Source organism: Rhizobium sp. NZLR10 (genome assembly GCF_019685125.1).
In the GTDB taxonomy this organism is placed as follows: domain Bacteria; phylum Pseudomonadota; class Alphaproteobacteria; order Rhizobiales; family Rhizobiaceae; genus Rhizobium.
The window spans coordinates 104467-162137 of record NZ_JABDWE010000017.1 but is presented as its reverse complement, the minus strand read 5'-3'; the positions used below and the strand labels follow the sequence as shown (position 1 = coordinate 162137).

The window sequence follows — 57671 nt, the reverse complement described above, 5'->3', positions numbered from 1 at the left end:
CATCTCATCGGTCATGGCTTTCTCCTTCCCGTCGTGCGGCATGCCCATCGCCTTGAGAACGTGCGAGACGAGGTCGATCGTCGCGGCTTTCTTCGGAAGCTTGAGGCTGAGGTATTGCGGCGCTGTTTCGCCATACACGTTGGCAACGGGCTGAAGGTCCGGGTTGGCCGCGAGCGCTCGACGGATGGAAGTCGACTTGCCCGTTCCGGCCTTGCCGATGACAAACAATCCCCGGCGGGGTGACCCGGCGCCTTCCTCAATGTCCTTTTTATTTTGGACCATTGCCGCGAGGTGCTCGTCTAGCTGCGCGTCTCTCCCATTCTCGATGTACATACTGCGCACAGAAACGCGGAGCGCGCGAAGCTTGGCACTGTCTGCAATGAGATTGGTCATAGATCGTCATCCCAGTTGGTCGGTTCGAAATAGGAAGCCTGGACCGGCATCGGCGCCGGCTCGGGCCTTGGCAGGCGAGGGGCGCCAACGACGCCGCGCAAAGGATCTGGAGGAGGAAGTACGGGCATGTCGTGCATCGGCGTGCCCGTGGGCGCCGCCGCCACGAAGTTGCGAAAGAGCTTGTTGCGCATCTTCTCAAGCTTGGCCGGAGACGGCGTCACGGGATCGAGACCGGCGCGGAGAGTGGCGGCGATGCCGTTGGCGCGGTTCTTCAGAATGAAGTCGCGCTGGATCAGGTAGCTTTTCTCGGTCTCCTCGCGGTTTTCTGCGAGGTATTCCTTGCGCGACTGGAGCCACTCGTCCTCGGTCATGTCCTCCGGCAGGTCGATCTTGTTCTCGACTTCGACCCAGCCGCCGTCCGCTCCCTGAACGACGATGCTGTTCAGGTAACCGTAGTCGCAGACGATGTTGAGGTCTTTCTGGCCGACCTCCATGTGCTCCTCGACCAGCCAGGTGTTCGAATACGGAATCCCAAGCTTGACGATGCCGTAGCGAGTAATTCGCGCGGTCTCGCGCGTACCGAAAGCGCGAATAATGTCCATCCGGTGAGGAGGACGGAACCACTCGAATTGTTCGACCGCGTCCAACCAGGCATTGTGCGGGCTGGCGGCCCCCAGCGCGCCGTGCGCCTGGTTGTGGTAGTAGTCGCAAGCGCCGGCAATCATGATCTCGGCGAACTCGCTGCATGCCAGAGACGCGTGGAGCTTGGGATCGTAGTCGCCTTTCTCGTTGATGCTCCGAAAAGTTCTACCGCTGAAGAAGTGGGTGAAGAGCGGTCCGATGACATGGAAGAGAGCTTCGATGTGCGGACGTCCCTTCGGTTTCCCGGTGTCCGGACGGGTAGCATTGATGCCCAGGCCCTGCGTTGCGAGAACGACCTCCTTGTCGATGAAGGCCGATCCGTGGTCCCAGTAGATTGTTTTCGGGAAGACGCGACCGGTCCAGTCCGTCTTCGCACCGGCCGTCTTGGAGATGTTGGTCTTGTCGGACATGATCATGCGCAAGGCGTCGAGGCACGCCTGCGCGTTCGGGTTCTTCGCGACCTTAATCGCGACAATGTATCTGGTGGCGACGTCAACGGCGACGCAGATCCAGAGCCTGATCTTTTTCAGGATCTTTTTCTGCTCCTCGGTGCAACCTTCGAGCATGCCGGCCGACGCCCAGATGGTCATCAGGTCGGTCTTCCACTCGTCGATCTCGATGCGCTCCCCAGGAAGGAGGGTTCCATAGATTCGCAAGTTGGGTGCGAAGTGCTTGCGAGCGGCATCCTCACCGTCGCGTGCAGCCATGACTAGGAACGCGGGTAAGGAGTCAATCACTTCGAAGAACTTCGTCTTCTTAAACAGATGAAGTTCAACGCGGTTCTCGGCGGCCCGGTGTTCGTTTTCGAGCGAAACCGCCGCCTGGTACCATCTGTACACCTCGAACTTGTCGGGCTTGTTTTCCGACATGAAGTTTCGAGCTTCCGCGACCATGAAGCTCAAACTTTCGGCGAATTGCTCGATGGTTCTCGAGCCAGGGCCTTTATAGCGCGGCAGAATTGCCAGGATGTTGCGGTCGTAGGCCTTCCATTCCGGATAAAGACGATTGAATGTCGACGCACTCGGGGCAAGCAGGGCGCGCTGATCTGAGCGCACTCGTCCAATGATCCTCGCCCAGGCCGGTACAATCCAGTGCTCGCCGAAGGTGTCGCTTGTTCGCGGGATCTTCCCGTCGCGCAGACATTGCTTTTCGTAGATCTCGAAGAGCGCCACTCGGAGGAGGGCGACGTCCTGCACGCTCTTGGAAAAGTCCTTGAGCTGCTTTCCGCCGTGAACGATGGTCAGATACTCGACCTTCGCCATCGCTCCGCCACGCTCGATACGAGCTTCGTCGGCCTCGAGGCGCTCATGAAGCTCCTTGAACGAGATCTCCAGCTTACGGTTGGCCTGCCTCGCATGGACGAGTTCGAAGCCATGGCGGATGCGTGTACAGGCGTAGGGCTCCTTATGGAGCCAGAGACGGTCTTCCGGCGACAGGCGGGTGATGGGGTATTTCGGGATTCGCGCGGGCTGAAGGTAATAGTCCAAACTGATCCTCCGAACAAAAAGGTCGATGGCGTCGGCCCAATGGGCCGACGCCTAGGAAACTCAGCAGGCGACGGCGTTTGACTGGATTCTGGCGGTCGCATTTTCCAGCATGAGGTGAAGGCCCGCATCAGAGACGAAGCGCTGGCAGTCCGGCTTGTCACTACGGACGAGCAGGTAGCCAAGGTTCTGCCGGTTCGGGATGTAGGCCTTGCCTTCGAGAATGACGTGGTCGTTCTCAGTCAGAAACACGTGGACGTGGCGTGGTCGTGCTGCGTTCAAAAAGTAAGACATGGTAGTGGTCCTTTCGTTCAACCAAGAAGTCCGGTGGCGCCGCCGGCCGGTGCGTGGCCCAGCCAGGAAAGTTCGTTGATCCGTTCTCCCGTCGAGGAAAACAGCACTCCGGCGTCGATGAGACGCCAGATCGCCGCGCGGCGGCGAGCGATGTAAGGGGTATGCATGAGCAGGGTTCCGAAGCGGATCCAGCCAGGCTGATGGCGGACGATTTCAAGAAGCTCGTCGACGTCCGGCTGGTGGTGGTACTCGCGCGACCAGAGCACCATGTTCGCGTTTTCCAAAGCCTCGATGTTGCCGTAGGTCTCGGTGACGAGCCTGATGCTGTCGACGATCCGTGAAGCCGGGTTAGCCTTGATGCGCTCGATGAGATCTTCGGTCTCGTCGCGTTCCTTCTCATGTTTGACGACTAGCGCTTCGTTCGAGCCGTCCTCGTACTCGACGTAGAAGTCGGCGGTATGGTCGTGCATGTCTCCCTCGGTCCCCTCGTACGGAAAGATGGGGTATTGCGAGTGAAGCGCCGCGATGTCGTTGCGCGCCTGGGTACGTAGCGACACCCGTTGTTCGAGCTCGCTCTCGTGGGAGACGATGACGTTTTTGTAGATCGTCCAGCCGCGTGCGGTACTCGCGTTCTTCACTGGGGGAAGGCGCGTCGCCAGTCCGTGCGTCGGTTCGTACGAACGGCGCGGGCCTACCTGATGAGGCGGGGGGATGCGGACAGTTCTGCGAAGCTCCCGATCCTGCATCCCCGAGATGCGCTCCTCGCGAGGGCGCCGGGTGTCCAGAAACGCGAGGCCTGCACGTTTGCGAGCGATGCGTTGGGCGAGTTTCTGCGATGCGATGACTGACATGCACTTCTCCTTCTGGGAAACGGGGATTTTGGCGCGCAGGCGTCCCTCGGCGGCAGTGGCCTGCCGCCGATGTTGTCAATGGGAACTGCTGGGGGAGTCCTAGGTGTGCTCAGGCCACAGCGATGTCATGAGATGCTTCATGACAATGCGCCTCAGCATCGCCTCTCTTCTGGCGTGGTTCATACGAGCGCGCTCCTTAGCTACGCGCCGGTAGAACGTACGGTCGCTCAGGAAGTCCTCGATCCTGAGGCCCTGGAACGCGACCTCGGCCTTCAGGTGCAGCCAGACCAGTCGCGTGGTCGGACGTAGCATTGATGTCAGGCACTCCGACACCTTCTCCGCGACCATGCGCTCGACCTCTCGCTTGCGTTCGTCGGGCGTCGTCAGCGCTAGGCGCAGGTCTCGGACTAGCCCTTCGCTGCGAAGCGGACTTTCGCCCGGCAGGCACAGGGACTTGGCAACGCCGTGGTAGGGCCACTGCATTGATTTGGCCATCATTGTTCTCCTCAGAAAGCTGTGCAAAATGGGCGATTGATGATCGCTCATGGTGTTCGTTTCGCTGCGGCGCGGTTTCTCGCGGGTCGTCCGGTGCGGGACCTGCTCTTTCGACGCGCCCGCTCCTTCGCAACATGGCGATAGAATGTTCTCTCGCTGATCGGTTTCAGGCCGAGTTCGTGGAAGGCGCCGATCAACATCATCCAGACCTCTCGAGTGGTCGGATGAGGTTTCGACGAGAAGCGGAATGCAACTGCCTCCGCGACACAGCGTCTGGCAGCCTGACGGGCGTCGGCACGCGAGCTCGAAGATGTGGGTATTTCCCTTGTCATGCGCGCTCTTTCCTGACGAACGAAATAGGGGGACGTCGGCGTCGAACGCCTCCCGCATGCGGATGCGCAAGTGACGTCCGAAGTTCTTGCAGGGAGTGCTCGCGTTCCTGTTCGAAGGCTTCATCGATACCTCTTAAAATGCGTTCACTTATCAGGCGGCGCGGAAGCGCGCCGCCTGTATCGCCGTCGTCCGCTCAGTCTTCGGTGGCGCGGATGCTGCAGAGATATGCATCGCGGCCCTTGGTCTCGCGGAGGAAATCATCGTCGGGATCGGCGAGGCCGAGAGCTTCGTCCAACTCAGTGATGCGGTAGTTGCGAAAAGCGAAGTCGATCAGGTCGCGCATGGAAATCTCCTCTAGGTGCGGACGGGATTGAGTGGGCGGAGTGCTGTCCTGTTGCATTCGGTGCGACGCCTTGCGACATGGCCTTGTCCGAAAAATTTGCGCGCAGGTTCTCGATCTGCAGCAGGACAGAACTCCGTTGGGATTGAAGGGAAGCGTATTCTTGGTCGCGCTAGGCGGCCTGGGGGCCGTCTATCCGCGTCGTGCGGGCAATGTTTCTGGCTGCGATCGTCGCGACGACCTCGGCCACGACGGTCCTCGAAACGAGCTTGGCGTGGTTGTAATGGGCTGCGCGAATGCTGTCGTCCGACCAGTAGTCGAGAGTGAAATCGATGAACTCCGCGAGCGTCGGGACGCGCTGAGGACGCCCGCTCATCCTGGCGATGCCAGCAACGATGCCGACGATCTCCACGTGATGTGCTTCCACGCTGCGGCATTCCGAAACGCCGGGTCCGGGGATCGCGGTGAGCATGAGAAGGGCGGTCCCGTCGCAATAGCCGCCGAAGCGGCGCTCCAACCGGGCGACGATCACGGGAGGGAGACCGGTGCTTGCTACGCGGAAAATCATGTCGTACTCCTAACTGGCTGCTGCCTTTTTTCCACGCGCTCATCATAACCCGCAAACGTCCGCAGGTGGTGAGAATACGGCTCTTTCGGCATCCTCAGAAGAGGTCCGGTACCGATCCCGTGGCGCCTCCGCCATAGGCCAAAATGCTTTTGGAGACGCTCGGAATCTAGTTCTCGTTGCGTTCCGTTTTAATGAATGGTGGGGTAGATGACGGCCAGCGGCCAGTCTAGCGCGCTATATGGCTCGTATGCCTATCGCCCCATCGGGGCTTCCTATTCGCGCATATCGCATTGGGCAGAGATCCCTGTTAGCGAAGAATTCGTGCGTATTCCGACGCCGATTGCGCTCGGCGTCAATTAAAGTTTTAACGATTCGCTAATCTTGGTTAACGCAGCGATGATGGTTCTGGAATCCTTCAGGCACAACAACCTCGGGAATTCCGACCGCGGCGACGAGGCTTTGTCGGCACTTCTCTCCCATCGAAGGGGAATTAGTCGGGACGCACGGAGGAAGCCCGCTCATCCTGGCGATGACGGCGACCATCCCTGACGATCTTCAGGAGATGTGCCTCCACGTCGTGGCAGTTGATTTCCGCACCGCCAGGTCCGGGGATCGCGGTTAACATGAGAACCAGGTCCCGTCGCAATCCATCGAGCCGGCGAGCATGGCCGGATCGGGTTTGCTCCTTGCAGCCTTCGCGCCGACGCTTCTCCAACATCACGAAGGAGACGTGGCATGGTTACGTTCTACAATGTCGAGTATTCGCCGAAAGGCATGGAGCAGGCCAGCGCCTACTACGACGAAAGAGTCGCCGAGATAGAACGGGGCCTGGCGCCCGTCCTGAACGAGATGGAGTTGTCAGTTCGGATAGTTGCGTACAGCGCGTGGGACCGCTTTGTGTTCTATCGTGACGACGCGGCCGCCTCGCTGTCGGTTGTTGAACTCTGGTTCCCCAGCATGGGTTTTTCGGGTTTGAAGCAAGCGTCGTGGGCGGACTGTGGCGTATACGCGCGGGATCCAGGCGTCCGCCCTGTCGGAAGCAACGGCTGGGTCTATTACCAACCTAGTGAGAGCGAAGAGCCATTTAAACCCAAGACGATGGAGCGCGCCATCGAGCTCCTCACAAACTTGTTGAGGACGGAGCCACTTTATCCGACCGCGCGGAACGTGCCGGGGGTAACCAACCGGGCGGATCTGGAAGGCTTTTGGTTCCTTCTGGAAAGAGATCTCGCCAGTCGATATGGAATCACGGAGTACGAGCTGCGGCGTGAGGCGGACTCCACCGAAATCGTCTCCTTTATCTGCGACGACAGCATCGTGGAAATTGTCCTTCCTCTAAGTCATGATCTTGCACGTGTTCTCGTCGATGGTGACGTGGTGGGGGAAGCTGACCAGGAAGACCCGCAGTGGCTGATGGATGTGATCCACGAAGAAATGCCGACTTCCGGACGCGGGCTAGTCAAGCTTTGATCACTTCGCTTCAACCTCAAAAGAGCGCATCGAGTTCTGCGTCTCGGGGATCCGGCTCCGCCGCAAACGTGTTGCGCCACTCTTCGCGCAGGGCAGCGGACTGATCGGACGCGCGCTTTCTTAATCCTTTCGGGGGCGCCCAGTCCACCGGTACCTTCATCGTCCAGCTCGGATTCTCGACGCCCTGTTTCGTAAAGGGCGTACGTCCGTGGCGAATGACGATCTTCTTCATTTTGGGCTCCGGCGGCAAGTACAAGGAGCGCGTCATCGCCGCCTTCAAATCGAACTGCTGTCCGGTGATGGCGGAGTAGATCGCCAGCCCGACGTACTTCGCCAGCCGAGGAGGGACCGTCACCTCCAACAACCTGAAATCCCAGGTACCAGTTGCTTGGTGGACAACGATCCATTCGCCGGGAAAACCTTGTAGGCGCTTCATCATGTCGGCGGTGAGCCGCATCCGATACGTGCCGGCGGAAAATCGAGCGGGGACGCGTGGTGCCGATCCATATTTGGGATCGATCCTGAGATCGTTCCAGTCGTCGGAGTCCGCGCTGGAAGGTTTTTGCCATCCAGCGATGGCCGGGACAAGCTCGCCAGCATTGTTCTGCATCCAAGTCGTTGCCCAATCCTGGAGTGCTGCATCTCCGGCGTGAGCCTCTAGCACAAGGTCGCCAATCGCTTCGACGACGTCCACCAAGACCGGTTCGATCATCGGTGACAGTCTGAAGCTCGCCATCGTCCCGTCGCGCATTCCGATAAGCACTAGCCTAGGACGCTTCTGCGGAATTCCAATGCGCGAGACATCGACGCTGTGCCAACGCGTTTCGTAACCTTCCGCCGCAAAGAGATCGTCTATCTCGGCTTTGAACGGTCGGTTGGCTGGGCTGGCGATGGTTGGGTCCACCTCAAAGAAGAAGGCGGCTGGCTTGATTGATCGAACGGCGGCTAGCGCATGCCCGAAATTGTCGCACTCGGTATCGTCGGAATTACGCGGTGTCAGCGAAAAGTGCTTGAGGGAAGTTCCGCTTGTAACGAGGCTGATGCCCAGGTCTCTATATTTCGCGAACTCCGTGGGAACGGATTCGTGTCCGACCTGATCGGTGACACGCCAAGTATTGTTCTCGGTCAGCAATGCTCGTGCATGCGCCCGTGCTTCGTACTGGATCACTGGAAGGAATCCTGCAGTCTCCAGCCCAAGCGAGGCGCCGCCGGAGCCGGCAGCAATGTCGATCATCTTCAAGGACTCATCGGGTATCGAAGGAAGCGACGGCGTGCGCCTATTGGTGCCCAGCGGAGTCGAACGGTTCTTGCGACCGGCAAGGAATTCGACGCAGTTTCGCAGCCGCGCAAAGCTGTGCCCGTCGTGCTCGATCTCGAAGGGTGTGAAGGACTCCGCCTCGATGTCTTTCAGTGCATGCCAGCTCAAGGCGAGGGATGCCGTAAAATCGTTCTCGACGGCGATGTCTAGGATTTCTTCGCGGGGCGCATGGTCTGCTCCGAAGAGCAGCTCGAAATCCTGTCGCAAGGTCGTCGCCTTCGACGCCATCGCGGCTCTGTCCTTGAAGTACTCTTCGGTTTCGATGTAGTCGACATCGAACAATTCATCCGGTTCGTCCGGAGTTTCCCATACGTAGTAGTAGATGTGGTGGTCGCAAAACTCCTCCATAAGCTTGAGGAGTTCCCTCGCGTGCTGTTCCAAATTGTCCTTGAAACGATCAGCCGCAGACTGGATACCCAGTCGTCTGGCGGTTGTTGCGAGAGTAGCTTCCGCAAGTACTTTCGGACGATTGCGATCTCTGAAGATCTCGACGCGTCGGACGTTGACGGCCTCGCCGCTTTCGAGTGTCACGAGAACCTCGGCGCGGGTGAGATCGTCACAAACGAGAAGCGAATAAAGGACTTCGCGGGATAGCCGATGTTTTGTGATCTCGTGCGTGTGGTCACCCAATCGCTCTTGAAACACAAGGTAGAAACACGCTTCGTCGAAACTGAAACCAACCTCCTCGCATAGCCAATGCGCGAGATGGAGATCAGTGACACCTTCGCTGGCCTTTCTCAAGGATTCGACTGCGTCGGCGATTTCAACGAAACCCTTCGATTGTTTTCGGCGGAGTCTCAGAAGGGTCTCGCGCGCGGAAGCTCCGGCGCCGGGCGGAATTTCGGTGGGCGAGTGGCCATTCATGTCGCATCCCTTTTGACCGATCGTGTGGAACGTCGCCGGTCCGTAGGAGATAGCAGGACGAAATTTCTGTCTTGCAAAGGGATTCGATAAAACGCAAGCGGGAGAATTAAGAGATTTGAACATGCGGTAGGTAGGAGCGCCGACGCCGTTCGCGGCCGGAGACGATGGTGAAAAGTCGGCAAAATTTACCACAGGACGGCACGACGGAGCGAAGCAGGCTTGTCATCGAGAGTCGACAGAGACGGTGCATTTGGGATGAGCGCGCTGTCGTCTGGCGGCCAACGGTGTGCTTAGGCGCTCGCGACTTGCTCTCGGTACCACGAAGCATATGGCGTCGTCTTTGCCATGCCTATTCAGATTCGGCTGCGTGTCAACATAACGTGCGTTTTTTGCTGAACACGGGACACGATGTCGAAGCTCCTGACGTGGTTGCAGAGCGCAACTCCGTTAGTTTCATGCCCCGTGATATTCACGGCCATCCCAGCTTTGCGAGCAAATTGACCGCCTGTCGTGCTGCCGGCCAATCGCAGTTTCAACATATCATCGCGTGGCGCGACGGAAAAGTGTGGTCCAATCATCGTCGTTGGCACGGCCGGAATGCATCCACTCGCCCCCCGGAGAGATCGGCCAGCAGTCGAACTGCGGATCATAGACTCCCGGAAGAGGAAAGAACCGGTCGATGTAGACGAAGTCTCGCTTATTGAAGGTTGCTATCGGGATCTGGTGCGTGATCGACAGCGCGGCAAGGATGACGTCGCCTCCTAGCTGCACCCGCAACGGCTTCACCGTCTCCCCGTGCTTGTTTTTCCGCTCCTTCGTCACGAAGAAGTGCTGGAGCGCCGGGGTCGCGGCCATCCGTCCAAGGAGACGCGCAGCCTGCGCATTCATTTCGGGGTAGGGATCGCATTCGGCGACGAACGTTTCGAACCAGCCAAGTAGTTCGAGCGCCCTCTTCGGATTGTCCCGCTGCGCAATCCTGATGCCGTACTCCGTCTCGTAGATGGCGACCCAGGGGACGGCGAGAAATCCGGCGGGCAAGGATTCCAGCCAGTCCCACAACCACTCGGGAGCGTCGGGCAGGTAGGCGACCGAGATGATGTTCGTGTCGATCAGAAGCTTCGCCACGGACCTGTCACTTTCCTGTGTGAACCATGATAAAACGGAAGTAGGTTGGCGTCGGTTAGCTTACAAAGAGTTACTTTCTGTAGCGGGTGAATGTTTGATGGATTCAAGCTCGATCTGGACGGCTGAAGATGCGGCGGGGAATTTCGTGCGCGTGCTCAAGCAGGCTAGAGATGTCGGTCCGCAGGAGATCCATGACGATACCGGTGTCTATGTGCTGACAGCCGTGGCCGATCGCAAGGACGGCGACGTGGCCAAGTCGCTCCTGAGACTGCGCCCGAAAGGCTAGATTTCGGCGCCCGGTCGGAAAGGATTCATTAACCATGTGCGAAGTCTGTCTCCATCGCAGGTTGATCGATCGTTCCGAATGTTCGTCGCGGGAGCGTGTTGATGCGACTCACCGCGGCGTCTATCGTCGCCGTGTCGCGGGCGTGCCGCGACACGGGCGCAATGTCTCTCCGCGGCGCCTGATGAATGCTATCCCTGCAGACGGTCGGTATAATGGATTGGCATAGAAGCGAAGATTTCGCCCCTCTCATGCTTGTGATGAGCGCGGCAGTAAAAATGCCTGGATGCCATCCAGGGCAATCTAATTCTGTCTCTTGGATTACCCACAATGCGGCCCCAATCTATGAAGACACCGTTGGCGAGACACAACGGGTAATACGGTTGCGTTGACAATGAAGGACTCATGTCCTTGTGGCATTTCCTCCATAGTGCCGCATTATCGCTTCGTGATAGCTCGGGCCAGTGCCTTCGCCTCTCTGCTCGCACTATAGAAGTAGCTCACCAGCCCTGGCGTCATTCCCGCAAACCAGAATCCGGCTATTCCACTGTCGGCACCGTTCTTGCCGATTAGAGGATTTCCTCGTTCATCGAGAACATCGAGGTCCGACAACATCTTCTTTAGGCCCGATGAGTATCCCGTTGCTGTAATCAAGTAGTCTGGCTCGGCCATTCCGCCATCGGCGAACAGCACCTTTCCGCCGGCAATGCGCACGACCTCGCCGACAATTTCCGTCCGACCATCCTTTAACGATTGGATCGCTCCGTCATCAACGGGAATGGCAACGTGCTCACGACGGAGCCTTGTCGCCGCACCAACGGCAGGCTCTGGCAGACCGAGCTTCCGTATGTCGCCGAATGCGAGCCGCTCCGTGATCTTGATAGCGAGATCGGAAGCCGAAGAAGGCAGCAGGTCCATCAACGGCGAGAGCCGATGAACTGCAATTCCCTTGAGCCGCTTGGGAAGGATGGCCGAACCTGAGCGCACCGACAGCCATATCTGGGCGGTTGGAACGCGGCAAAGGTGATTGACGACGTCGAACCCCGAGTTTCCGCCTCCGACTACGAGGACGCGCTTGCCACGATATTGTTTTGCATCGCCAAAAGCTGCGGCGTGCAAGCGTATCCCACTGAAAGTCTCACTGCCTTGAATGGCTGGCTCGACAGGCTCTCTATCTCTCCCAGTGGCAACGATAACGTTCGCCGCCTTGATAATGTCTCCGCTCACACTGATTTCGAAATTTCCATCAGACTGCCGTATCGAAGTGACATACGCGCCGTAGTTTATTCTAAACGCGTGATGGCGGGCAAAATCGTCAAGATGACGTACCACGTCATCCCGCTTCGGGAAGGCGGGCGTCATCGGAGGAAATTTCAATCCAGGCAAATGCGAGACGCTGCGATGTGTGTTCAATGTGAGTTGAGGGTGGCGAGCACGCCAAGAACTTCCCAAGGCTTCGCCGCGATCCAATAGCAACGCGTTAACCCCCCGCTGCTTCAGGTGATACGCCACCGCAAGACCTGCCAGGCCCGCACCGACGATGACTGCCCGCTCGATCTGCGACAATGATTCCATGTGGCGACCATGGGCAAAGTCGGGTGTCCTGGCAACACCTACCCGAAGGCTATACAAAAGAGCGGGCTAATATTCGCTTTCCGTTAGATAACGAATCGAAAATATGAGCATGTAGTTGCTCAACCTGCCGGGGATAGACGTGCCGAACATCCGACGACTCTTCGACGAGATTATGGATCGTCGCCTGACAGCCATCCCGAACACCAGTGTTTCTGCTGATAAGAGGCTGGAACTGTGCCGCAAGCATGGAGATTTCGCGGTCGCCTACTCTACTGCCGTCCAGCGTGATCTCAAGCATTTCGGGGACGAGCAGGGCTATCTCGCGTATGCCACGAAGATGGGGCATACCTTCGTTCTTGGCGACCCCGTTGCGTGCAAACAGGATCGTGAGCGATATATCAGAGACTTCGTTTCCGCCGCTGCGAACCCATGTTTTGTGCAGATCGGCAGGGAAACGGCAACCGTCCTGGCGGAGCTCGGATACCGGGTGAACCATATGGGTGTCGATACCCATCTTTCGTTTGATACCCATAGTTTTGCTGGAAAGAAGAATGAAACGGTCCGTTATTCGGAGCGCTGGTTGATCAAACAGGGTTATGCGATCATCGAATGCGACGGGACCAGAACGCAGGCGGATCAGATCAAAGCGGTCTCGGACAACTGGCGTGCAGGACGGATAGTCAGCCGGCGGGAGATGCGCTTCCTGAACCGACCCTTCTTCCCGGAACTGTCGCCTCATATGCGCCGCTTCGTCATATTGGACCCGAAGGGCGCTCCCATTGCCCTCCTCGATTTCGATCCAATCTTTGAAGGTGGTGTCGTAAAGGGCTACACAGCGGCGTTCAAACGCAAGCTGGCGGGGACAACGCCTCATGCGGAGGTCGGTCTCACCAAGTTCGCCGCAGACCGCTTTCGAGAGGAGGGTCACGCACGCGTGACGCTAGGCTTGTCGCCACTTGCCGCCATTGCTGAAAGCGGATTTTCAGAGAGCCGCTTCTGGCGGGCGCTTTTCGAACGAGCGTTCCGCTCCGACAGGGTCAATACGCATATCTTTAATCTTCGGGGCCAAGCGGCTTTCAAGCGGCGGTTTCACGGGGAGGAGGTGCCAACTTACATCGCCTTCAAGAGGAGGACTCCGATGGAGATGGTCGCCCTGCTTCGCCTTCTAAAGACGCTCTGAAGTCCGCTCGGCGTTTCTATCACGGGCAGTTAGCCAAGTGCGACCACGGGTGGGATTGCTCTTTAACACCGATTCCAAGGAAGAAGTTCGTTGCGAGTGGGACTGTCGCGATGCTTGGCGATGATGCCTTTCAACCCATTGGAACGGGCGTTCGCCAATAATTCGTCGCCATCACCCTGGACTGCCTCGGAGAGCTGGATCGCGCGTCGACAAGGTTCCGTCCCTCGGGATGTGTAGCCAACTCGGTCTTCGACGCAGTCATGGCGTCGGCCTCCGGTCGAGCTTCTTCAGGGCGTCGACGATATTCCGATAGCGGACTGCGGCGGGAAGCTGCGGAATGGACTCGACGGCGTATCGGTCGGACGCCCAGGAGGCGAGGATGGACCGCTTCTCGCGCGCGTCGAGCAAGTCGCATCTGAGGATGTCTTCAGGATGTGCGAGGTGACCATGGAGGATGTGGGTCGCGGACATCACGTCGTCCAGCGGGTCGTGCGTAAACTCTCTTTCGTTTGGGGCCATTGTTCGATCTCCAGAAACCTATCGGCCGTGAAAATCATCAGGAGCAGCATTCGCGGGCAGCCCTCCGGAATGATCTGTTATCGCGATTTTTCGGTTTCAAGAGAGCGTCAACAAAATTTTGGCGCTCTCGACCGCGAAGTGCCACAAGCCTCTTGAAGCTGTCGAAAAGACAATCTTCCTCGACATGGCGAGGGCTCTCGACAGAAGCGATGGTCGAACGCAATCGGAAGTTCGCGCAGTTCTCGAAAAGCATGGGGGAAGGCAATCTGCGTCAACGTTCGCGAGCTTGCGCGCGACGAGGCCAACACTGCCGCGCGCGTGGTCCAGCCAGTTCGAGACCCATTATCCGCCCGCGGTCCACCGGGGCCGCGGGAGCCGCCACCTTACCGGCTCGATGCGCTTGATCGTAACCGTCCATCTGTGTGGCGACTTGTGAAAGTCGCGTCTCGCGATAGCGCTACGACTGCCGTTTCCAAGGGTAAAGCGTTGCAAATTAATCCCTGGAACTTCTAACTTTTCGGCGTGTTTCCGTTCCACTCAACTGGAGAAACACCAATGAAGAAAATCGTCATCCTCTCTGCCGGCCTGCTTCTCGCTGCCTCCGGCGCATTCGCCCAGAGTGAAAAGCCGACGACGTCGCAGACGACCCCGGCGGTCAACACCGAGCCCAATCCCGCTGCCCCGGTCGCGGGCAAGAACAGCTTCACGGAAGCGCAGGCGAAGTCCCGCATTGAAGAGGCCGGCTACGCGGACGTGGCGGGACTGAAGCTCGACGATCAGGGCATCTGGCGCGCGACCGCGTCGAAGGACGGCAAGCCAGCGAATGTCTCCCTGGACTTCCAAGGCAACGTAACGCTCGGCAAGTAAAAACAAACAACGGAGGAAATCTCAATGAGAACGATCACAGGACTTTACGATAGCTACGACGACGCGAAGGCAGCCGTGAAGGCGCTGGAAGATGCTGGCGTATCCTCGGATGACATCAGCATCGTCACCAATAAGGCGAACAGCGTTGACGTCGAAGGGCAGGGAACCCGTGCCGCTGAAGGTGCCGGGACTGGCGCTAGTGTCGGTGCCCTGGCCGGTGGGGCTGGCGGCCTTCTGACGGGTCTTGGCATGTTGGCGATCCCAGGCGTCGGCCCGGTCGTGGCGGCAGGCTGGCTTGTTGCCACGGCGGCCGGTGCAGTCGCAGGCGCGGTTGCCGGCGGCGCAGTCGGTGGCATCGTCGGTGCCATGGTGGAATCCGGCGTACCGGAAGAAGACGCCAACTTCTATGCTGAAGGCATCCGACGCGGTGGTTCGGTCGTAACCGCTCGGGTCGACGAAAGCCGGGTTGCTTCGGCCGAAGCAATCCTCAACAGTTCGCCGCGTGTCGACGTCGCAGCACGGCGGGCGAGCTACGCCGAGCAGGGCTGGACGCGTTTCGACGAAACGGCCGACCCGTATACGGAGGCGCAGATTGCCGCGGAACGCGACCGGTATCGCCTGAACCGTCTTTAAGTCGCTTCGGACTCAGTTATCGGAAAGCCTCGCATAGCTGCGGGGCTTTTTGCTGACTTCTGCTGGGACCTTTTGAGACCTTTGGCGTTGTCCTCTCAAAATCGAGAGGAGAGCAAGATGTCATCGAAAGCCACCGCCGCAAAGCAGCGCGAGATCCAGCAACAGGTCGACAATGCCGACGAGAAGGCGAAGTCGAAGCCGAAGCCGTCCGGCGCTATGCAGGCAGGCGCGCGCCGCTATCCCGAACCGCCTTTTCCTGAGGTTCACCAGGCCAAGCCCGGCTCCGAAGCGGACCTTCCGCTCGCGCCCATGTACGACGCGCCTTTCTACAAGGGCTCGGAAAAGCTGAAGGACAAGGTCGCCATCATAACGGGCGGAGATTCGGGCATCGGCCGTTCGGTGGCGATCCTGTTCGCACGAGAAGGCGCCGACGTCGCGATCGTTCATCTCGACGAGGATCGGGATGCCGCGGATACCAAGGCGGCCGTCGAGAAGGAAGGCCGCAAGTGCCTTGTTTTAAAAGGCGATGTCAAGGATGCGAAGTTCTGCCGGAATGCCGTCGCAAAGACAGTCAGGCACTTCTCCCGGCTCGACATCCTCGTCAACAATGCCGCCTTTCAGGTTCACTCCGCCGAAATCGAAGACCTGACCGAAGAACATTTCGACGAGACGTTGAAGACCAACCTCTATGGCTATTTCTACATGGCGAAAGCTGCGATCCCGCATTTGACGAACGGCTCGGTGATCATCAACACCGGGTCGGTCACGGGCTTGGAAGGCTCCAAGGAGCTGCTCGACTATTCAATGACGAAAGGCGGCATTCATGCCTTCACCAAGGCGTTGTCCAGCCAGCTCGTGCCGAAGGGCATCCGCGTCAATGCCGTCGCGCCAGGACCGGTCTGGACGCCTCTCAATCCTTCTGACAAGCAGGCCGAGGACGTCGCGAAGTTCGGCAGCCAGACGCCGATGAAGAGGGCAGCCCAGCCCGAGGAAATTGCTCCGGCCTACGTGTTCCTCGCGTCACCCCAGATGTCGAGCTACATCACTGGCGAAATCCTGCCGATCGTCGGCGGCTACTGAGGCTGGCGCGATGGCGAGGTTCTATCGCCATGCGCTCCGGGACGAAACCAAGGAGACGGCCAAAATCCAAGCTCAGGTGGCGATTGAGAGCCATGGCCATTAGCCTTGTAGTCTTGGCATTTCCGCCGCCTAGAAGGAAACTTGGGGGAGCTCTGAAGGAAGCCATGGCCGGTCAGCTCATTCCCACGATGAGCTTCCGGATCCCCGCCATAGGGTTCTGCGACTGCAGCAGTGGGGTAAGCGTCGCCTTAGCGTCTCACACCAGGAACGCCTGCGTCTTCAGATGCTCGCTCCTGCAGTCGATGGAAGAGTGGGCCTCAGGTGGTCAGCTCTCTCCGCAGATCGCTCGGCACCTCTACGTCGAAATCCGGCACGAGGGACGGCGGCCATGTCAGTTGACGCGCGCTCTCTTCGGGCTGATGAATCGCGCTGGGATTCATGAGGGTCTCGTAGTTGAAGATCGTTCCCTTCAGAGCGGACCGCACGGCGAGTCCAATCGCCATCCCGATCGGCGGAGGTACCGCGTTCCCGATCTGACGTGCTGCCGAATCCTTGCCTCCGATAAACGACCAGTAGTCAGGAAATGCCTGCAGCCGGGCGCGCATCCTCAGAGTCAACGATGGAAGGAAGTCCGGTCCGGATTTGTCGGCTTGTTCCTGGGTCGGAGCCGCGTCACCTACGTTACGGATATCGATTCCCTTCTTCGCCCAGCGGCCCATCTCCTTGTCCCGCGCGCCGCCCTTGCGTCCGACCACCGTGGATGCCAGGGCACCGCGGAGTTCGACCCCGTTTCGCTTGACGATCTGAGTCCGAAGTGCCTCCGCCCATGCCGCGGCGCCCGTCCAGCCGTTCTCACTCATGAGGTCTTCCAAGGCGTCGCCCAGGTTGGTTCGCCACGCCGGGAATTTGGGCGGAGCACGAAACGCGCCCATCGCCGTGTTCTTCATGCCGACAATCAGAATACGGGTGCGCTCCTGAGGGACGCCGTAATCTTCTGCCTGCATCCGGATGATCTGAACTGCGTAGCCGGACTTGCGGAGCTTCTTCAGAAAGGAACCAAGATGGTCGGCGTGCCGCGCGTTCAAAAGGCCAGCTACGTTTTCGAAGGCAAAAGCTGCGGGCCTGATCTCGTCCACGGCCCGCGCACCTTCCGGCAGCAAGTCGCGGGGGTCGTCCTTACCGCGGCCCAGCCCTTCGATCGAGTAGGGCTGACATGGAAGACCTCCGACAAGCAAGTCGACACCGGCCGCCCGGTACTGTTTGAAATCGACCTCGCGCATGTCCGCTTCCACGACCGGCCAGAACGGCCGGTTCTTGCGAAGGGTTGCGGCGGCGTCCTTGTCGAATTCGATGAGCGCGAGTGGATGATAGCCGGCCCTTTCAAGGCCGATAGCCATGCCCCCAGCGCCGGCGCAAAGTTCAATCACCGTCAGATGCGGTCTTGGGAGCGTGGAAACAGGCTTTGGGGAAGTGGACCCGTCGACCTCCAGAGGCGGCTTCGCGCTCGTGACGCTTTGCAGGCAGTCGACGAGAGTTGTATGCACGCGACGGAATTCCGTGGTGTTGTCGAGTGCATAGCCGTGCGCACCGCCCAATTCGCCGGCAGCGACCTTGGTCAGGGCGAGATAGGCCAGGGCGACGTCGCGCGCATCGGTTCCGTTCGGAAGGGCCAGCGCATCCTCAACCGTTGCCGGCTGCGCCCCCCAGACTTCATTAAAACGCGGAAGAACATCGGTCGCCATTGATCGCGCGCTCGCCATATAATCCCTGCGGACATCGGCGGCAAGCTTCGACTGGAGGAGATCGACAGTTGTCATGATTTCGCCGACCTGCTTGTCGATCAGCTTCAAGGATTCTGACATGCGGCGCTTGGCGGCGGCCTTCGTGTGGCGCAGCCCGATCTTCGACTGCAGTTCGGTGAACGAGAGCTTTTGACGCTTGGATTCGGCGCGGATCGCCGCGACGTCTTTCGTTCCGATCGAAGCTCCAGCTTCCATCCGCGACAAGGCCTCGATGCGCGTCTCTTCATCGGTGCGGGCGAGCGAACGAAGGAGTGCAAAACCGACGCGCTTTTCACGGAGTAGGTCTCCGTGGCCCTTGAGGCAGATGGAGGCCTTGACGAATGCGGACGCGTCCGTCAGGTCGAGTTCGCATGCCGCGTGGAGAAACTGGACCGTCTCCTTCGAATTCAGATGCTCTCCAACCGCCTCTACCTGGGCCGTAATTTTCATCAGGCGATCCGCAATCTGCTCCTGAAGTTGCCGAATCTTGTCTCGCGCCTGCGCGACCGCTTCATGTTTCAAAAGTTCTTCCGCCGACCGCGACCGCTTCATCGCATGCTTCCCATATTAGGCTGCGCAGCAAATTCTGCGTCAGTTGTCGCAATACGGGACAGATATTGAAGCTCGAAAAAGAGATTTCATAAAATGCGGTGCATCACTCAAATGGACGCCGATAGCGCAACCTACCGGCAGCGGGTAGGGCGGGCCGTGCGGCCTTCGGGGGTCAGCGTGTCGCCACGATGAAGATACGGAGGAATGGAAGCAGTATCGTCCCGTCGCCTTCAGCCGGGTAGTGCTGGCGGAGACGCTCCCTGTACTCCCGCAGAAATTCGGAGTGCTCGCTGGCAGGGACTTCAGGTAGGGCAGTCCGGTGCTCTGGCACCGTCCATTGGTGAAAGCTGGGAAGAGGCAGTCGCGTTTATAGACGGGAATTGTTCAATGGTTCCATCGCGAAGACCCTGCCGCTTCGAACCGGTCGATGCCTTGAATGAGTCGCAGACTTTTCCGGTGAAGCGTTCTATGGCGCCGTGCCGCCGAAGTCTCTTATCCGCGGGCACTTGTGGTCGAATGTCCTATCGATCGTGCTCGGCATCGAGTTCATTCAGTCCCGAGGACGGCTTAACAATCTTTATTCGTGCTGCGTCGCGGACTATCGTGACCGAAGACCAAGGAGGTGTTCATGACCGTCGACGTGGATGACGCAATGGCGCAAGCAACGGGTGACGTCCCGCTTCAAGGGCAGTGCACCTGTCCTCGGCTCCGTTGTTGGAGGGCTGGGCGCCAGCCGAGGGTCACACCTGGATGCACGGATGGTTCTTCGACCACCCGGAGATCGAGGACGGCACGCATGGCCATACGGCTCCCATCCTAGAAATGGATCGCAGCACGCCGCCACGCTGGGTCTTGACAGAGAGTCGCGTGTATCGCCTCGGACGCTTTTACCCTCCGGCGGAACGCGAGGTTCGGTACTGGGCTCAGAAGCACCCCGGCCAACCTCTCGCTCGCGGCAGCGCCCCCGGTGGAAGCGACGACATCGACGCCATGTTGGCGTTTCTGCGTTCAACCGGCCGTATTCGCGGATCCAAGATCGATCGCCTGGAGCACGCCTACCGAACGGAGCGAAGCCGCCTATCTTCTCGCGGGTCGGCTTCGCAATGAAATCAGTCAAGGCAGATCCTTCAGGATAAGCAGACGATTTCCAGGCGTGAAGGATAGGATCTTGTCTTGTTCGAGGGCATTCAGGACGGCCATAATTTCGTCCTGACGGAACCCGGCAACGTGCATTGGTGCAGTTAGGTCGGACAGGTTGATCGACACCTCAGGCGCTGCCTTGAGGGCGCGGAGGCGCGCGATGACGGCGGTCTCGGTTTCTGCAAATCTACCCATGCGGCCTATTAACGCTATTATGGTTGGCGTGTCCCGATCGAAATGCCAGGCGCTCGCTATACCGGGTGCAGCGGGAGGCATCCCTGGGCTCGGCCGCCGCCGTCCCGCGCGGCGTGCTTCTTCGCGTCGCTGGCGAGCCAGCTCTAGGTTCGCAAAGTCCACATAAAGTCTGCCACCTTATGGTTTATCGGCAACTTCCCGCACACGCGCTGCTGGACCTACTTCCTCTTTTATTGCATCTAAAGGTTAGTAAGGGAGCAGGAAACATGGATGACATTGCAGGCGTCGCGCCCGATCAGAGCGAAACCTCGGTTTTTCAAAGCAACCTGTCGGTCGAGGCGAAGATCGAAAGGGCCAGAACTGAACTTCTTGATCTCTCCGCGCGGAATCGGCTCCTGAACGTCCCCCGCTTCTCGAAGAGCGCCAAGACCATCGATGTAGTCGAGGAGAAGTCGTCCGAGGTCTTCAGGATACTTGTCTCCGAAGCGAAGACTATGACGTTCCTGGCGGGAGCGAAGGGGCGCGACAACAAAGATGGCGACGATGCGGAGGAGCTGATCGAGCTTGCCCTGCCAGACGATGACGATCGGGATTCGCAAGGCCGTCTTGTCCGTCATGGCGATACCAAGCTTCAGACTCGGATGACGCCGAACGCGCTGCAGAAGCGTCTGCTGGACCTCTACTTTGACGCCCGGACGCTCGAGGAGGAGCAGGGGGTCAACATCCTTTTCCTGGGACTTGGCACTCTGAAATGGATCGACCCGAACAACACCGAAAACATTAGATACGCGCCGCTTATCCTCGTTCCCGTCTCGTTGGAGCGCGGTAGCGCCGCCGAGCGCTTTCGCCTCCGCGCGCGTCAAGAAGATTTCGCATCGAATCTTTCACTGGAAGCTTTCCTTGACCGCATCCACAAGATTTCGATGCCGGCCTTCGAAGCGACCGACGAGTTCTTGTTCGACGATTACGCTGCCAAGATCGCCGAGGCCGTTTCCATGAAGCCGAACTGGTCGGTGCAGCCCGACGACATCGTCCTCGGATTCTTCAGCTTCGCGAAGTTCCTGATGTACCGGGACCTGGATCCGGCACTGTGGCCGAAGGATTCGAAGTTTACCGACCGACCGCTTGTGACAGGACTCGTCTCAAACGGTTTCGAGCAGACCGATGAGATGCTGGCGGAAGAGGCCAACATCGACGCTCATATCTCGCCTGCGGAAATGACCCATATCGTCGACGCCGACAGTTCCCAGACGGCCGCGATCCACGAAGTCCGACGCGGCCGCGATCTCGTCATTCAGGGGCCGCCTGGAACAGGCAAGTCGCAGACGATCGCGAACATCATCGCTTCCGCCGTCGCCGACGGGAAGACGGTCCTCTTCGTAGCCGAGAAGATGGCCGCTCTGGAGGTCGTCAAAAGACGCCTCGATCAGGCCGGCGTCGGCGACGCCTGTCTCGAATTGCACAGCAACAAGGCGAACAAGCGGGGGCTTCTAGCCGAGTTGCAACACACCTGGGAGCTGGGCGCGCCGAAGGGGGAGTCCGGAAGTTCGGTCACGCAGCGTCTTACCGACGCCCGTGACCAGTTAAATGCACATCCGGTGAGAATCCATCGCATCTATGAACCATATTCGCTCTCACCGTTCCAGGTGATGGGCCACCTCGCGCGATTGCGCCGACAAGGCATGACGCCGTCCGACATCGAACTGCCTGCAGCCGCTCAATGGACTCCTGAAGCTCGGGATCGGGCGAAGTCCATCCTCGTGGAACTGGCTGAACGCATCAGGGATATCGGCCTTCCCAGAGGCCATCCCTGGTACGGCGTCGGTCTGACCGGCATCACGCCCCTGGACCTTGAGAGACTTACGACACGACTTACGTCAACACATGCGGAGCTGGTCGAACTACGCTCAAGTAAGGATTCGATCGCAGGCGTTCTCGAATGCGTACCTCCAGCATCGCTAGACGCCTTCTCGGAGGTGGCGGCGATCGCCGATCGCGTAGCGTCCTGCCCGCCGGCGATCGCTCCAACAGCGCTGGCCGACGAAATCTGGTCAACGGAGCTGGAACGGGTCCGCGGCCTCGTCGCCGGCGGCGCCGAATTCTCCAGGCAGGCTTCCGAAGTGGCGAAGGTGCTGACGCCGGCCGCGTGGGACTTCGAGCCTGAATCCGTTTCGCTTCAATTCGGCCGGCTCCCGGCGACGTTCCCCCAGAGCGGCTTCGAGACAATTGGTAAACTCGCACAGGTTCTACCTCGATTCCTGTCCGCGGCGAACGCTCTGCGTACGCTGCTTGCAGTCGAAGCGCTGCCAACGCTGGGGTCGATCGACCGCCTGATCGTCATCGGTCAGAGGGTCGCGGAGGCCCCCGATGCCAGCCCGGACGCCTTCGTAGCTGCCATATGGGAGCGCGGACTGGACCAGGCGTCCGATCTTGCCGAAGCAGTTTCGGAATTCAGACGCGTCCGTAGCGAACTCGACGGCAAGATTTCGGATCAGGCCTGGGAAACCGATCTTTCGCAGGTCCGCACGGCGGTCGCCGTACATGGGAAACGGTTCTTCAGATTCCTGAGTGGGGATTGGCGGAAGGCGAAGGCGCTGCTGAAGACGGTGATGCCCGCGGAATACTCACCGGACGAGACAGTCAGGCTCCTCGATCTCCTTCAGAAGGGAAAGACGGCGAGGGCGGTGGTCAAGGATGGCGATGCCCTCGGTCGCTCCGCATTCGGCGCCGACTGGCGCGGAGAGAAGTCAGATCCTAAACCTCTCGAGAACCTGGTCCTGTGGATGCGGAGCCTTCGCGGCGTCGGAACGGAAGCGAGACTGATTGCGGGCAGGCTGTCGGACAAGAGCGCCGTCGGAGCAAGAGGCGAACAGGTCAGAGTTCTCTACGAGGAAACGAGAAGGCTGATGTCGGATCTTTGGTCAGACCTTGGCGACGTCGCCTCGAACATGTTTTCGGATGCAGCGGGACCGGAGAGCGTCCCTCTGCCTCAAGCCACGCAGTTCGCTCGCGAAATTTCCGACGCCGACGCGGCCTTCCTGCCGCTGGCTCTCAACGTTCCAATTGCGAATGCAGAGCGTCTCGCAGTCCTCAAGTTGCTGACATTCGCCCGTGTTCTGAAATCGAAGATCGAAAGTCTCGATTCCATGGGCCGGTCAGCTTTCGGCGCTTTGTGGAATGGTCCCGGTTCGGACTGGGGCGAACTGTCCAACATAGCCGAGTGGATCTCTGGCAATGCCGATATCCGCATGCTGGCATCACGTGTCTCCGACCGGCCCGCCATCGCCGCACGTGCCCGCGAAGCGTTGGCGAAGTCCGAAGTTCTGATCCATGATCTCGAAGCCTTGATCGCATTTCTCAAGGCGGATCCCTCCGTCGTGTTTGGAAACGCCCAGCTCCCCGCAGCCCAGCTCGACGTCGTCGGTCGAAAGCTGACGAAGTGGATCGAAACCGAGGAGCAGTTGTCGAAGTGGGCAGCTTTCCGCGGTCGCGCGGAAGACGCGAACGGCGCCGGGGTCGGCCTGGTCGTCGAAAGACTCGAAGATGGTCGTGTTCAGCCTGAAGCTGTCGTGTCCTATGTCGAAATGGCGATCTACGAGGCCATCCTTCGACACCAGCAGGGAAAAGATCCGGAACTCGCCCGGTTCGATGGAGAGGTTCATGGACGGCTGGTCAACGAGTTCGCGGCGTTGGATCGAAGCCGCATGGCCCTGTCTCGCCTCGACGTCGTCCGGGCGCATCACAGGCGAATCCCACAGATTAGCGGTCTCGGACCGGTCGGAATCCTTAGAGGTGAAATGGCACGGCGTCGCGGGCATATGCCGATCCGGCAGCTTATGCAGCGTGCCTCGCCAGCGATCCAGGCGTTGAAGCCTGTCTTCATGATGAGTCCTCTCTCGATCGCACAGTTCCTGCCGCCGGGCGTGCTCGAATTCGACCTTCTCGTCATGGACGAAGCCAGCCAGATTCAGCCGGTCGACGCACTAGGAGCGGTAGCCCGCGCAAAGCAGGTTGTGGTCGTTGGTGACGAACGGCAATTGCCGCCGACGCGGTTCTTCTCGAAGATGACGTCAAGCTCCGGGGACGAGGACGACGATGGCCAGGATGGCGCGCAGGTTTCAGACATCGAAAGCATCCTCGGATTGTTTTCGGCTCGAGGACTGCCGGAAAAGATGTTGCGCTGGCACTACCGCAGCCGGCATCAGTCCTTGATTGCCGTCTCCAACAGCCAGTTCTACGACAGCAAGCTGTATATCGTTCCCAGTCCCTACACCGCGGAAGCAGGGATGGGTCTCAGGTTCCACCACGTGCCCGGCGGCGTCTTCGAGGATGGTATCAACAGGGTCGAGGCGAAGGTGGTCGCGGGGGCTATTATCCAGCATGCGCTTCATTCGCCGGAGTTGTCTCTGGGCGTAGCCGCGTTTTCGATAAAGCAGCGCCGGGAGATCCAAGACCAGTTGGAACTTCTGCGGCGGCTCAATCCGCAGACGGAGGAGTTCTTCCATTCCCATCCAAGCGAGCCGTTCTTCATCAAGAACCTCGAAAACGTCCAGGGCGACGAACGCGACGTCATCCTGATTTCGGTCGCCTATGCGAAGAACGCCCAAGGATTCATGGGCATGCGTTTCGGGCCTCTGGGGTCAGAAGGCGGCGAGCGTCGCCTCAACGTGCTGATCAGCCGCGCCAAGAGACGATGCGACGTCTACGCATCGATCACGGACGAGGACATCGACCTCGAGCGAGGCAAAGGGAAGGGCGTCTTTGCGTTCAAACTCTTCTTGCACTACGCCCGCACGGGGCGCCTATCGATGACGCAGCGCACCGATCGCTCCATGGACAGCGTGTTCGAAGAACAGGTCATGGCAGCCCTTCAGGAGAGAGGCTACCAGGTTCATCCGCAGGTCGGCATCGCCGGATTCTTCATCGATCTTGCCGTTGCCGACGAGCAGGTTCCCGGCAAGTACATCCTCGGCATCGAATGCGACGGCGCTGCCTACCATGACTCGCGGTCGGCGAGAGACCGGGATCGTCTTCGCCAGGCGGTTCTCGAGGATCACGGATGGACCATTTATCGGATCTGGAGCGCCGACTGGTTCCAGCGCCCCAAGGCCGAGCTCGAGCGCCTCGTCACGGCCATCGAACGCGCGAAGGCGGACGCCGCATCCGTTGCCGTGAGCAACCGTGCGAAATGGGCAGTCCCCGTCGAAGTCGTAACGATCGAGCGCGCCGACGTCACGGAGATTGGCCTTCAGCAGGCCTCGTTCGAAAGCTCGACCCCAATGTACGAGGAGGCGACGCTTTCGCCACAGCGAAAGACGGAACTCCATGAGGCGCCAATCAGCATCCTGTCGGAACTGGTGAAGAATACCGTCGAAGTCGAGGGCCCCGTTCATATGGACGAGGTGATCACACGTGTTCGAAGCGCATGGGGTCTGCAGCAGGCGGGTAATAGGATCAGAAGTCATGTCGGGCATGCGATCGACGTTACGGTTGGTAGGGCCCACGTTTATCGCTCGGGCGAGTTCCTGTTATGGCCGGGGGCGGAAATTCGCCTACGTGATCGCAGCCTCGTATCGTCGTCTGGCCTCCGTCGGATCGAAATGATCCCGCCTATGGAGATCGATCAAGGTCTAGTCTCGGTGGTCGGGACAGGCCTGGGTGCGACCGAGGACGAAGCGGTCAACGCGATCGCGCGCGGTTTGGGATTCAAGTCCACAAGCAGCCAGTTGCGTGAGTTGATCGTTTCCAGAATCGAGGTTTTGAAGGCGTCGGCCAAACTGCGCATCCGCGATGGAATGCTAGCCGGCGGCGAGGCGGTTCTGGGGTGAGAAGGGCGGGAGGAGGTGAGCCGACATGCAGTGTGCGTCGATGCTTGCGAGCGTTATGGATCCTTCTTGCGACGGTGTCGCTGGCAGCCGACCCTGCTGGAGCCACGAACACGCCTTGCAGCGGAAGCAAGGGCGGTGTTGCGGGCTGCCGTGGCGACACATTCATCTGCAATGATGGCTCCGTAAGCGCCAGCAAGAAATCTTGTACGGGCTATCCCGGAGCTGCTGCTGGCCTTCTAGGCGGATCTTCGCCCCAGATGTCGCCCGCCATGGCCGGGGAGTGCTCCTGCCGGTCCGGCGCGTATTGCACGGGTCCGCGCGGAGGAAGGTACTGCATGACCGACGCCGGAACGAAAAGCTACGTGCGGAGATAGCCGCGCGGCCCATCGTCAAAACCCATAACGACCTGGGGAGTTCCCGGAGCGGAGGCGACCGCGAACAAAAAAAGCCCCGCGTGCTGAACTGACCCCCGAAAGTTGGACACCCAACTTCGGGGGTCAGTTCAGCACGCGGGGCTAGTTTAGAGTGCATTGAAAGCTGGCTGCGCCGAGTTGCTTGGGAGCGGACCTAGCGCATCCAAGCCTCAAACTCCCCTTTGCGATTAGAGTTCCCAATATGATCAATTTTTTCGAGAAGCGTAGATAGCAGCCGCAGCCAAGGCGGTCCGCCGTCGAAAAAAGCCCCGCATTCGCGCGGGGTCTAGTTGGACAAACACGGACGTGCGACGTAGCAAGCACATCCATGTATTCGCAACCCGGAAAATAAAGAAAAGTTCCAACGCAAGCATTTGATTCATGCATTGCGCGGCCTAGAGCGAGCAAGGGCGGTCATCATTGGCTCGAATAGTAGTAAAGAAAAACCCGCCAAGGCGGGATCAAGATGGAGGGGTGTTTACTACAGCGCGTCTTCGCGCATTCGAAAAATAATGCTCCTTTCTCCACCATTTGCAATTAATATTATATTTATATGTCATTGTTTCCGCATTTTTATTAGGTTCTACTAAATTCAAAGCAAGGTAGAAAAGCATAACGCGAAGATTATAACTACAATTTGTATTAACAGTTTGCTATTGTTAGCTCGGCCGCTCAGCGATCACTTGCTAAACCCTAAGCAAAGAGTCTCCTGTACGTTGGGCGGCCATCAATTTTCAGTTCGCAGTCGTCCGCGCCGGCCCCGAGATCCCGCCCAGCCCAATCTTCCGCTCCTGTACGAACGGGATAAGCCTTTTAAAGAACCGGTTCGGTTGCGTTCGAAAATACTACTCGGCGGCTTGCCGCAAGGAGTTCTCCTCCGGGAGTGCCAATGGTCCGATGATTTCGAAATCGCATGGCATTGCGTGCTGGTCGGTGCCCAGCAGTGCAAGGGTCCAATAGTTGGGATCTTCTCCGAAGACAGTCGAGACTTTCACAACGGTGAGCTTCCCGTCGAAGTGCTTTGCTGAACGCGCCCAGTAATAGGCTTCCGGAATCAAACTCGCGGTAAACATAACGCTCACTCCCGTTCGAGCGCGGAAGATATCAGAATTCTTATAAATGAACATGCCTCATGGTGCGCCGCCTGCAAACGGGAACGGGGAATCCAATCCACCCTCATAGTGCCCAGGGATGTTTCTGCGGCCGCGACGAGGTCGACTGGACGATCGACTGAAACGACGGCGCCCTGCGCCCAGACGCTGGCGCGTCCTCGAGGCGGGCGGCGAGGGAAGGCCTCCGCTGCTCGTCGAGTGGGTGCCGCCGAAGATCGTCTACGCTCCGGCGCGGTCTTCGATGGAGAAGGGGGCTGCGGTACTGGAATTCAAGGCGTGTAGCCGGCTCTCGGACGGCCTTCTCCCGCGTGTGAGGATGATGTTGTCAGTGGAATCCCGGATCTCGGACCTTGGTTGGGGGATAGCTCCGACTCAAGTCTTACACGTGGAACCGCTTGTGGGGGGGGAGTGTTTTCGATTGGCGACGCCAAAGAGCGCCCCGCCGATTTTTGGAGCCCCGGAGACGAATCATGCGCCTGCTCATCGTCGAAGACGAATTGGGAATCGCTCTGGCGATCGAGGACGTCGCGATCGACGCCGGATTCGAAATCACTGGCATCGCGGGGACTATGTCAGAGGCTCTGGAGCTCGGCGCCGAAGCAGACATCGCCATCATCGACGTCCGGCTTGGGGATGGACTCACCGGGCCGTCCATTGCCCGCGCGCTCTTTTCCGGGTTCGGACTTGGGGTGGTTTATTTCACCGTGAATCCTGGCCTCATCGAGAACCCGGAGGGGCGCCCTGTCGTCACCAGGCGGACGAACCCCGAAAGAATAGTGGATGCGCTGTCCATGGCAGCCAAGAACGCCCGCGCAAGAACGCATCGCGTCGCGAGCGGGCCTACCTTCCACTGAACGCTTGAGGTGATCGATTGGCTTCCAGCCACGGGAATAAATGGCGCAGCACACTGCGCGTATTATCGGCCGAGATGCGAATCCCCGCGCCGCGATCCCAGGAAGCCTTAGAGATGCTCTCGGAGGCCGTACACGAACGTTCAGCTTTTACGACGTCGGGCCAGACTAGCAGGCCTCGCACAAACTGCCGGCCGCCGCACTCGAATTTTTCCCGCATTATGGAGCAAGCGCCACCGAAGAAACGCAGGTCCGATGGTTGCATGGAGCTGCACCGTTGGTAAATTCAGTTGGTATACCTATGAGGTGCCAGCATTGACCAGGGTTCCTAGCCTTGAGGAAATCCAGTCTCTTGAAGAGGCTCTTCACCGCCAAGAGATAAGGGGTTGCAGGGAGGCGGTCGAGATTTTGCTCGCGGAAGGTTTTGTGGAGTTTGGAGCTTCTGGCAGTGTATACGACCGAACAACTATCATCGATCTTCTTGTGCAAGAGGACGGTATCGATGAAGGCGATCTCCGATCAGCGAACTACGTCCTGAAGCCTATCTCGAATGACGCTGTGCTTCTGACCTACGAGACAGAGCGCTCTTATCCAAATGGTTCAAAGCGGCGTGTGCTGCGAAGCTCCGTCTGGAAACACGACGGGCTCAAGTGGCAAATGTTTTTCCATCAAGGCACGATCAGGCCGTAGCGACGTCTGTGTGGTGCATCAGCGAGCGATACCAGGCGCCATGACCGGCCCTCGGAGGCTTCGGTGGTCGGCGTCATCGTTCTCGCGTGCGCGGAGCAAATATTTGCAAGGTAGGCGCCGCACCTAAATTGGAGAGTCGGAGCAATTTTGATCTTGCAGGCTCTGGAGCGACGCGTCGAGGCTGAGGGTCAGGCCTGTCGGGGCATAATCAACAGAGACTTTTCCGAACGCAGACAGGCTGGAATTGATGAGCCGGGAGCCGAAGCCCCTCCTTTTCGGAGCTTCCACAGTCGGACCGCCGCGCTCTCGCCAACGGAGGTCGAGGTGGTCGGCGCCCGCTTCCTGACGCAGAGACCACTCGATTTCGATCACTCCGGTATCAACCGACAGGGCCCCGTATTTCGTCGCGTTCGTGACAAGCTCGTGCAGCACGAGAGAGAACGCTAACACCGCCTGGGGGGTCAGCGTGACTGTGGGACCACTTGCTTTGAGACGGTCCGGCCCAAGTCCGAGATTGACTGCGGTCGCCTCGACGATCGTGTCCATGGTCGCTGACAGCCAGTTCTTCTGCAGCAAAATGTCATGCGCGTGGGCATAGGCGTTGATGCGCGCCGATATCGACTGCTCCGCATCCTCCATGCCGACGGCGCTTCTGAACGACTGGCTGATAATGGCCTGGACGACGGCCAGCGTATTCTTGATGCGATGCGAGAGCTCGTGCATAAGGACGCGTTGTCGCTGCTCATTTTCTCGCTGCTCAGTTCGATCCCTGAGAATCTTCACGAAACCTTCGAGTTCGCCATCATCCGACCTCAGCGCCATGAGCTGGCCTGATGCCCAGAATAACGAGCCGTCCTTTCGGACGTGCCATCGTTCATCGTCTCCGTGGCCCGCGGTCAAAGCAGCGGTCATTTCCCGCTGGGGAACCCCAGTCTCGCGGTCTGCCTGCGTGAAAATTGCGCCGACGGGCTGGCCAATGATTTCAGTGTCGTCCCATCCGAGGATCCTGCGGGCTCCCTCATTCCATGTGGTCACCCTGTGATCGAGATCCACGGAGATGATCGCATATTCGATGGCACTCTGGAGGATGGCTTCGAGGAAGCGTTCCCTGGCGCGACTGGAATTGGAAAAGGGGGTCTTGACCATATTGCGCCGTATCCATCAAGCCACGAGCGGGTGACCTTAATACTATACCGGACACTGCCGCATTACCATCGAAGCCGTGATGTTCCCGTAAGAATGGTCTCCCCGGCAAACAGAGGCGGACGAGACTATTCGAACATGCCCGCAGTCATTCCGTGCAGCGGAGGAACTATATCTTATCGGTAGCGTTTTGCCGGGACACTCAAGATCCTGGGAGGATAACATGAAAATACTGGTCATCTCTGCCGCATCGCTGTTTCTGTCACTTGGGGGAGCGGCGGTCGCGCAGACGACGACGGTCGTCGTCCCTGGCGAGGTCAAAACCTATGTCATGAAACAGGAAACGCCATCCGCCACGTTTGAAGGTGACGTTGCAGTCGGTACGGCGCTTCCTGACACAGTCGAGATCCACACAATCCCTGATCAACCTGATTACGGTTATGTGGTCGTCAACAAGAAGCGTGTGCTCGTCAATCCGAAGACCCGCGCGGTAATCGAAGTCTACCAGTAACTTGAAAGAATCGCGGGCCTGCTTCAGGCTCGCGGTTCCCCAGTCATTCCACCTTCGTCTCAAACGCGGTTCGCTCGGGGCTAAGAGTTGAACTCAGCGTCGCATCCACCGCAGTCAGTCGCATCAGGTGACGGCGTAGCCGCGGCGTCGCCTTTGGGCATTCGGATGCGAGGACGTCGGACATTCCCGAGTCAGCCTTCGTGGAGTTCTTCGCCACCGGGATGAGCAGCAGGTCGCCGACAGCGATGAAGGGTTCGTCTGCAATCAAAGCATTCAAGAGGCCACCTTGGCGTCAGCCTTTTGTGCATGGTGCCCGTCACCCGTCGCCGCCTCGGGGTTGGCCTAAAGAAAGGCCGTCCCTGCCATGCCGACTACGGCGCCACACATCGCAAGGCAGGTCGCCCATCCGAGAATTTTCAAAATCTTGCCAATCACAAACTGTTTCATGATCGTTCGATCCGAGGCGATCAGCATCAGGACGACCATGACTGGAACGGCAACAACGCCGTTTATGACCGCGCTCCAAAACAGCGCCGTCATTGGTTGTACCGGCGTAAAGTTAAGCACCATGCCGACAATCGTAGCCACCGCGACGGTGGTATAGAAGGCCTTTGCCTCGCGAGGTTCACGAGAAAGGCCAACCTTCCAATGCGCCACTTCGCTTACGGCGTACGCTGCCGACCCGGCAAGGACAGGCACGGCCAGTAGTCCGGTTCCAATGATGCCAGTCGCAAAGATGACTTCGGCGAACTTCCCCGCCAGTGGTTCGATGGCCTTCGCGGCGTCGACGGAGTTCTCGATGTTCGTCACGCCAGCCTTGTTCAGGGTCGCAGCGGTCGTTGTCATGATGGCGAGCGCGACGATATTCGATGCAGCCATGCCGATCAGCGTGTCCAGCGTAATGCGTTCATTGGCTGCCTTCGCTTCCCGCGGATGTTCGATCAATGGTTCTGCGTCAGGCTTTTCCTTCAAGTCTTCCGCCTCCTGAGAGGCCTGCCAAAAAAACAGATAGGGACTTATCGTCGTCCCAAAGATCGCGACGATCACCGACCAGTATTTTGGGCCGGACGTGAAACTTGGGATGAACAAACCTCGCGCAAAGCTTGCCCAATCGACATGGACGACGAAAAGCGTGGCGATGTAGGAAAGCAATGCCAGGCTCAGCCATTTGAGGAAGGCGACGTAACGTTCATATTTAACGAATACCTGGAGAAGGATGCATGTGGTGCCGAATGCGGCGACGTAGATGAGCGCATACCCTCCCAAAAGCAGATGCGCCGCATCTCCCATGGCGCCGAGGTCCGCACCGATGTTGATGATATTGGCAACTAATAGCGGCCCGGTAATCGCGATCCCCACCCATGGCGGGTAGCAGCGCACAATGCTTCCTGCCAATCCGCGTCCGGTGGTCCTTCCGATCCGCGCGCTGATCATCTGGACGGCGACCATTAACGGATACGTCAACAGCAAAGTCCAGTTCGTAACATAACCGAACTGTGCCCCTCCCTGGGAATATGTTGCTATTCCGCTTGGGTCGTCGTCCGATGCGCCTGTAATGAGGCCAGGTCCCAGGATTTCAAGCAGGCGTGATTTCGAAGGTTCAGGGGCGGCGCTTCTTTCGTCTATACGATGTTCGCTCACAGCGGCCTCATAACATCCCACGCCGTCTCAAGCGGTTCTGCCGCCGGCTCGGTGCAAATAAATCGCTGGCGGTCTCGTTTGTTCCACCGCTCGGCTGAGCCCGTCCGCTGCCCTGGAACAACGCACTTTCTTCCGACGTTACCGGGTCGTGGCATGTGGAGCGGCAATAATGGATCTCGGGCTGACCAATAGGCGTGTTCTCGTAACAGGAGGCAATTCCGGTCTGGGCGCCGCGATCGCGAAGGCATTCGCTGCCGAGGGGGCACGAGTTGCGATCAACTATCTCGTTAACCCGAAACAAGCCGATAAGCTCGTTGAAGAAATCTGCGCCACTGGTGGCGAGGCTCGTCAACTTAGGGCCGATATCAGCGACCCCAAAGCGGTTGAGGCGATGTTCGGTGCCATCGATGATGCCTGGGGCGGCATCGACATACTGGTAAACAACGCCGGTATCGACGGCGAGCGCGCGCTCGGCTGGGAAGCCGAAACCGGTGCCTGGAGCAAGGTCGTCGACGTCAACTTGAAGGGAACATATTTGTGCGCCCGCGAGGCCCTGAAACGCATGGTCGCTCAAAAGTCGGGCGTCGTACTCAACACCACAAGCGTTCATGAGGTGATCGCCTGGGCCGGCTATAGCGCCTATACGGCTAGCAAGGCGGGTGTCTCTATGATGTCCAAATCGCTAGCGCAGGAAGCGGCGCCGCATGGCGTTCGCGTTCTTTGCATCGCGCCGGGGGCGATCCGTACGCCAATCAATCAGGCAGTCTGGCAGGATGCCCAGGGTTATAGGGATTTGCTTACGAAGATCCCACTGGGCCGTATAGGCGAGCCCGAGGATGTTGCAAACATCGCCATCATGCTGGCTTCTGATGCCGCCAGCTACGTCACCGCGACGACGATCTTTGTGGATGGCGGCATGACCGACTACCCCTCCTTTGCGCATGGCGGGTGATAGGGACATGGCCGGGCGCATCGAAGACTACGGGCTAATTGGAAATATGCTGTCCGCCGCGCTTGTGAGTAAGGATGGATCGATCGACTGGTTATGCCTGCCGCGTTTCGATTCACCTGCTTGCTTCGCCGCACTTCTCGGCACCGCCGATAACGGCCGCTGGAAGATCGCGCCAGTGGGTAGAAGGAAAACAAGCCGGCGCTACGTTCCCGACACTGCAATTTTGGAAACCCGGTTCGAAACGGCGACCGGCGTCGTTACGCTCACTGATTTTATGCCGATCAATGAAGGCGACCGCCATGCGGATGTGGTCCGCATCGTGACCGGTGTTTCTGGCACTGTCGACATGGAGATGGAACTCGTGCTCCGGTTCGAAAACGGGCAGGCTGTGCCGTGGGTGCGGCGCAAGGACTACGGCCTGAGCGCGATCGCCGGGCCCAACGCAGTGGAACTTCATACTGATCTGAAGCTCAAGGGCCGCAACATGAAGACTTACGCCCGCTTCTCCGTTGCGGCCGGCGACGCGGTGCCGTTGACGATGTCGTATCATCCTTCCAGCGACCAGCCACACTTTGTCCGCGATCGCCACGAGGAACTCGATCGAGCGACAACCTGGTGGCGGGAATGGGTGAAGCACGGCAGCTTTGAAGATATGCCGGAAGTCTGGCGCGCGCCGGTGGTCCGCTCGCTCATCACGCTCAAGATGCTGATTTATGCCCCGACGGGCGGGATTGTCGCTGCGCCGACCACCTCGCTTCCCGAGAAGATCGGAGGGACACGAAATTGGGACTATCGTTACTGCTGGCTGCGCGATTCAGCACTGACGCTTTATGCGTTGCTAAATTCGGGATATCGCCAAGAGGCAGAGGATTGGCGGAAATGGCTGCTGCGCGCAGTTGCGGGTGCTCCGGAACAGCTTCAGATCATGTACGGGATCGCGGGGGAGCGTTGGCTCCCCGAGTTCGAAGTGTCGTGGCTCAAAGGATATGAGGGAAGCATTCCGGTCAGGATCGGCAACGCCGCTGCCAGTCAGGTGCAAATCGACGTCTATGGCGAACTCATCGATACCCTCAACGCAGCGCGCGATGCCGAGCTGCAGTCGCAAGAGGAGGCCTGGCGGCTGCAAAAGGTACTTCTTGCTCACTTGGTGACTGCTTGGCAGACGCCGGATCACGGAATTTGGGAAGTGCGTGGGCCAGCGCGCGCATTCACCCACTCGCGCATGATGGCCTGGGTGGCATTCGACCGCGCCGTCATCTGCACGGAGCGGTACGGGCTTGAAGGCCCGGTGGCGAAGTGGCGTGAGGTGCGCCAACAAATTCATGAGGAAATTTGCGCCAGCGGCTTCGATGAGAAAAAGAACAGCTTTGTCCAATATTACGGCGGTGACACGCTAGATGCGAGCCTGCTGCTGATGCCCCAGGTGGGCTTTTTACCAGCCGACGACCCGCGCATCATTGGTACAATCGCTGCAGTTGAGCGGGAGCTCCTGCAGGGCGGCCTGGTCATGCGCTATTCGACGAACCGGACCGACGACGGTGTCGGTGGCAGGGAAGGAGCATTTCTGGCCTGCAGCTTCTGGCTGGTTGATGCTTATGTGCTCACTGGGCGGCGGCGGGATGCGCAGAACTTGTTCGACCACTTGCTCAGTCTTCGTAACGACCTAGGCCTACTCTCAGAAGAGTTCGACGTCGTCGGTCGGCGCCTTCTCGGCAATTTCCCTCAGGCTTTTTCGCACATCGGCCTGATTAACACCGCGCACAATCTGGTCAGCGCGGGAGGACCGGCACGACAGCGTGCTGAAAAGACCGCCCCGAGCAAGCCACGCAAGGTTTCCCCAGATGCGCTGTAAGGCGCTCTTATCGGAACGCGGAGGGAGCACTGGTGGAGCCCCTCAGCGCCGAAACCGGCACTGGGGTCAGTCTTGCGGCGGGCGTCTCGCGCCTTGAGCTTTGTCCGGCCGGCTAAATCGCCCCTTGCGAATAACCGCAAAAGGCGTGTGCTCATCAATCCGAAGACCGCGCGGTAATCGAAGTCATCAAGTATCTTGAAAGGATCGCGGCCCTGCTTCCACGACCCGCGATTCCACTGTCATTCCAGCTTCGTCCGCATCAGTGACGTTCGCTGGGGGCTGAGAGTTGAACTCAGTGTCGCATCCACCGAAGTGAATTGCGCGCTGTTATGACGTTCCACCTTGGGTACAAGCAAATTGAATTGATGGGTGCCATTAGCCGCCGACGCATGCTCAATAGAAACTTAAGTTATTTGTCATAATCTTAACCAACCACCTCGTGGTAGAGCGTGTGGAGTAGTTCCGAATGCGCATGCGGCTGGAACAGACCTATCCAGCTTGTTGATCGGTTGCGTCAGCACCGGGCGTAAAGACGCCTGTGCGACAGGAAGGATAGCGATGCCATCTAAGCTTTTCGCCCGTATCAGTGCCAAGCTGACAGCCATGTCTGCAGCCGGCATCATCATGGTTGCAGCGCTGCTGGCAGCCGTCTTTGTCGGTGACAACTCGGTCGGCAAGAGTTCCGATTTCGGTCGAATGCAATTGGTCCTCTCCCGCGACTTGGTTGATGCAAAGGCATCGTTGCGCGGAATGGTAATGGGAATGTTGGAACTGCGCCTGGCAGAGACCCCTGACGAAGCGACCAAGGCGCGCGACTATGTCGCCAAGCGGCATGAATCGGTTGTCAAATATCTGGCCAGCGCGAGCGCCAGCATGACGCTCCAGGCCAATAAGGACCGAGTGTCAAAGGTTTCCGATTTGACAGCTCAGTGGATGAACGACTTCAAAGGGCTTTCAAAGGCCGCCGATGCAAAGTTGAGTAATTCAGCCAGCAGCGCCGAGGCCTCAGTGGGCGAAAAGTCGGCTGAAGGCAAGCTTCTGGGCGTTGCAGACGAGATTGGATCGCTACTCGACGAATGCGTAAACGCAGCCAAGGGGAAAGCGGACGAAGCGGGAAATCAGATGGCGGCGGCATCTCATTTGGCGCTGCAGGCTAGCCTCGGAATGGGATTTCTTGTCATAGCGACGCTGGTCGCTTCAGCGATCTTTGGTTCCAAGGCGATTGCTCGCCCGATCGGTGAGTTGACAGGGAGCATGAAACGACTGGCCGACGGCGACCTCGAAACGACCGTACCGTTCGCGAGCCGCACCGATGAGATCGGTGGCATGGCCGGCGCGGTGGAGGTGTTTAAGCAGAACGGCATCAAAATGCGGCTTCTCAACGCCCAGGAAAGTGCCTTGCAAGCCAAGAGTGCTGATCTTTCCTCCAACATCTCGAGCGTCGTTGCTGCCGCTGTAGCTGGCGACTTCACCCACAGAATACAGACAAGCTATGACAATCTGGATCTCGACCGTTTCGCTGCAAGCGTCAACGAGCTCGTGACCTCGGTCCATCGCGGTGTCAGCGAGATCCAACGTGTGATCGCCGCGCTCGCCCAGGGGGACCTGACCGAGGAAATGCGTGGCGAGTTCCAGGGTGCGTTCGGCGAGCTCAAGCACAATGTGAATGCGACAATGGACGGCCTGAGAACTGTGATGGCAGAAGTCAGGGTCGCGATCGATACGATCAATTCCGGCACCGGCGAGCTCAGCAATGCGGCCGGCGATCTCTCCAAGCGCACCGAACAGCAGGCGGCGTCATTGGAAGAAACGGCTGCAAGTCTCGAGGAGATTACGTCAGCGGTCAAGAATTCTACGGATCGAGCTGCGGAAGCCAATCACATGGTGGGCGAGGCGCGCAAAAGCACGGATCAATCGAGTGCGGTGGTCACGGATGCGGTCGCGGCCATGGGCCGTATCGAACAGGCCTCCGGCGAAATCGGTCAAATCATCAACGTCATCGACGAGATTGCCTTTCAGACGAACTTGTTGGCGCTTAACGCCGGGGTCGAAGCGGCCCGCGCCGGCGAGGCCGGCAAGGGTTTCGCAGTGGTTGCGCAGGAAGTCCGTGAGCTTGCTCAACGCTCCGCTCGCGCCGCAAAGGACATCAAGGAACTGATTACCCGCTCAAGCCAAGAGGTTCAGACCGGCGTGAAACTGGTAACGGCCACGGGTGATGCGCTGAGTCTTATCCAGAACCAGGTGACGAAAATCAACGACCACGTCCACTCGATCGCGATTGCCGCAAGAGAACAGACGACCGGCCTTTCCGAAGTCAATACTGCTGTCAATCAGATGGACCAGGTCACGCAGCAGAACGCGGCCATGGTCGAAGAGGCAACGGCAAGCACCAGCCGGCTTGCCGAAGAAGTACTCTCGCTCTCGCGGTTGATCTCCCGGTTTAAAGTTGAGGGAAGGAGTGGCCCAGCACTCTCTGTGACAAGCTCGGTCAAGCGCTACGCGCCCGCTGCCTAAGGTCGCCGGGTCTCCCGTTGAGGAAACGGGACGAATGGCGAGCTGATGACGACGAGGGTTCGTCTTATCAGCGAGCGTCGCGTCCGACGGCAGAATGCGACAGGGCCGTCGGGACGGAGGGGCATTTGTCGGACCACCCGCGGGTGCGCAACAAACGATCAATGCATTAGATGCGCGCATGGCGGCGGCGGCATGTCTGCTCAAGAGGTCTGGACGATCTTCGAGCGCTATTTTCCAGGCATCGGGCTGAATTTGGTCAAGCAGCTGATAGAACTTCATGGCGGGCAGCTGAGTGTTCGAAGCCAGAGAGGCGAGGGTTCCACCTTCGTTGTTTCCCTGCCCGATCATGCTCGAGCCGTTTCCGCGATGATTCCTGCAACTGCACTCGCAACAACGGGGACGTGAACGTAAGCGGTGTTTTTCCTTCCACATTGACCAAGCGCGACAGGCAGTTCCGATAACTATCCCCATGAGATTGATGGCATGAATGCGCCAACAGTGGTCATCCCAGCGCGGGGAACACATCACAAAAGGCTGCCATAGCCTGAGCCATGGGCGGGCCTCTGAAATCCTTCGTCCACGAATCCCAGTTTCGTGTCGCTTAGCATCTGTTATATGGCGGTCGAGCTTGGTGGGCGCCGTGTCCGGGTGAACGCGGTCCCCCGGCGCAATCGCGACCGACTTCGGCGGTGGTGCGGTGGCGACAATGCCGATGTGAACGCCTAAGATGGCACGCTCCTGGCGATAGTCCCTTTTTCCTCGGTTTATCCCGACCCCGTAGCGGGCTTGCGGAGTCGGCGACGACAACATCGAAGTCGTTTGAGCCGATCGAGAACGTCGAGACAGGTGTATCTCACAGAGCGGGAGGACCGGCACGACGGCGCAATGAAAAGACCGCGCCGTGCAAGTCACATGAGATCTGTCGAGATGCGGTGTAACGCATTGTTTTGGATCACGAAGGGGAATATTCCTCGCGGTGGGCAGGGGTTCCTCGATCGCCGCCAAGCTCGGCTGCACGACGCAAACGCTCAATGAATGGGTAAGAAGTTGGAAATGAACATGGTTCCCGGCCTGGACTTCCAAGCGACGGAGCCACCGCGTTGACAACGCGAGCGGCATAATTGGCCGGTGTCGTTGCCCACCCTCGTTGGCCCGGCGGATCTGCGATCCTCCGGCCGAGCGTCCGGGCATTCATCATACAATTCCTAGAATCATCACCCGGTTTTATAATCATTCTTAATTGGAACATGCTTCACTTGTCCCAAGGATGAGGGATAGCATTCATGTCGAAAATTTTTCGAATTCTGATCGCAGCATTGATCGTGCTGCCGACAGCCGTCTTTGCTGCTGCCGATGATTGGCGGGTGGTCAAGGCGACAGATCAAGTGAAGTATACCGTCGACAGGACGCACTGGCAGGACCTGCGCGCTGGCGAAGTGGTGCCCAATCGGGCATGGGTCTCCACAGGCCCGCGTGGGCGAGTTCAGCTTGCCAGGGGTGTGGAGAGCATCACCTTCCAGCCAAACACACTTGCCGCCATCACTACCAATGAATCGGCTGCGATTAAGACTCAGATTTACCAACAGGTCGGTTTGCTGGACCTTGAAATCGAGAAGCGGAGCCAGCCGCATACCGCGATACAGACGCCCTACCTCGCGGCCGTTGTGAAGGGAACGATCTTTCACGTGACGGTCGATAGGGCGAAGGCGTCCGTCGCCGTGGATCGCGGCCTGGTTCAGGTCTCCTCCTTCTCCAGCGGCCAGCGGTCGAATGTGGCACCGGGTCAGAGCGCGACTGTCGACAAGAAGGCGGGCATGACGGTGGCGGGCCGGCTATCCAAGCCCGAGATCACCTCGGTTGCGCCGTCGGTCGCCCAGATTCCGGCCGTCGGCACCACGAAACTCGCCGGTGCCACCTCCGAAGCCTGGAGCAACTCTTCGGCAACAAGCAAGACCACCGGTTCCAACGCGAGCGACGATGATAACAGCAACGGCAACAGCGGAAATGGCAATAGCGGCAGCAATGGCAACGGCAATTCCGGTGGCAACGGGAACGGAAACGGCAACAGCGGCGGCAAGGGCAATTCCGGAGGCAACGGCAACGGCAATGGCAACGGTCATTCCGGTGACAGCGGTAACAGTGGGGACGGCAACGGCAATTCCGGCAACGGCGGGAATGGCAACAACGGCAATGGCAACAGCGGCAAGGGCGATAATAACGGCGGTGGCAACGGTAACGGCGGCGGTCACGGTAAAGGCAAGGACAAGTGAGGGATAGGAAGGCGGCTGGGGACTATTTCTCCAACGGCATCAGCACGATCACGGTTCGTCTTCTGCTGATCGCCGTCATGCTGGCGCTGCCGGTGGCGGGATCCAGCGTCGGCCTCGTGCAGGGGATCAACAACAGTCTTTTCGCCAAGCGCTTCGAATGGGCGCCTCGCACCGCCACGGGCAACATCGTCTTCATTGCGATCGACAAGCGCTCCCTCGACGCCGTTGGAACATGGCCCTGGCCGCGGCGCATCTACGCGACGCTGCTCGATAAGCTGGTCGCCTCGGGCGTCAAGGACGTCTTCCTCGACGTCGATTTCAGCGCCCTCTCCAACACTGAGGAGGACGAGATTCTGGCCGCGGCGCTCGCGAAATCCGGAGGAGGGGTTCTTCTGCCGGTGTTCCGGCAGCAGGAGATGGCGTCATCGTCTGTGACGGCGGTGACAAGGCCGATCCCGCAGCTCCTTCAGAATGCATGGCCTGTGTTCGCCAATGTAACGATGGATGCAGACGGGATCGTCCGCCGTTTCGATCTGGGAAGCCAGCTCGATGGGAACCCAACCCAATCCGCCGCAGCAGCCCTTGGCAGGATCGACGGCAGTGCCGGTTCCCTGCGGATCGACTACTCGATAAGACCAGACACCGTTCCGACATTCTCCTTGTCCGACGTACTGAACGGAACCGTGCCGGCTGAGGCAATCAGAGACCGCTCGGTGGTGGTGGGAGCGTCGGCAGCCGAGCTCAAAGACATTTTCGCCGTCCCCGTCTACGGCGCCATCGCCGGCCCGCTCATTCACGTGCTCGCGGGTGAGACCCTGCTCCAGAACCGTTCCCTCAGGATGGTCGATGAGGTTCCGCTGGAACTCTTGTTTACGGCCCTGCTGATCGTCGGCGTCATCCGCAGCCGTTCAACCGGCCTTGTCACGATGATGGCGGTCGCACTGGCGATCGTTGCCGTCGGGGAGATCGGCGCGTTCCTGCTGCAGTGGCGGTATGCGATCCTTGTCGGAACGGCGGTGCCGTGGTTGACGCTGCTGCTCGCCTGGATGCTCGCCCTGAACGAGCGCGTCGACCTCGGCCGAATGCTTATCGCCATCGCCAGTACCGAGGCTCGAAACACCCGACGCCTGATAAGACGGATCATCGCCGACAGTTCCGATGGTGTCGTCGCATTCGATAGCGGTCTGAGGATCATCGAAGCGAGCGAATCTGCAAGGGTGGTACTGGGAGCCGAGATCGGCGCCTCGCTTCTCGGCAGCACGGAGACCGCGGTTATCGACATCGTGCGCAGGCTGGTCTCGGAGCACGAGGCCGAACCGGGCAAGGTGCACACTGCCCTTGTCGATTTCGCTGCGCAGGCTGGGTATTACGAGGCCTCCGTCACGATTTCGCCAATTGAACAGCCGGATGCGCATCTAGCCACGGCGCGATCGCGATTTGCCGGTTGCCTCATCATACGGGACATCACCGCCCGATATGATTATGAAGAGCGGATGAAGACGCTCTCCGAGCGGGACGAGCTCACCGGGCTGCTCAATCGTCGGGAGTTCGCGTATCGACTAGCAAGACTTGAGGGTGGGAGCCGCGTCTCGGTGCTGAATATCGAACGTTTCTCCTACCTTTGCGCCACGCTTGGGTGCGACGTCGGCGACGAGCTCCTGAAAGCCGTGGCAGTGCGGCTTGGGAATGCATTCGCCGGTGATTTGCTGGCAAGGTTGGACCGCGACCATTTTGGCATCGCCACCGCCGCGACAGATGCCCTTCCCATCGAAGATTTTGCCGATGGTCTTTTGGCCCTATTCGAGGAGCCTGTACACCTCACCGGCGCGGCCTTGCCGATCTCGGTCCACCTCGGAATATCTCGCTCAGGCGACACGGCCCCTGGCGCCCTGTTGAACGCCGCCGAATCCGCTCTGGATGCCGCAAAGGCCGCGCCAGGCAGGCGATGGTCTTCTTTCGATCCCTCTATCGCCGTTCGCCAGGCTCGGTCGCGCCGGCTGGAGCGGGATATGCGCGACGCTCTTCGGACCCGGCAGTTCTTCCTGCTGTTCCAGCCGCAGATCGAATTTACGACCGGTCACCTTGTCGGCGCGGAGGCCTTGATCCGATGGAACCATCCGGAATTCGGCTTGCTATCGCCGGCCGAGTTCATCCCGATCGCGGAATCTTCCGGCTTGATCTGCGATATCGGCCGCTGGACGCTGTTCGAAGCTTGTACCGAGGCGGCCGCGTGGCCTGGTGAGCTCGGTGTCGCCGTCAACGTCTCGGCGCTTCAGTTTGAGCAATCCGATATCGAGGCCGATGTAAGGCAAGCCTTGTCCGGCAGCGGACTTCCTTCTTCCCGTTTGTGCCTCGAACTGACGGAATCGGCCTTCCTCGGCAACGGTGGAGCTGTCATCGCAAAGATGCGATCGCTTCGCGAAACCGGGGTGGTCATTGCCTTGGACGACTTCGGGACCGGCTACTCGTCGATGAGCTACCTTGCCGATCTTCCTGTCGACAAACTCAAGATCGACCAGTCTTTTGTCCGGCGAATGAACGGAAATCCGACTGTATTGGAGATCGTCCGCGCGATCATTTCGCTGGCGCGCGGCTTGAAACTGCAGATCGTCGCCGAAGGCGTCGAAAATGAACTGGAGGCCGACGTGCTACATCGGCTCGGATGCGAGACAGGGCAGGGCTATCTCTTCGGGAGGCCAGACCAGTCGACCCGGATGCTTTCCGAGTGGAAAGTCCCGAAACCTCTGGCCGCCGATGCTTGACGATTCGGATCTACACTGAAGTGGCGCCTACCCTCGCGAGCGTGGTTCGCACGACAGCAGCGGTTTCCCCTTCATCCTGGGTTCTGGCTCGATGTTAGAAACTCAGGCAACTTCGTGGGAGATGTCCACCATGACCAAAGCTGATTTCGCTGCAACCGATGCACCATTGCAGAACGAAGATATTGTGATCTGTAAAAGAGTCTTCGATCATATCTGCGCCACCGGGCAAATAACCGACGCCGATGCCTGCGACGAACTCGCAACCCAGATAATCTATTTCTATCAACATAGCGTCAGGAACGAAGATAGCTTGGAATAGTTGCTCGCGAGGGTTGTCGAGAACTGAGGCGGGATGAACCATGGCGGGCCGCTTTCCAAGCCGCTATCCCCTGTCATTCCACCTTCGTCCGTCTCAGTGACGTTCGCTGGGGGCTAAGAGTTGAACTCAGCATCGCATCCACAGCCGTCAGACGCATTACATGACGGTGTAAGCTCGGCGTCTCCTTTGGGCATTCGGGAAACGACGGAGCAAATTGACCATCGAATTTCGACCTATTCATTCGCGGCGGGTCTTCACCGTTTGCGGTGCTCGTCCCAAGACGAAGACAGTGCCGTATTCCGCGCAACCCCTTCTGAACTACAAGCCGAACCACGAAATACGGGTCTTTTGGCAGTATCGACCAAATGGATACAAGCGACAAATATGTTTCCCGAGCTTGTCGAAATTCCCAAAACGCATATTTTTGAGTGGCGTCGAGTGCTCCCCGGACCGCGTATTGAGGGAGGTTCGGATTTGCGGCCAGCGAACGCCTAACTACTTCCAAAGCACTTTTGCCCATTCGAGAGTGATTGGAAGACATGCTGCCGGGATGCTTTCGGTATCCCACCAGCCGTTCGGAAACGACTTCGATGCAGTAGCGCGTGGCCAGCCTGAGCTCGAAATCGAGGTCTTCGCAGCCTCCAAGACCGGCGGCTGCATATGAGCTATCAAACCCACCGATTTCAAGCGCGACATTCCGTCGGACGAGAAGCGCACTCCCATTGCCTATATACTTAAAATTCAGATGGCGGGCATAGATATATCCCCTTGCGACTTCGGAACTGCCTGGCCGAATAATCTCGTCGTCCTCGTTGATGAGGCAATGCTGCACGTAGACCGCAGCCCACCGCGAGGACAACCGGCTGAGAGCGTTCACCTGCTTTTCGATTTTCGTCCGGTACCAGAGATCGTCGGCGTCAAGGAATGCCACAAATCGACCAGATGATGCCTCGATCCCAGTATTTCTTGCAGCCGCGACACCACGGTTAGGTGTGGAGAGGAGACGGATGCGCGAGTCCGACATCGCTGTCTGCTCGACGAGTTTTGCCGTGTCGTCCGTGGAACCGTCATTGACGACGATAATCTCCAGGGCGGTGTAGGTCTGGCGCAGAGCGGATCGAAGCGTCCGCTCAATATAGGTGGAAGCGTTGAAAGCCGGGATGACCACTGAGACCAAAGGCTGATCAGAATTAAAGGTCCCTCGTCGATCCTCCTCTGTAGATGAAAGCATTGCAGATCTCTCGCCACGCCAACGACAAAGATACTTTCGTACAGATGAAGGACTGCCTTGTTGAGTTCTGCAGTTCTCCCACATTCAATTCGGAGCGGGCAAATCCTAGCCACCGACAATGTTGGAAGACCGCCTTCAACATGCCTACACTCTAACATTGTTTTGTGGGCGAAAACGGACTTTGGTCTGACGTAGACCCTCTACTTTCGGAGAAGAAGAGGCCGCAGTCGGCCTTAAACCGGCTACGCTGGCTCGTCTCATGTCATTGCATTTGGAAGTCATTTGAGCCGAAGCGCGAACCGTTTTCGACTCTCTGACCGCTGCCTACGGCCAAGCACTTTGTTGCTTTGCGATGAGTGTCATCCTGCGACGCCCGCTAAGGCAGTCCGTCAGTGGACGACAGCAATCACGGGAATTCCGGCTTCTTCCGCAGCGCGAATGAGCGCGGCGCGCGCTGTCTTTGCGGAGATGTTGCCTTGAATGGCATCCAGGCACGTTTTTACAGCCGCGATGTATTCCTTGCCATCGTCTGTCGGCCATTCGGCGACAAGGGCCTCGGCGATCCCGCCAAGTGATCGGATCAGCCTATTCTTTTCCTGACCGCTCATCACAAGCATCAGAGGGGCGAAGTCTTCGCTTCTATGCCAATCCACAATCCCGATCGTTTGCATGAATGCCACCTTTTATTCCCAAAAAGCGATCGCCCGCCATGGATCGACAAAACTTCACCAGGGAGGTCCTGACTGGATACAACAACATCGCTAAACCTCCCTGGCGTCCTTTCAACAAGGAAGAGGAAGATCTACGCCCCATAGCGTCGAGGGGAAGACGGACTTAGGTCGGACTGGCGACCTCGGCACCCACGGCGCATATTAGCTTGAGGTAACGTGTAGGTCCGTGAGGGGCGGACAGGAGGAGAAGATGAAATTCGGCCCCGATAACTACAACCACGAAGAGCGCTGCTCGCAAGGCCATAGTTCGGCTTCGACCATCGCGACGATCAAAGCGGCCCTTTCCGCTGATCAGGATATCGATAGCAGTGCCATCGATATCAGGATGCTCGGCCCTGTGGTCCTGCTAGAGGGCTACATTACAAACGCCGCAGACCGCGAGAAAGCCATCTCGCTTGCAGCGATGATCGTCGGCCACGAGAACGTCCAGGATCGGATGCTGAGCCGCTTCCCAACGCAGTAACGGACGGCTAGGACCAAGGTCTTACTTAATCCCGGTATGAAGTCCTAACTCGGGAACACTTTCCTCCACTCGCCGGTTTCCCTGCGCAGCGGAACCAACCGCATCCAAGGAGGAAAATAAATGAATATCAGATCAGTAGCTATTGCCACTGGCGTCCTGTTGGCATCGACATCTACGTTTGCCCAGCAATCGACGGTGACGGGTGCAGTGGGTGGAGCTGCAACGGGCGCGATCGTCGGCGGCCCGGTCGGTGCGGCTGTCGGCGGCATCGTCGGCGGCGTGGCAGGTAGCGTGATTGATCCGCCGCCGCAGCAGGTGGTGACCTATGTTCAGCAGGCTCCCGCCCCGACCGCACGGGTCGTGGTGAAGGAGAAGGTCGTCGTCGGACAGCCCCTACCGGAGACGGTGGTCGTGACGCCAGTTCCCGACGACCCGAAATATGCATACGCGATCGTCAACGACCAGCGTGTGATCGTCGAACCTTCCTCGCGGAAGGTCATCCAGGTCATTCATTGACCGCCAGGCGGCTTCAGCCGCCCTTTCCAACCATCAGGTCACGCATTGCACCGCATGAGAATGCGGGCGGGCATCGTGTGCCAAACCCTCGGAGGTCATTATGAAAAGCAACCATTTCACCATGCTCTTGGCAGCGTTGTCACTTGGTGTATCGCCGCTTGCAACTTTGCCGGCGGCTGCTCAGCAGGACACCAAGAGCAGCGGCCAGGCCCAGTCCGGCTCTCAGACGGGCACGGACGCCGGCTCGCAGTCGGGCTCCGCCAAGACCGGTACCGACTGCGCCCCTGACGCTTCCGGCGCCTGCCCAGGCAAGGGCGGGTCCTCTCAGCAGAAATCCGGTCAGGGCTCTGACATGAAAAAGAGCGCTGAGCAGCCTTCGACCGATGGCTCGACGAGCGGAAGTGCGTCCGGCAAGACTTCGACAGAAACCAAACCTACCTCGAAAGACGCCAGCGGTGGCGCTACGACGGAACAGAAGCCCGCCGCCAAGTCCGGCACCACGGATAGTAGCGGTTCGGCCACCACAGGCACGAAGAGCACCACGCAAAGCGGCGATGCGTCTAAGCAGTCGACAGACCAAAACGCGACAACAACAAACAAAAGCTCTTCCGAAACCAACGTCAACAACAACACGACGAAGACCAACGTCAACATCTCGGTCGAGCAGCAGACCGAAATTCGAACGGTGGTGAAGGAGGTCCATGTTGCGCCTGTGAAGGAAGTCGACTTCACGGTTTCCGTCGGAACGAACATCCCCAAGAAGATCCGACTGGAAAGGCTGCCGACGCGCATCGTGAAGATCGTTCCGCAGTATGAAGGCTACCGCTTCTTCATCCTTGCGGATGGCCGAATCGTCATCGTCGATCCCGATGCTCTGACGATTGTCTACATCATCGAGGCCTAACACGGTTTATCCCGGTGGTGTCTTATGCGCCGCCGGGCCGCAGGAGCAATCAATGATCTACCATGAAGATAAGCCGTCCGGCGCTGCCTTTCCCATCATCGTCATTCTCATCGCCATGGTCGCTATTGTCGGCAGCCTCGTCCTGTCATCAGGGCATGCGGCATCGGCTCGGGTCTGGGTTCCTGTTCGATCGGCTGGCCCCTGATCCGGCGGCGCCCGGAGACTGCGCGGCGACCTCGAGAAGGTGTTCCGAGTTTTTTGCTTGGCTTCACGCTCGGCCGCAGTTCTCTTTTCGACGCTGAAGCGATCCCGCTCAGTAGTTGAGTTTCGGGTACCAGTCCGTACCGCGGCCGGCCGGCGTCATGTCCAGAATGTTCCAGAGCGGTGCGATATCGACTGATCCTCTTGGATCCTGGCCGGGATCCGCCGCTTCGGCGGGCATCTCGGCATTATAAAAGACGCGAACGTCATTCCCGTCCTTCTGGTAGACCGTCAACGCGGGATATTCGAAGCCCTTGTCGTCGAGCAGACCTAGGTCCCTTGCATAGTCGTCGCCAATGGTCTGAACGAAATCTAGGTCGCGCCAGCCGCGTTCGACGGCGAATGCACGCTGCCGATCCACAGGGCTGCGGCCGATGATCTTTAACGCGACCCGCTGCTTGATGTCGGCACCGTTGCCATTCGCTCCGCCGAGGAAGTTCGTGCACATGGGACAGGGCCGTTCGCGCTGCGGGCCGAACATCCAGAAGTACGTTACAAGCGTATCGTGATGCCCGAACAGGTCTGCCAGCCCGACTTCGGCGCCGTTCTCGTCCCTGAAGCGATAGTCCTTTTCGACGACCGGGCCCGGAGGCAGGCGCCGGCGCTGCTCCGCAAGCCTGGTGAGATGTCGTCGGACTTCGATCTCCTCGGCAAGCAGAGCCGTCCTTGCCTCGGCGTAGTCCGGAGTTTCATTCTTGAATCTGCTCGAACGTTTCGCGGCCAGTTCCTTCGCTGGTTTCAACTCGCCCATTTCCATGTGACTTTCCTCCCTTGGTTCACACTGACAGCGTCGCGATTCAATCAGCCTTCTGGTGACGGTGACGGGTGCGTGTGATGATTTTCCACACCCCGACCTTTAGGAGACGTAAGAGGAGATCGGTTTTCGACAAGGACAGGGCCCTGGTGGCGCTGGGCCAATGGGATGCCGGGCCGCAGCCCTGCGCGAACCAAAAACATGATCACCCTCGATCGCTAAAGATTCCGCGCCGCGAATTGCGGCGAGGGGGTCTGGACTTGCTAGAATGAGCCCGACGGACGTCGGAGTATGCTTTGGTTGCGTTCTGACCGTCGAGTCGCGCATGCCACTCCGCCGTTTTTCATCCAGTGTCCAAAGACAAGATCTCGCTTGTCGGAGATAAAGGAGGAATTCCTCGTGGTTTCCAAAGATCAGCCGTCTTTGTGGATGGCGTCCTAGTTCGGGGACCTGTCCGGTCCGCGTTCGATGATGTCGCCCAGGAATACAACACGATTGGCGTGAAAGGACTTTGGTGTGCAAGGACCGAACGGCGGCTAAAGTTTTTGATGTGATCAGCGATCGCCACCGGGTACACCCGACACGTCTGGGGGATTTCGGACGCCGGGCGATGCTCGGCGCCATACAGGGACTCTGACACGTCCAGGAGTTCCGCGGCCCGATGGCGAAGGCCCGCGCGCCACACGTCGTCCTCCGGAACAAGCTTCAGCCAGAGGCGTCGAAGGACGTCGAACGAGGAGACCCCGTCAAAACGACGACGGGGAATCCTTCGTGCCTGCCGTCCGGCAGGATCATGTCCTTGGTCAATTTTCTTCTCTCTCGCCGCCAAGACGATGCTTGCAGCATTACCACTCAATCCTGGGCGGCAATACGCCTTAACCGAGCTTATTGCCCTCGGTGGTCCGGGAAACGGCGCCGGTGATCAGATCGAACGGCCGGGTCTGAAAGGAAGTGCTAACCAATCCCCTTCCGCGCGCTTTAACGCTCCCTGTTTTACGCTCTACGCACATAGAAGGACGTAATGCAGATGAATTGGCAGGCGCGGTCGCAGTGGGTTTTAAAATGGGTTCTCCCGGCAGCCACGTCCTTGATCATAGGGTGCGTCCTTTTTGGTACCCTCCAATGGGCCGCAGCGCAGACCGATGTGGTCGCGGAGGCCCGCCAGCGGGATCTCGTCAGACTGATCGTCTCGAAGATGCAGGCTAGCGTTGCTCATGATCAGGAAAGCGCGACAGTCTGGGACGACGCGGTTCGAAAAACCGACGCGCGGGATCTCGAATGGCTTCGGTCGAACCTCGGCGACTGGATGCACACCTATTTCGGACATGACGCGGCCATCGTACTTTCCGCCGACCATAGCCCGATCTACGAGTTCATTGCGCCCTCTGATAGCGAATTGACGCCGGATGATCTGCGTGTCGCTTATGCGCCGCTGGCGGATGCATTGCAGAAACGACTTGCTGCCGGCGACGGCGAAGGGGTCACGGACCGGGTGCTCTCAATCGGCGAAAGCGACCTTACATATGTAGGGCGCCACCCAGCGATTGTGAGCGTCAAGCCAATTGTCTCAGACACCGGCGACATCGAACAACAGCCGGGGGAGCAAAATCTACATGTGGCTGTGAGGTTCCTCGATCAAAGTTTCGCGTCCGAGATCGGAAAGGACTACCAATTTTCCGAAATGCAGTTCTCGAATGACGCTCCGACGGACGCGGAGCACTCATTCGTTCCGTTGAAGTCTCGTGCGGGCGCCGCTATCGGCTACTTCGCCTGGCGCCCATTTCGCCCAGGTGCGAGCGTGTTGGAAGCGACCCTGCCGGCGGTCGGCCTGGCCGCCGTTGCCATCTTCGTCGCGGCAAACCTGTTCGGGCGTGCGATCTGGAGACGCTCAGCACGCCTTGCCTCGAGTCGTGAGGAGCTCCAGCATCTCGCCTCGCGCGATCCGCTGACTGGCCTTTCCAACCGCGCTCATTTCAGCACCGAACTTGCCGCCCGGCTCGGCGCGGCTTCTCAGAACCAGAGCCACTGCGTGTTGTTCATAGACCTCGACCGGTTCAAAGCGGTCAATGATACTTTCGGGCATCCGACGGGAGACAAGCTCATCTCGCTGGTGGCCCAGCGCTTGAATGACACTATGTCGCCGGCGATCATCGGCCGCGTCGGAGGTGACGAATTCACCGTCCTGCTTCAAGAAGCCGACAGTCAGGTGGCCGCCTCCGCTTGCGCCCAGATCGTCCAGCACCTGCGGGAGCCTTTCGAGATAGATGGCGCCCATATCGTCATCGGTGCGAGCGTCGGAGCTGCGGTTGCTGTCGGCCCCGCGGATCCGTCGGAACTCACCCGTCAGGCCGACATAGCTCTCTACCACGCCAAGGCGGCTGGTCGAAACACTTTCGCGATCTTCGGCGGCCATATGGACGAGCTGCTGCGCAGGCGTCGGAAGCTTGAACACGACCTTCGGCTGGCGCTCGAGACAAGGTCTCAAATGGAGGTCTTTTATCAGCCGGTATATTCGGCGGAGCACAAGGGCCTGTCATCAATGGAAGCGCTTGCCCGCTGGAAGCATCCTGAAGAAGGTTTCATTGCTCCCGACATCTTCATCCCCATTGCCGAGGAAATCGGCCTTATCCATGAGGTCGGCGCCATCGTGCTCGAAGATGCTTGCAGTGTCATGGCGGACCTTCCTTCCACCTCTATGGCAATCAACGCCTCGGCGCTGGAACTCTGTTCCGACGGTTATCCTCTTCGTGTTTTGTCCAGATTGGCGAAATGGAACATCGATCCAAACAGACTGGAGATCGAAATCACCGAGTCTTTGGCTTTGGGTGGAGAAGGACATAGCGATGGGAACATTGCTGTCCTTCGAAATGCGGGTGTGCGTATCGCCATTGATGACTTCGGAACGGGATACTCCTCCTTCTCAAGGGTGCAGAACCTCGTGGTCGACAGGATCAAGATCGACAAGTCGTTCATCGATGCAGTGCAGGGAGAGAGCAGGCCATTGATCGAGGCGATGATTAATATGGCTCGAGCAAAAGGTCTTAAGACCACGGCTGAAGGGGTGGAAACGGACGAACAAAGTGATGCTTTAGTGGCCCTTGGGTGCGACAGCCTCCAAGGCTTTCTGATCTCGCGGCCTCTTCCCCGCGCGGCCGTTATCGATTTGTACAGCGTAAGCGGGAAGCGGGTATTCACTGCCTGAAGCGCGGCCCGCTCGAACTGCGCTCGGGGTACTCGGGCAAGGGAAGCGTTTCCAAGGCATTTAGCCAAGAAAGTCGCCAGGCGCCCTGCCAAGCCGGCCGCCGAGGCTTTAGCCATTGGGCATCGTCTCACGATATCGCGCCGTGCATCGGTCGGCTAGCGACGTCGTCGCTCCTGACTATTCGGTGTCGTCGGCGACACTGAACGAAGTGGCGCTGCGCAGGCCACCTGCCGAATCCATCGGGCGGTTCGACGCTCCCACAGCGGTGTGCAATCTGTCACGGGCAGACCGGAATCAGCCGCGCGGACTCGCCGAACCTCGGAGGCCAATACGCCGCGGTCATCTATAAGCAGCTCCACGACTTTAAGACCGGTTCCCGCGTCAATGCCGTCATGAGCCCCTTCGCGCTGATCTCGTCTGGCGGAACTATCTTGGAGAAGCCGACGAGGAGATCGTGTGTTTCGCAATGATCGAAACGGCCGAGGCTCTCGACAAGCTCGAGGAGATCGCAACCACGCCGGGGCTCGACGGCATCTACATCGGTCCTGCGGATCTCACGATCGCGCTCACAGGAAAGAAGTACGCTCCGGGGTTCGACCGCGAGGAGCCCGAAATCATCGAGGCGATCGACCGGATTTTGAAGGCCTCCCATAGTGCCGGCATCAAGGCCGCGCTGCATTGCGGTTCTGCCAGCTACGCAGCCAGTGCTGCCAAATGTGGATTCGACCTGGTGACGGTTTCGAATGACGTCCGGCTGCTCGCCGGAGCGGCCGCTGCGAGCATCACTTCATTCAGATCCATCATGAAGGAGCAAGCGAAGGCGTCAGGGAACGCGAAGGGCGGTTATTGATATGATCTCTGCAACGAGTGCACGGCCGGCAAAGGTGATCGGCGAAGGCTCCATCCACGTCATTGCCCTTCATGGTTGGATGGGAGACCACCGTCTCTTCGAGCCCACCTTTCCATATTGGGATCGTCAGAAATTCACCGTCGCGTTCCTCGATTGTCGAGGATATGGCACCCGCTCTGGGGAGACGGGAAAATATACGGTGGAGGAGGTCGCACACGACGTTCGCGATCTTACCAGGTCGCTCGGCTGGTCGTGGTATCATGTCATCGGACATTCGATGACCGGGATGACGGCGCAGCGCCTGACCGTTGATTTTCCAGATGAAGTCCAGTCGATTATACTCGTCGCCGCGGTGCCTGCTTCTGGGGCCAAGATCACTGACGAGCGCCGTCAGCTTCTATTGGTCGCCGTCGGCGACGGACAAGTCCGGAAGAAGTTGATCGAGGTTCACACTGGGCATACCAGGGCACCAGAGTGGCTAGACGGACTTCGTGATCTTAGTCTGGTTGGGACGTCGCCCAAGCCGCTCCTAGCCTACATGTCTTCCTGGACCGGGACCGATTTCTCGCGCGAGGTCGTCGGCAACAAGACGCCGGTGCTCGCCGTGCTCGGCGGGAAGGATCCGGGGAACGTCGGTTGAGCGGACGCACGAAACTGTTGCAACCTGGTATGGGAGCGTGGCCGTAAAGGTGCTTGTCGATGCTGGGCATTATCCAATGTACGAGGTGCCCGAGCAGTTCGTCGAACTCGTCTCGGAACATCTCGCGACGTTTTGACGCGTCCATGTCGAAAAGCAGAGCGGTCTGCCGTCTTTTGATAACTCACTCCTAGGTGGCCAGTCCGGCAGACTTCTGACGCGCCGCGTCCTGAAGGCCTCAGAGCGGGATAACACCTGGCGTACTCTGGGGTCGCCGCCGCTCGGAAGCGTTGCGGGCGAAGGTCATCAAGCGGAGGTGAGGACCGCGTTGGGCATCGACCTTGAATCTACCATGTCGAGATCTCATCTTCGGGAGAGCATTCCTAATCGCTTTCAAGCAAGGCACACTGCAAAAGCCGGTACTGATTCCGTCCTGCGTGCGACCGATGCAAATCGCTTCTCGAACTTTACGAGGTAGGTGTTGACGCAGTTCTTCGAAACAACTCAGGGTATTATGTTCGTCGGAGCGATGATTGGGGCTGGCTGTTTCGCCGCCGGCACGATCGTACCTAACGCACTGCGGTGGGCGAGTGCTGAACGCGCGCGGGACCCGAAAGCCAACGCGCGTGGCGCAGCGATGCTGACAGCTCTGGCATTGGACGATTTTGTCGGCGCCGCTTACGCTGCCGTAAACGACACGCCTGAGTTCAATCCAGTCAACGACGGCGAGTTCGTCTTCCACACGCCCGATCCGGTTCTCGTCCTTCCACCGGCGCAGGACCTGAGCTTCCTCGGCGGGGAGCTCTTCAACGAGACTTTATGGCTATCGAACCGTATAACGAACTTGGGCAACGCGTTGGACAGTCTTGATCTCTCGGGTCCGGGATTCGACGGGTTTTTCGAGCGGCGTCAGGAGGGCTATGCGGTGCTTGCGGCGAAGGCCATGGACCTCATCGAGAGACTGCTCGTCGATTTCGATCTCAGTCTTCCGGAGAAGCCTGACTACTACAGGCAGCGCGAAGGATTTGCCTCGGTCGTACAAGGTGCTGCCGAACGCCGCACGGCCGGCACCAAGAAGACGGCAGCGAGAATTCACGCAGCTGGGTCCAATATCACTCATCTTTTCCCTAAGACGGGCGAAGAAGGCGAGTGACGCCCGGAGCGCAAGGCGCTGGAACCACATCTCGGTGGGGTCTCTTGGTGGTTGTTTGTATAACTGACGTTTTGTCCGTGAACCGACGCGTTTCGCAATTCGGCCACGAAGGACGAGGGAAGCAGGTCGACTCCTTCTCGCAGTTACTCGGCACTTTCCTTCGCAAGTACAGGAGCGGCGGCTACGCGAATGCCGGAGCGCAGCCAAAGCGGAGAGGTTAAAGCAGGGCGCTCGCGCGGACCTTTTTAGGCAGGTTACTCTGGGCTGAGATAGATGACACAGCTATCGCGGCGCTTGGGGCGAATGCGCCGAAATGCCCGCCCCGCGGCGAAGTGCCGGGCCCGGCCCTCCTCGTTCTACACGAGGACCTCGACGTCTGTCTCGCCGAGCGAGCTGTCGAAGACCGAGCGGCGGACGTGCAGCATCCTTCCGGACACGCCAGCGCGGCCATCATGAAGGAATGCGTCTGAACTGTGGACGAGGTCCATGATGGCGACGTCGGTCATCCAGCCGCTCGTCAACCCGTCAACCGGTCCCGCACCCAGCGGGAGGCCTGATGCGACCTGCCCCAAGCTATGCCGGACCGACTGCGTTAAGTGCCCGCGCCTATTCTGCGCCTATGTGGCGAGCGGGCAGTTTATGGCGCAGGGGAATGTCGCGGTGATCCGCGAGCGAAACGCAAGGCGGCGCGGGCTGACTTTTCTTCGCTTCGGGGCGGGGAAAGAGTGAAATGCGGCGGCGCAGGGCTGGGCGATCGACTGGCTCCGATACTCGAAGGGGGCGTTCCGAGGCGATCAGGCAATAGCCCAGGCGGCGCGTGCCGGAGTTTGGCGTGGGTCGTTCGAAATTCCATGTGAGGCGAGGGCAGCGCGCCTAAAGCAGCGGGCGGCCTGCTGATGTGCGGGATTCGCCACCAATCCTGCCAACCTACATCATCCAGCACTCGATAGCGGCGCGGCGTCCGCCCCCGCGACGTCCATCCGACAATGTCGAACCCCGACCCCGTTGGCGAGAAAAGCAACGCGCCTTGGCCGCGGCCTCGAAGCCAGGGGCTGCAGACGGAGGTTGCCGGAGCGCCGGGAGCGCACGCTGGCTTTGAGGGCCCCGGATAAGGCCGCTCGGCTCGTCGGCGAACCGGAATTGCAACGCCTGAAAGAAGTTCGACACAAGGCCCTAGCCGAGAAGCCGTCTGAGCGTCCCCTCGAAGATCTCCGGCATCGTCGGCTTGTCGAGCCAGGCCCTCGCCTGAAAGATTGGGTCGTCCACCCCGGCGCCCGAGTACACCACGAAAGGCACCTGCGCAGCGACCAGACGCTCTCCGAGGTCGGCGCACACGCCGTCGTTCAACCGAGGATCGACGATCGCGAGGTCGGGGGTGTTGGAGGCCAGCCAATCCAGCGCGTCCGCCCCGGTGTCGAACGTCGTCACGGCCGAGGCGCCGAAATCCTTCAACATCTGCTCCGTGTCGAGTGAGATGAGCGGCTCGTTTTCAAGGACGAGTACGTGGCCAAGGGTCGGAAACATTGACATACCCGATAGATACGACCGCCACTTCCGGGGTGCAAGTGACGGTTTGGAGACGAGCGACCAAGCGCCGGAAACCAATGCCTTTCATCGACGTTCTAGTATGCGACGCTACGAAAGGTGACACGTGTCCGAAGCCGAAAAATCAGACATCCACGGCGACCGTCCGGCCGCCTCGTCAAAGCAGGGCATGGCCGGCCACAAGGAATTGGCGACATTCGCTTTCCAAAGGACCCGAATGCCGATGGTCGTCTCGGACGCCCGCCAGGCCGACTACCCCATCATTCTCGCGAACGGCGCCTTCCTGGAGCTCACCGGCTACTCCGCCAGTGAGATCATCGGCAAGAACTGCCGCATGCTGCAGGGCGAGGACACGTCGAGAACGGCCGTAGCGGAAATCCGCGCTATCATCGCACAGGAGCGGGAGGGCACGGTCGAAATCCTGAACTATAAGAAGGATGGCTCCTCTTTCTGGAACCAGCTTCACCTCAGCCCGCTGCGAGACGACGACGGCCAGATGGCATACTACTTCGCCTCGCAGATCGACGTCACCGAACTGCGTAGGGTCCAAACGCTGGAGGAGTCGGAACATCGCCTTCTCCTCGAAGTCGACCACAGGACGAAAAACGTCTTGGCGATCGTCGACAGCATCGTGCGGCTTAGCCGGTCCGACAACGCCGCCGCATACGCGGCTTCCGTGCAGCAGCGCGTGCAGGCTCTTTCGCGCACCCACATGCTGCTTGCGGACAACGGATGGCAGGAGGCGTCGCTCCACGCCATCGTGAAACTCCAGGTCGGCGTCTTCGGCGACCGCAACGTGGAGATAGAGGGACCGCACCTCATGGTACCGGCCCCGTCCGTCCAACCGATCGGACTGGCCATACACGAGCTGGCCGCAAACGCGGCGGTTCACGGCGCGCTCGCCCGTCCCGAAGGACGGCTTGCGATTGGGTGGAGGAAGGTGGGCGACGGACTATCCCTCGAGTGGGCCGAGACCGGAGGAAATGGCAAGCGGTCGCCGGAAGGCAAGGGCTTCGGGACCGTTCTGCTCGGCGCCGTTCTTGAGCGGCAGCTCGGTGGCACGATCTCGCGCGACTGGCGGAACGACGGTCTGCACTTGGTCGTCGACCTGCCATCTCTCGACCGCGTAGGCCGCAGTCTTAAGGAGAAACCCTGAACGGCAAAAGCGCGCCGTTTGCCCATCTTGAGTTGCCGCCCGCTTCACTATCTCGAGTCCAAACCCTCGACATCAAGGCACGAAATGGAAGACCTAGCGACCCTCGTTTTCGGCGAAGCCGACATCGAAATTTCGCCGCCGGAAGGCTCGCCGAGCGGCCATTTGATTTAGTTGTGGGCGTCCCGCGGTTATGGACGAAGACTGTTACGGGATTTGCGAGGAATGCCTTTCTGCCTGATTCGAAACATCACGGAACTGAATCAGTGTTCACGATTTGATTCGGCACACCAGGGAGAGTCTCGCGTCATGAACAATTCCCAGATCCAGGTTCCGATCCGCCCCCTCCATGTCGAAATCGAAGGCGTCGCCCGTTATCGGCAGGCTCACACCGTCGACGATCTCGCCCGCCTGCTGCTCAGCACGAGCTGGCCGTCGATGGGTAAGCGGTCGTCAGAATTCCATCAAGCGCTGGCAACGGTGCTCGATGCGATGGAACTCTACCGTGACCCGGAGGACGCTCGCGCGGCCTTCGTGCACGCCGCCCACGCCGCAGATATGCACGTCCTTCCGGACGACATGGCGGAAATGAAGATGGCGAGCTGACAAGCCCGATGTCAGCCGAAGGGCTATCTCGGGGACATGGAGCGCGCGATGCTCAAGTCCTTCGACGAATGGGGGCAGCCGCGCATGTTCAGAAGGCAACCGCCGTTCGTCGCGTTAGACTGGATGCACCACCAGCGGATCGGCGCTCCGGGGATATCGACGATATGGAACACGGCGCGCTGGGGCGTCGAGAGGCCGACGACCCCGCTCCGAGGAGAGGGCGAGGCCAAGGTCGTCGAACTGTTCGGGCGAAATTCGAAAAGCTAAGTACGCACCAAGCCGCGCCGGAGTTCGGCGGCGAACCATTCCGCGTACTCGGTCGTCCTCGCCATGTGCCTGTTCAAGTCCGGCGCGCCATCCGTCCACCACACCGGCCCGCGCTCGCCCAGTGCGACCTTCGCGGCGTCGACGGCCTTCCGAGCCGCCCGGAGCCGCTCCTCATTCCCGTCGGCTTCCTTTACCGCACCGCGGGCAAGCATCAGTTCCGACACGAGGCGCTTTCGCTCCTCTTGCGCGAGGTGAGAATTCCTCTTCCTCCAGAGTCGTCCGCGAACGACGATGTAACGGCCGTCCGGCGTCGTAAGCACGCTGCCGCTAATCTCCAACGAAGCCCTCCTGGTCCAATACGACGGGCTTCCTCGTCAAGAGATCGTCAATCGCCACGGGGCGAAGGCCCTGCGCGTCGACGCCGACGTCGAACTGGCGGGGAAGAGGTTTCAGCCGTCCGTGGGAGTGGCCATGGAGATTGATGGACTTCTTGCCCATCTGGTTCCAGGTTCGGAAAGCGTAGTGGCACAGGATTAGGTGGTATCCGTCCTGCCGGAG

The 57671-nt window shown here is 59.2% G+C and carries 50 protein-coding genes and 2 pseudogenes (2 of these 52 only partly in view); 29 read left to right on the top strand and 23 right to left on the bottom strand.

What is annotated here, in order from left to right; translation table 11 throughout:
• From HJB82_RS23775 to HJB82_RS23745, 7 genes are all read right to left on the bottom strand, one after another.
• Positions 1-393, bottom strand: the start of a protein-coding gene (locus tag HJB82_RS23775; protein WP_221141726.1) for an ATP-binding protein. It extends 555 nt beyond the left edge of the window; the window shows 393 of its 948 coding nt (coding positions 1-393); the start codon lies at positions 391-393; the stop codon falls past the left edge of the window.
• A complete protein-coding gene (locus HJB82_RS23770) occupies positions 390-2522 on the bottom strand; it encodes a DDE-type integrase/transposase/recombinase (RefSeq protein WP_221141724.1) in 2133 nt (710 codons plus the stop codon). Before HJB82_RS23770 ends, HJB82_RS23775 begins: the two co-directional genes overlap by 4 nt.
• A 60-nt stretch (positions 2523-2582) precedes the next feature.
• The gene (locus HJB82_RS23765) at positions 2583-2813 is read right to left on the bottom strand and encodes a hypothetical protein (RefSeq protein WP_221141722.1); all 231 of its coding nucleotides are present in this window, start codon (positions 2811-2813) and stop codon (positions 2583-2585) included.
• Between the two features lie 17 nt (positions 2814-2830).
• Positions 2831-3664 carry a hypothetical protein gene (locus HJB82_RS23760; RefSeq protein ID WP_221141720.1) on the bottom strand — a complete coding sequence of 278 codons (834 nt, stop codon included), beginning with the start codon at positions 3662-3664 and terminating at the stop codon, positions 2831-2833.
• Between the two features lie 99 nt (positions 3665-3763).
• On the bottom strand, positions 3764-4615 hold the full coding sequence (locus HJB82_RS23755; RefSeq protein WP_221141718.1) for a hypothetical protein: 852 nt from the start codon (positions 4613-4615) through the stop codon (positions 3764-3766).
• Between the two features lie 70 nt (positions 4616-4685).
• The gene (locus HJB82_RS23750) at positions 4686-4835 is read right to left on the bottom strand and encodes a hypothetical protein (RefSeq protein WP_221141716.1); all 150 of its coding nucleotides are present in this window, start codon (positions 4833-4835) and stop codon (positions 4686-4688) included.
• 169 nt (positions 4836-5004) lie between these two features.
• The gene (locus HJB82_RS23745; RefSeq protein ID WP_221141713.1) at positions 5005-5400 is read right to left on the bottom strand and encodes a hypothetical protein; all 396 of its coding nucleotides are present in this window, start codon (positions 5398-5400) and stop codon (positions 5005-5007) included.
• A 735-nt stretch (positions 5401-6135) separates the two neighbouring features.
• Here HJB82_RS23745 and HJB82_RS23740 point away from each other — a divergent pair.
• A complete protein-coding gene (locus HJB82_RS23740) occupies positions 6136-6870 on the top strand; it encodes a hypothetical protein (protein ID WP_221141711.1) in 735 nt (244 codons plus the stop codon).
• 16 nt (positions 6871-6886) lie between these two features.
• On the opposite strand, the gene HJB82_RS23735 is transcribed toward HJB82_RS23740, so the two are convergent.
• Together HJB82_RS23735 and HJB82_RS23730 are read right to left on the bottom strand one after the other, a co-directional pair.
• A complete protein-coding gene (locus HJB82_RS23735) occupies positions 6887-9052 on the bottom strand; it encodes a DNA cytosine methyltransferase (RefSeq protein WP_221141709.1) in 2166 nt (721 codons plus the stop codon).
• 540 nt (positions 9053-9592) lie between these two features.
• On the bottom strand, positions 9593-10177 hold the full coding sequence (locus tag HJB82_RS23730; protein WP_221141707.1) for a type II toxin-antitoxin system VapC family toxin: 585 nt from the start codon (positions 10175-10177) through the stop codon (positions 9593-9595).
• A gap of 97 nt (positions 10178-10274) precedes the next feature.
• Between HJB82_RS23730 and HJB82_RS23725 the strand changes: the two genes are divergently transcribed.
• Positions 10275-10463: a hypothetical protein gene (locus HJB82_RS23725; protein ID WP_221141705.1), complete on the top strand. Its 189-nt coding sequence runs from the start codon at positions 10275-10277 to the stop codon at positions 10461-10463.
• A gap of 435 nt (positions 10464-10898) precedes the next feature.
• Here the strand turns inward: HJB82_RS23725 and HJB82_RS23720 are convergent, their stop codons facing one another.
• A complete protein-coding gene (locus HJB82_RS23720) occupies positions 10899-12035 on the bottom strand; it encodes an NAD(P)/FAD-dependent oxidoreductase (protein WP_221141703.1) in 1137 nt (378 codons plus the stop codon).
• 139 nt (positions 12036-12174) lie between these two features.
• Here HJB82_RS23720 and HJB82_RS23715 point away from each other — a divergent pair, with 139 nt between their 5' ends.
• On the top strand, positions 12175-13215 hold the full coding sequence (locus HJB82_RS23715; RefSeq protein ID WP_221117978.1) for a phosphatidylglycerol lysyltransferase domain-containing protein: 1041 nt from the start codon (positions 12175-12177) through the stop codon (positions 13213-13215).
• A 258-nt stretch (positions 13216-13473) separates the two neighbouring features.
• Here the strand turns inward: HJB82_RS23715 and HJB82_RS23710 are convergent, their stop codons facing one another.
• The gene (locus HJB82_RS23710; protein WP_221141701.1) at positions 13474-13734 is read right to left on the bottom strand and encodes a hypothetical protein; all 261 of its coding nucleotides are present in this window, start codon (positions 13732-13734) and stop codon (positions 13474-13476) included.
• A 555-nt stretch (positions 13735-14289) separates the two neighbouring features.
• Here HJB82_RS23710 and HJB82_RS23705 point away from each other — a divergent pair.
• The 3 genes from HJB82_RS23705 (at position 14290) to HJB82_RS23695 (ending at position 16314) form a co-directional block, all read left to right on the top strand.
• Positions 14290-14601, top strand: coding sequence for a PepSY domain-containing protein (locus HJB82_RS23705; protein WP_221141699.1), 312 nt, complete (start codon positions 14290-14292; stop codon positions 14599-14601).
• A gap of 24 nt (positions 14602-14625) precedes the next feature.
• Entirely contained in the window at positions 14626-15234 is a 609-nt protein-coding gene (locus HJB82_RS23700) for a general stress protein (protein ID WP_221141697.1), read from the top strand.
• 117 nt (positions 15235-15351) lie between these two features.
• Positions 15352-16314 (top strand): SDR family oxidoreductase, encoded by a 963-nt coding sequence (locus HJB82_RS23695; protein ID WP_221141695.1) that lies wholly within the window; start codon positions 15352-15354, stop codon positions 16312-16314.
• A gap of 317 nt (positions 16315-16631) precedes the next feature.
• Here the strand turns inward: HJB82_RS23695 and dcm are convergent, their stop codons facing one another.
• Positions 16632-18647, bottom strand: a complete 2016-nt coding sequence (gene dcm / locus HJB82_RS23690) for a DNA cytosine methyltransferase (protein ID WP_259669534.1) — start codon at positions 18645-18647, stop codon at positions 16632-16634.
• Between the two features lie 1601 nt (positions 18648-20248).
• On the opposite strand from dcm, the gene HJB82_RS23685 reads away from it, so the two are divergent.
• Positions 20249-25810, top strand: a complete 5562-nt coding sequence (locus HJB82_RS23685; RefSeq protein WP_221141740.1) for a DUF3320 domain-containing protein — start codon at positions 20249-20251, stop codon at positions 25808-25810.
• Positions 25811-27068: 1258 nt separating this feature from the next.
• On the opposite strand, the gene HJB82_RS23680 is transcribed toward HJB82_RS23685, so the two are convergent.
• Positions 27069-27296 carry a hypothetical protein gene (locus HJB82_RS23680; RefSeq protein ID WP_207586097.1) on the bottom strand — a complete coding sequence of 76 codons (228 nt, stop codon included), beginning with the start codon at positions 27294-27296 and terminating at the stop codon, positions 27069-27071.
• A 509-nt stretch (positions 27297-27805) separates the two neighbouring features.
• Between HJB82_RS23680 and HJB82_RS23675 the strand changes: the two genes are divergently transcribed.
• Together HJB82_RS23675 and HJB82_RS23670 are read left to right on the top strand one after the other, a co-directional pair.
• Positions 27806-28189: a response regulator gene (locus tag HJB82_RS23675; RefSeq protein WP_221132276.1), complete on the top strand. Its 384-nt coding sequence runs from the start codon at positions 27806-27808 to the stop codon at positions 28187-28189.
• A gap of 252 nt (positions 28190-28441) precedes the next feature.
• A complete protein-coding gene (locus tag HJB82_RS23670) occupies positions 28442-28876 on the top strand; it encodes a DUF4440 domain-containing protein (protein WP_221132275.1) in 435 nt (144 codons plus the stop codon).
• A gap of 123 nt (positions 28877-28999) precedes the next feature.
• Here the strand turns inward: HJB82_RS23670 and HJB82_RS23665 are convergent, their stop codons facing one another.
• Positions 29000-30022: a sensor histidine kinase gene (locus HJB82_RS23665; protein WP_221141693.1), complete on the bottom strand. Its 1023-nt coding sequence runs from the start codon at positions 30020-30022 to the stop codon at positions 29000-29002.
• A gap of 220 nt (positions 30023-30242) precedes the next feature.
• Between HJB82_RS23665 and HJB82_RS23660 the strand changes: the two genes are divergently transcribed.
• Positions 30243-30530: a DUF1236 domain-containing protein gene (locus HJB82_RS23660; protein ID WP_221117970.1), complete on the top strand. Its 288-nt coding sequence runs from the start codon at positions 30243-30245 to the stop codon at positions 30528-30530.
• Positions 30531-30573: 43 nt separating this feature from the next.
• Here the strand turns inward: HJB82_RS23660 and HJB82_RS23655 are convergent, their stop codons facing one another.
• Both HJB82_RS23655 and HJB82_RS23650 read right to left on the bottom strand, forming a co-directional pair.
• Positions 30574-30807, bottom strand: coding sequence for a hypothetical protein (locus tag HJB82_RS23655; protein WP_221141691.1), 234 nt, complete (start codon positions 30805-30807; stop codon positions 30574-30576).
• Positions 30808-30872: 65 nt separating this feature from the next.
• Positions 30873-32171, bottom strand: coding sequence for a divalent metal cation transporter (locus HJB82_RS23650; RefSeq protein WP_311044057.1), 1299 nt, complete (start codon positions 32169-32171; stop codon positions 30873-30875).
• A 169-nt stretch (positions 32172-32340) separates the two neighbouring features.
• On the opposite strand from HJB82_RS23650, the gene HJB82_RS23645 reads away from it, so the two are divergent.
• The 7 genes from HJB82_RS23645 to HJB82_RS23615 all read left to right on the top strand — a co-directional run bounded on the left by HJB82_RS23645 (position 32341) and on the right by HJB82_RS23615 (position 42840).
• Positions 32341-33123 carry a glucose 1-dehydrogenase gene (locus HJB82_RS23645; protein WP_221141689.1) on the top strand — a complete coding sequence of 261 codons (783 nt, stop codon included), beginning with the start codon at positions 32341-32343 and terminating at the stop codon, positions 33121-33123.
• Between the two features lie 7 nt (positions 33124-33130).
• Complete coding sequence (locus HJB82_RS23640; protein WP_221141687.1) at positions 33131-34975, top strand: glycoside hydrolase family 15 protein; 1845 nt, start codon at positions 33131-33133, stop codon at positions 34973-34975.
• 558 nt (positions 34976-35533) lie between these two features.
• Positions 35534-37489, top strand: coding sequence for a methyl-accepting chemotaxis protein (locus tag HJB82_RS23635; RefSeq protein WP_221141685.1), 1956 nt, complete (start codon positions 35534-35536; stop codon positions 37487-37489).
• A 45-nt stretch (positions 37490-37534) separates the two neighbouring features.
• Positions 37535-37894 (top strand): ATP-binding protein, encoded by a 360-nt coding sequence (locus tag HJB82_RS23630; RefSeq protein WP_221141683.1) that lies wholly within the window; start codon positions 37535-37537, stop codon positions 37892-37894.
• A gap of 878 nt (positions 37895-38772) precedes the next feature.
• Entirely contained in the window at positions 38773-39759 is a 987-nt protein-coding gene (locus HJB82_RS23625; RefSeq protein ID WP_221141680.1) for a hypothetical protein, read from the top strand.
• Positions 39756-42521 carry an EAL domain-containing protein gene (locus HJB82_RS23620; RefSeq protein WP_221141678.1) on the top strand — a complete coding sequence of 922 codons (2766 nt, stop codon included), beginning with the start codon at positions 39756-39758 and terminating at the stop codon, positions 42519-42521. Before HJB82_RS23625 ends, HJB82_RS23620 begins: the two co-directional genes overlap by 4 nt.
• A 130-nt stretch (positions 42522-42651) precedes the next feature.
• Positions 42652-42840, top strand: a complete 189-nt coding sequence (locus HJB82_RS23615; protein WP_221141676.1) for a hypothetical protein — start codon at positions 42652-42654, stop codon at positions 42838-42840.
• 73 nt (positions 42841-42913) lie between these two features.
• Here HJB82_RS23615 and HJB82_RS23610 read toward each other — a convergent pair whose 3' ends face one another.
• Together HJB82_RS23610 and HJB82_RS23605 are read right to left on the bottom strand one after the other, a co-directional pair.
• Complete coding sequence (locus HJB82_RS23610; RefSeq protein ID WP_221141674.1) at positions 42914-44071, bottom strand: glycosyltransferase family A protein; 1158 nt, start codon at positions 44069-44071, stop codon at positions 42914-42916.
• Between the two features lie 389 nt (positions 44072-44460).
• Positions 44461-44742 carry a DUF982 domain-containing protein gene (locus HJB82_RS23605; protein ID WP_221141673.1) on the bottom strand — a complete coding sequence of 94 codons (282 nt, stop codon included), beginning with the start codon at positions 44740-44742 and terminating at the stop codon, positions 44461-44463.
• A 250-nt stretch (positions 44743-44992) separates the two neighbouring features.
• Here HJB82_RS23605 and HJB82_RS23600 point away from each other — a divergent pair, with 250 nt between their 5' ends.
• From HJB82_RS23600 to HJB82_RS23585, 4 genes are all read left to right on the top strand, one after another.
• On the top strand, positions 44993-45265 hold the full coding sequence (locus HJB82_RS23600; protein ID WP_221141671.1) for a BON domain-containing protein: 273 nt from the start codon (positions 44993-44995) through the stop codon (positions 45263-45265).
• Between the two features lie 120 nt (positions 45266-45385).
• Entirely contained in the window at positions 45386-45781 is a 396-nt protein-coding gene (locus HJB82_RS23595; RefSeq protein WP_221141668.1) for a DUF1236 domain-containing protein, read from the top strand.
• Positions 45782-45881: 100 nt separating this feature from the next.
• A complete protein-coding gene (locus HJB82_RS23590) occupies positions 45882-46685 on the top strand; it encodes a DUF1236 domain-containing protein (RefSeq protein WP_221141666.1) in 804 nt (267 codons plus the stop codon).
• A 52-nt stretch (positions 46686-46737) separates the two neighbouring features.
• Positions 46738-46890, top strand: a complete 153-nt coding sequence (locus HJB82_RS23585) for a hypothetical protein (protein WP_221141664.1) — start codon at positions 46738-46740, stop codon at positions 46888-46890.
• Positions 46891-46998: 108 nt separating this feature from the next.
• Here the strand turns inward: HJB82_RS23585 and HJB82_RS23580 are convergent, their stop codons facing one another.
• Positions 46999-47703, bottom strand: coding sequence for a DUF899 family protein (locus HJB82_RS23580; RefSeq protein WP_221141662.1), 705 nt, complete (start codon positions 47701-47703; stop codon positions 46999-47001).
• 1024 nt (positions 47704-48727) lie between these two features.
• Here HJB82_RS23580 and HJB82_RS23575 point away from each other — a divergent pair.
• The 5 genes and pseudogenes from HJB82_RS23575 (at position 48728) to HJB82_RS23560 (ending at position 53542) form a co-directional block, all read left to right on the top strand.
• Positions 48728-50902: an EAL domain-containing protein gene (locus tag HJB82_RS23575; RefSeq protein WP_221141738.1), complete on the top strand. Its 2175-nt coding sequence runs from the start codon at positions 48728-48730 to the stop codon at positions 50900-50902.
• Positions 50903-51056: 154 nt separating this feature from the next.
• Positions 51057-51312: pseudogene (locus HJB82_RS31730) on the top strand (c-type cytochrome); the annotation flags it as partial.
• Positions 51313-51347: 35 nt separating this feature from the next.
• A pseudogene (locus tag HJB82_RS23570) lies at positions 51348-51752 on the top strand (aldolase/citrate lyase family protein); the annotation flags it as partial.
• 1 nt (position 51753) lies between these two features.
• A complete protein-coding gene (locus HJB82_RS23565; RefSeq protein WP_221141658.1) occupies positions 51754-52392 on the top strand; it encodes an alpha/beta fold hydrolase in 639 nt (212 codons plus the stop codon).
• Positions 52393-52870: 478 nt separating this feature from the next.
• Entirely contained in the window at positions 52871-53542 is a 672-nt protein-coding gene (locus HJB82_RS23560) for a hypothetical protein (RefSeq protein ID WP_221141655.1), read from the top strand.
• 356 nt (positions 53543-53898) lie between these two features.
• Here the strand turns inward: HJB82_RS23560 and HJB82_RS23555 are convergent, their stop codons facing one another.
• Both HJB82_RS23555 and HJB82_RS23550 read right to left on the bottom strand, forming a co-directional pair.
• Positions 53899-54048, bottom strand: coding sequence for a hypothetical protein (locus HJB82_RS23555; protein ID WP_221141653.1), 150 nt, complete (start codon positions 54046-54048; stop codon positions 53899-53901).
• Between the two features lie 667 nt (positions 54049-54715).
• Complete coding sequence (locus HJB82_RS23550; RefSeq protein WP_221141650.1) at positions 54716-55066, bottom strand: response regulator; 351 nt, start codon at positions 55064-55066, stop codon at positions 54716-54718.
• A 127-nt stretch (positions 55067-55193) separates the two neighbouring features.
• On the opposite strand from HJB82_RS23550, the gene HJB82_RS23545 reads away from it, so the two are divergent.
• The 3 genes from HJB82_RS23545 (at position 55194) to HJB82_RS23535 (ending at position 57113) form a co-directional block, all read left to right on the top strand.
• A complete protein-coding gene (locus HJB82_RS23545; RefSeq protein ID WP_221141648.1) occupies positions 55194-56243 on the top strand; it encodes a PAS domain-containing protein in 1050 nt (349 codons plus the stop codon).
• Positions 56244-56549: 306 nt separating this feature from the next.
• Positions 56550-56846 carry a DUF982 domain-containing protein gene (locus tag HJB82_RS23540; protein WP_221141646.1) on the top strand — a complete coding sequence of 99 codons (297 nt, stop codon included), beginning with the start codon at positions 56550-56552 and terminating at the stop codon, positions 56844-56846.
• A gap of 48 nt (positions 56847-56894) precedes the next feature.
• Positions 56895-57113, top strand: a complete 219-nt coding sequence (locus HJB82_RS23535; protein ID WP_221141644.1) for a hypothetical protein — start codon at positions 56895-56897, stop codon at positions 57111-57113.
• On the opposite strand, the gene HJB82_RS23530 is transcribed toward HJB82_RS23535, so the two are convergent.
• The gene (locus HJB82_RS23530; RefSeq protein WP_221141642.1) at positions 57110-57451 is read right to left on the bottom strand and encodes a hypothetical protein; all 342 of its coding nucleotides are present in this window, start codon (positions 57449-57451) and stop codon (positions 57110-57112) included. The two genes, HJB82_RS23535 and HJB82_RS23530, sit on opposite strands and share 4 nt — an antisense overlap.
• On the bottom strand, positions 57441-57671 hold the final stretch of the coding sequence (locus HJB82_RS23525; protein ID WP_221141640.1) for a metallophosphoesterase family protein. It continues 294 nt past the right edge of the window; only the last 231 of its 525 coding nucleotides appear in the window; its start codon lies beyond the right edge, outside the window; it ends in the stop codon at positions 57441-57443. The genes HJB82_RS23530 and HJB82_RS23525 overlap by 11 nt, the downstream gene beginning before the upstream one ends.

Excerpts from the sequence above, each read along its gene's own strand:
- HJB82_RS23680 (WP_207586097.1), bottom strand. The coding sequence starts at position 27,296 with ATGTTTACCGCGAGTTTGATTCCGGAAGCCTATTACTGGGCGCGTTCA.
- HJB82_RS23660 (WP_221117970.1), top strand. The coding sequence starts at position 30,243 with ATGAAAATACTGGTCATCTCTGCCGCATCGCTGTTTCTGTCACTTGGG.
- HJB82_RS23695 (WP_221141695.1), top strand. The coding sequence starts at position 15,352 with ATGTCATCGAAAGCCACCGCCGCAAAGCAGCGCGAGATCCAGCAACAG.
- HJB82_RS23745 (WP_221141713.1), bottom strand. The coding sequence starts at position 5,400 with ATGATTTTCCGCGTAGCAAGCACCGGTCTCCCTCCCGTGATCGTCGCC.
- HJB82_RS23665 (WP_221141693.1), bottom strand. The coding sequence starts at position 30,022 with ATGGTCAAGACCCCCTTTTCCAATTCCAGTCGCGCCAGGGAACGCTTC.
- HJB82_RS23670 (WP_221132275.1), top strand. The coding sequence starts at position 28,442 with ATGGTTGCATGGAGCTGCACCGTTGGTAAATTCAGTTGGTATACCTAT.
- HJB82_RS23555 (WP_221141653.1), bottom strand. The coding sequence starts at position 54,048 with ATGACCGACGTCGCCATCATGGACCTCGTCCACAGTTCAGACGCATTC.
- HJB82_RS23580 (WP_221141662.1), bottom strand. The coding sequence starts at position 47,703 with ATGGAAATGGGCGAGTTGAAACCAGCGAAGGAACTGGCCGCGAAACGT.
- HJB82_RS23750 (WP_221141716.1), bottom strand. The coding sequence starts at position 4,835 with ATGCGCGACCTGATCGACTTCGCTTTTCGCAACTACCGCATCACTGAG.
- HJB82_RS23600 (WP_221141671.1), top strand. The coding sequence starts at position 44,993 with ATGAAATTCGGCCCCGATAACTACAACCACGAAGAGCGCTGCTCGCAA.
- HJB82_RS23540 (WP_221141646.1), top strand. The coding sequence starts at position 56,550 with ATGAACAATTCCCAGATCCAGGTTCCGATCCGCCCCCTCCATGTCGAA.
- HJB82_RS23755 (WP_221141718.1), bottom strand. The coding sequence starts at position 4,615 with ATGAAGCCTTCGAACAGGAACGCGAGCACTCCCTGCAAGAACTTCGGA.
- HJB82_RS23610 (WP_221141674.1), bottom strand. The coding sequence starts at position 44,071 with ATGCTTTCATCTACAGAGGAGGATCGACGAGGGACCTTTAATTCTGAT.
- HJB82_RS23605 (WP_221141673.1), bottom strand. The coding sequence starts at position 44,742 with ATGCAAACGATCGGGATTGTGGATTGGCATAGAAGCGAAGACTTCGCC.
- HJB82_RS23700 (WP_221141697.1), top strand. The coding sequence starts at position 14,626 with ATGAGAACGATCACAGGACTTTACGATAGCTACGACGACGCGAAGGCA.
- HJB82_RS23635 (WP_221141685.1), top strand. The coding sequence starts at position 35,534 with ATGCCATCTAAGCTTTTCGCCCGTATCAGTGCCAAGCTGACAGCCATG.
- HJB82_RS23575 (WP_221141738.1), top strand. The coding sequence starts at position 48,728 with ATGAATTGGCAGGCGCGGTCGCAGTGGGTTTTAAAATGGGTTCTCCCG.
- HJB82_RS23565 (WP_221141658.1), top strand. The coding sequence starts at position 51,754 with ATGATCTCTGCAACGAGTGCACGGCCGGCAAAGGTGATCGGCGAAGGC.
- HJB82_RS23685 (WP_221141740.1), top strand. The coding sequence starts at position 20,249 with ATGGATGACATTGCAGGCGTCGCGCCCGATCAGAGCGAAACCTCGGTT.
- HJB82_RS23705 (WP_221141699.1), top strand. The coding sequence starts at position 14,290 with ATGAAGAAAATCGTCATCCTCTCTGCCGGCCTGCTTCTCGCTGCCTCC.
- HJB82_RS23645 (WP_221141689.1), top strand. The coding sequence starts at position 32,341 with ATGGATCTCGGGCTGACCAATAGGCGTGTTCTCGTAACAGGAGGCAAT.
- HJB82_RS23720 (WP_221141703.1), bottom strand. The coding sequence starts at position 12,035 with ATGGAATCATTGTCGCAGATCGAGCGGGCAGTCATCGTCGGTGCGGGC.
- HJB82_RS23725 (WP_221141705.1), top strand. The coding sequence starts at position 10,275 with ATGGATTCAAGCTCGATCTGGACGGCTGAAGATGCGGCGGGGAATTTC.
- HJB82_RS23630 (WP_221141683.1), top strand. The coding sequence starts at position 37,535 with ATGACGACGAGGGTTCGTCTTATCAGCGAGCGTCGCGTCCGACGGCAG.
- HJB82_RS23535 (WP_221141644.1), top strand. The coding sequence starts at position 56,895 with ATGCTCAAGTCCTTCGACGAATGGGGGCAGCCGCGCATGTTCAGAAGG.
- HJB82_RS23735 (WP_221141709.1), bottom strand. The coding sequence starts at position 9,052 with ATGAATGGCCACTCGCCCACCGAAATTCCGCCCGGCGCCGGAGCTTCC.
- HJB82_RS23710 (WP_221141701.1), bottom strand. The coding sequence starts at position 13,734 with ATGGCCCCAAACGAAAGAGAGTTTACGCACGACCCGCTGGACGACGTG.
- HJB82_RS23740 (WP_221141711.1), top strand. The coding sequence starts at position 6,136 with ATGGTTACGTTCTACAATGTCGAGTATTCGCCGAAAGGCATGGAGCAG.
- HJB82_RS23585 (WP_221141664.1), top strand. The coding sequence starts at position 46,738 with ATGATCTACCATGAAGATAAGCCGTCCGGCGCTGCCTTTCCCATCATC.
- HJB82_RS23640 (WP_221141687.1), top strand. The coding sequence starts at position 33,131 with ATGGCCGGGCGCATCGAAGACTACGGGCTAATTGGAAATATGCTGTCC.
- HJB82_RS23550 (WP_221141650.1), bottom strand. The coding sequence starts at position 55,066 with ATGTTTCCGACCCTTGGCCACGTACTCGTCCTTGAAAACGAGCCGCTC.
- HJB82_RS23625 (WP_221141680.1), top strand. The coding sequence starts at position 38,773 with ATGTCGAAAATTTTTCGAATTCTGATCGCAGCATTGATCGTGCTGCCG.
- dcm (WP_259669534.1), bottom strand. The coding sequence starts at position 18,647 with ATGAAGCGGTCGCGGTCGGCGGAAGAACTTTTGAAACATGAAGCGGTC.
- HJB82_RS23765 (WP_221141722.1), bottom strand. The coding sequence starts at position 2,813 with ATGTCTTACTTTTTGAACGCAGCACGACCACGCCACGTCCACGTGTTT.
- HJB82_RS23590 (WP_221141666.1), top strand. The coding sequence starts at position 45,882 with ATGAAAAGCAACCATTTCACCATGCTCTTGGCAGCGTTGTCACTTGGT.
- HJB82_RS23615 (WP_221141676.1), top strand. The coding sequence starts at position 42,652 with ATGACCAAAGCTGATTTCGCTGCAACCGATGCACCATTGCAGAACGAA.
- HJB82_RS23595 (WP_221141668.1), top strand. The coding sequence starts at position 45,386 with ATGAATATCAGATCAGTAGCTATTGCCACTGGCGTCCTGTTGGCATCG.
- HJB82_RS23760 (WP_221141720.1), bottom strand. The coding sequence starts at position 3,664 with ATGTCAGTCATCGCATCGCAGAAACTCGCCCAACGCATCGCTCGCAAA.
- HJB82_RS23675 (WP_221132276.1), top strand. The coding sequence starts at position 27,806 with ATGCGCCTGCTCATCGTCGAAGACGAATTGGGAATCGCTCTGGCGATC.